43 protein-coding genes and 1 riboswitch (1 of these 44 running past the window's edge) are annotated in these 57,671 nt (G+C 73.2%); of the genes, 15 read left to right on the forward strand and 28 right to left on the reverse strand.

Annotated elements, in window-relative coordinates:
* Positions 1-418, forward strand: a 418-nt coding sequence (locus PUR56_RS24895; protein ID WP_329950533.1) for an IS5 family transposase, incomplete at its 5' end; no start/stop codon positions are given.
* A gap of 154 nt (positions 419-572) precedes the next feature.
* Here the strand turns inward: PUR56_RS24895 and PUR56_RS24900 are convergent.
* The 3 genes from PUR56_RS24900 to PUR56_RS24910 all read right to left on the reverse strand — a co-directional run bounded on the left by PUR56_RS24900 (position 573) and on the right by PUR56_RS24910 (position 2,997).
* Entirely contained in the window at positions 573-1,973 is a 1,401-nt protein-coding gene (locus PUR56_RS24900) for a hypothetical protein (RefSeq protein ID WP_329950534.1), read from the reverse strand.
* Positions 1,974-2,102: 129 nt separating this feature from the next.
* Complete coding sequence (locus tag PUR56_RS24905; RefSeq protein ID WP_329950535.1) at positions 2,103-2,249, reverse strand: hypothetical protein; 147 nt, start codon at positions 2,247-2,249, stop codon at positions 2,103-2,105.
* 139 nt (positions 2,250-2,388) lie between these two features.
* A complete protein-coding gene (locus tag PUR56_RS24910; protein ID WP_329950536.1) occupies positions 2,389-2,997 on the reverse strand; it encodes a histidine phosphatase family protein in 609 nt (202 codons plus the stop codon).
* A gap of 324 nt (positions 2,998-3,321) precedes the next feature.
* On the opposite strand from PUR56_RS24910, the gene PUR56_RS24915 reads away from it, so the two are divergent.
* Both PUR56_RS24915 and PUR56_RS24920 read left to right on the forward strand, forming a co-directional pair.
* Positions 3,322-3,546 carry a CbtB domain-containing protein gene (locus tag PUR56_RS24915; RefSeq protein WP_329875685.1) on the forward strand — a complete coding sequence of 75 codons (225 nt, stop codon included), beginning with the start codon at positions 3,322-3,324 and terminating at the stop codon, positions 3,544-3,546.
* Between the two features lie 17 nt (positions 3,547-3,563).
* Positions 3,564-4,424 carry a CbtA family protein gene (locus PUR56_RS24920; protein ID WP_329950537.1) on the forward strand — a complete coding sequence of 287 codons (861 nt, stop codon included), beginning with the start codon at positions 3,564-3,566 and terminating at the stop codon, positions 4,422-4,424.
* A 159-nt stretch (positions 4,425-4,583) separates the two neighbouring features.
* On the opposite strand, the gene PUR56_RS24925 is transcribed toward PUR56_RS24920, so the two are convergent.
* From PUR56_RS24925 to PUR56_RS24950, 6 genes are all read right to left on the reverse strand, one after another.
* Positions 4,584-5,324, reverse strand: a complete 741-nt coding sequence (locus PUR56_RS24925) for a (2Fe-2S) ferredoxin domain-containing protein (RefSeq protein ID WP_329950538.1) — start codon at positions 5,322-5,324, stop codon at positions 4,584-4,586.
* Positions 5,321-6,139, reverse strand: a complete 819-nt coding sequence (locus PUR56_RS24930) for an ABC transporter ATP-binding protein (protein WP_329875691.1) — start codon at positions 6,137-6,139, stop codon at positions 5,321-5,323. Before PUR56_RS24930 ends, PUR56_RS24925 begins: the two co-directional genes overlap by 4 nt.
* A complete protein-coding gene (locus PUR56_RS24935) occupies positions 6,136-7,215 on the reverse strand; it encodes a FecCD family ABC transporter permease (RefSeq protein ID WP_329950539.1) in 1,080 nt (359 codons plus the stop codon). The genes PUR56_RS24930 and PUR56_RS24935 overlap by 4 nt, the downstream gene beginning before the upstream one ends.
* Entirely contained in the window at positions 7,212-8,156 is a 945-nt protein-coding gene (locus PUR56_RS24940) for an ABC transporter substrate-binding protein (RefSeq protein ID WP_329950540.1), read from the reverse strand. The genes PUR56_RS24935 and PUR56_RS24940 overlap by 4 nt, the downstream gene beginning before the upstream one ends.
* Before the next feature lie 140 nt (positions 8,157-8,296).
* Positions 8,297-8,501, reverse strand: a riboswitch (cobalamin riboswitch).
* Positions 8,502-8,795: 294 nt separating this feature from the next.
* A complete protein-coding gene (locus tag PUR56_RS24945) occupies positions 8,796-10,238 on the reverse strand; it encodes a WD40 repeat domain-containing protein (protein ID WP_329950541.1) in 1,443 nt (480 codons plus the stop codon).
* 43 nt (positions 10,239-10,281) lie between these two features.
* Positions 10,282-18,096, reverse strand: a complete 7,815-nt coding sequence (locus tag PUR56_RS24950) for a ricin-type beta-trefoil lectin domain protein (protein WP_329950542.1) — start codon at positions 18,094-18,096, stop codon at positions 10,282-10,284.
* 572 nt (positions 18,097-18,668) lie between these two features.
* Here PUR56_RS24950 and PUR56_RS24955 point away from each other — a divergent pair.
* A complete protein-coding gene (locus tag PUR56_RS24955; protein WP_329950543.1) occupies positions 18,669-22,514 on the forward strand; it encodes a ricin-type beta-trefoil lectin domain protein in 3,846 nt (1,281 codons plus the stop codon).
* Positions 22,515-22,722: 208 nt separating this feature from the next.
* On the opposite strand, the gene PUR56_RS24960 is transcribed toward PUR56_RS24955, so the two are convergent.
* Positions 22,723-23,610, reverse strand: a complete 888-nt coding sequence (locus PUR56_RS24960) for an NAD(P)-dependent oxidoreductase (RefSeq protein WP_329950544.1) — start codon at positions 23,608-23,610, stop codon at positions 22,723-22,725.
* A 53-nt stretch (positions 23,611-23,663) separates the two neighbouring features.
* On the opposite strand from PUR56_RS24960, the gene PUR56_RS24965 reads away from it, so the two are divergent.
* A complete protein-coding gene (locus PUR56_RS24965) occupies positions 23,664-24,050 on the forward strand; it encodes a winged helix-turn-helix transcriptional regulator (RefSeq protein WP_329950545.1) in 387 nt (128 codons plus the stop codon).
* Between the two features lie 230 nt (positions 24,051-24,280).
* Here PUR56_RS24965 and PUR56_RS24970 read toward each other — a convergent pair whose 3' ends face one another.
* The 6 genes from PUR56_RS24970 to PUR56_RS24995 all read right to left on the reverse strand — a co-directional run bounded on the left by PUR56_RS24970 (position 24,281) and on the right by PUR56_RS24995 (position 31,608).
* Positions 24,281-25,552 (reverse strand): MFS transporter, encoded by a 1,272-nt coding sequence (locus PUR56_RS24970; protein ID WP_329950546.1) that lies wholly within the window; start codon positions 25,550-25,552, stop codon positions 24,281-24,283.
* Entirely contained in the window at positions 25,545-26,744 is a 1,200-nt protein-coding gene (locus PUR56_RS24975) for a cytochrome P450 family protein (RefSeq protein ID WP_329950547.1), read from the reverse strand. Before PUR56_RS24975 ends, PUR56_RS24970 begins: the two co-directional genes overlap by 8 nt.
* A gap of 30 nt (positions 26,745-26,774) precedes the next feature.
* Positions 26,775-27,446, reverse strand: a complete 672-nt coding sequence (locus tag PUR56_RS24980; protein WP_329875712.1) for a DUF5825 family protein — start codon at positions 27,444-27,446, stop codon at positions 26,775-26,777.
* Complete coding sequence (locus tag PUR56_RS24985; RefSeq protein ID WP_329950548.1) at positions 27,427-29,373, reverse strand: RiPP maturation radical SAM C-methyltransferase; 1,947 nt, start codon at positions 29,371-29,373, stop codon at positions 27,427-27,429. The genes PUR56_RS24980 and PUR56_RS24985 overlap by 20 nt, the downstream gene beginning before the upstream one ends.
* 79 nt (positions 29,374-29,452) lie before the next feature.
* Positions 29,453-29,614: a hypothetical protein gene (locus tag PUR56_RS24990; RefSeq protein ID WP_329875716.1), complete on the reverse strand. Its 162-nt coding sequence runs from the start codon at positions 29,612-29,614 to the stop codon at positions 29,453-29,455.
* Positions 29,611-31,608, reverse strand: coding sequence for a S9 family peptidase (locus PUR56_RS24995; RefSeq protein WP_329950549.1), 1,998 nt, complete (start codon positions 31,606-31,608; stop codon positions 29,611-29,613). The genes PUR56_RS24990 and PUR56_RS24995 overlap by 4 nt, the downstream gene beginning before the upstream one ends.
* Positions 31,609-32,030: 422 nt before the next feature.
* Here PUR56_RS24995 and PUR56_RS25000 point away from each other — a divergent pair, with 422 nt between their 5' ends.
* Positions 32,031-32,573: an EF-hand domain-containing protein gene (locus tag PUR56_RS25000; RefSeq protein ID WP_329875720.1), complete on the forward strand. Its 543-nt coding sequence runs from the start codon at positions 32,031-32,033 to the stop codon at positions 32,571-32,573.
* A 168-nt stretch (positions 32,574-32,741) separates the two neighbouring features.
* Here the strand turns inward: PUR56_RS25000 and PUR56_RS25005 are convergent, their stop codons facing one another.
* The 3 genes from PUR56_RS25005 to PUR56_RS25015 all read right to left on the reverse strand — a co-directional run bounded on the left by PUR56_RS25005 (position 32,742) and on the right by PUR56_RS25015 (position 35,657).
* Complete coding sequence (locus tag PUR56_RS25005) at positions 32,742-33,143, reverse strand: SAV_915 family protein (RefSeq protein ID WP_329950550.1); 402 nt, start codon at positions 33,141-33,143, stop codon at positions 32,742-32,744.
* A gap of 352 nt (positions 33,144-33,495) precedes the next feature.
* Positions 33,496-34,278, reverse strand: a complete 783-nt coding sequence (locus PUR56_RS25010) for a sulfite exporter TauE/SafE family protein (protein ID WP_329950551.1) — start codon at positions 34,276-34,278, stop codon at positions 33,496-33,498.
* A gap of 665 nt (positions 34,279-34,943) precedes the next feature.
* Positions 34,944-35,657 (reverse strand): ABC transporter ATP-binding protein, encoded by a 714-nt coding sequence (locus PUR56_RS25015; protein WP_329875726.1) that lies wholly within the window; start codon positions 35,655-35,657, stop codon positions 34,944-34,946.
* A gap of 337 nt (positions 35,658-35,994) precedes the next feature.
* Here PUR56_RS25015 and PUR56_RS25020 point away from each other — a divergent pair, with 337 nt between their 5' ends.
* The 4 genes from PUR56_RS25020 (at position 35,995) to PUR56_RS25035 (ending at position 43,907) form a co-directional block, all read left to right on the forward strand.
* On the forward strand, positions 35,995-39,369 hold the full coding sequence (locus tag PUR56_RS25020; protein WP_329950552.1) for an FtsX-like permease family protein: 3,375 nt from the start codon (positions 35,995-35,997) through the stop codon (positions 39,367-39,369).
* Positions 39,366-42,176, forward strand: coding sequence for an FtsX-like permease family protein (locus PUR56_RS25025; protein WP_329950553.1), 2,811 nt, complete (start codon positions 39,366-39,368; stop codon positions 42,174-42,176). Before PUR56_RS25020 ends, PUR56_RS25025 begins: the two co-directional genes overlap by 4 nt.
* Before the next feature lie 79 nt (positions 42,177-42,255).
* Positions 42,256-43,248, forward strand: coding sequence for an ABC transporter ATP-binding protein (locus tag PUR56_RS25030; RefSeq protein ID WP_443034558.1), 993 nt, complete (start codon positions 42,256-42,258; stop codon positions 43,246-43,248).
* A gap of 83 nt (positions 43,249-43,331) precedes the next feature.
* A complete protein-coding gene (locus PUR56_RS25035) occupies positions 43,332-43,907 on the forward strand; it encodes a helix-turn-helix domain-containing protein (RefSeq protein ID WP_329875733.1) in 576 nt (191 codons plus the stop codon).
* Between the two features lie 97 nt (positions 43,908-44,004).
* On the opposite strand, the gene PUR56_RS25040 is transcribed toward PUR56_RS25035, so the two are convergent.
* From PUR56_RS25040 to PUR56_RS25060, 5 genes are all read right to left on the reverse strand, one after another.
* Positions 44,005-44,892: a dihydrodipicolinate synthase family protein gene (locus PUR56_RS25040; RefSeq protein WP_329875735.1), complete on the reverse strand. Its 888-nt coding sequence runs from the start codon at positions 44,890-44,892 to the stop codon at positions 44,005-44,007.
* Position 44,893: 1 nt separating this feature from the next.
* Complete coding sequence (locus PUR56_RS25045; RefSeq protein WP_329950554.1) at positions 44,894-45,730, reverse strand: aldolase; 837 nt, start codon at positions 45,728-45,730, stop codon at positions 44,894-44,896.
* Between the two features lie 265 nt (positions 45,731-45,995).
* Positions 45,996-46,181 carry a hypothetical protein gene (locus PUR56_RS25050; RefSeq protein ID WP_329950555.1) on the reverse strand — a complete coding sequence of 62 codons (186 nt, stop codon included), beginning with the start codon at positions 46,179-46,181 and terminating at the stop codon, positions 45,996-45,998.
* A gap of 148 nt (positions 46,182-46,329) precedes the next feature.
* Complete coding sequence (locus PUR56_RS25055) at positions 46,330-46,644, reverse strand: AMP-binding enzyme (RefSeq protein ID WP_329950556.1); 315 nt, start codon at positions 46,642-46,644, stop codon at positions 46,330-46,332.
* 120 nt (positions 46,645-46,764) lie between these two features.
* Positions 46,765-47,316: an AMP-binding protein gene (locus PUR56_RS25060; protein WP_329950557.1), complete on the reverse strand. Its 552-nt coding sequence runs from the start codon at positions 47,314-47,316 to the stop codon at positions 46,765-46,767.
* 716 nt (positions 47,317-48,032) lie between these two features.
* On the opposite strand from PUR56_RS25060, the gene PUR56_RS25065 reads away from it, so the two are divergent.
* Both PUR56_RS25065 and PUR56_RS25070 read left to right on the forward strand, forming a co-directional pair.
* Positions 48,033-48,668: an AAA family ATPase gene (locus PUR56_RS25065; protein ID WP_329875823.1), complete on the forward strand. Its 636-nt coding sequence runs from the start codon at positions 48,033-48,035 to the stop codon at positions 48,666-48,668.
* Between the two features lie 250 nt (positions 48,669-48,918).
* Entirely contained in the window at positions 48,919-49,674 is a 756-nt protein-coding gene (locus PUR56_RS25070; RefSeq protein ID WP_329875743.1) for a thioesterase II family protein, read from the forward strand.
* 8 nt (positions 49,675-49,682) lie between these two features.
* Here the strand turns inward: PUR56_RS25070 and PUR56_RS25075 are convergent, their stop codons facing one another.
* From PUR56_RS25075 to PUR56_RS25085, 3 genes are all read right to left on the reverse strand, one after another.
* Entirely contained in the window at positions 49,683-50,525 is an 843-nt protein-coding gene (locus tag PUR56_RS25075) for an N-formylglutamate amidohydrolase (protein WP_329950558.1), read from the reverse strand.
* Between the two features lie 151 nt (positions 50,526-50,676).
* Positions 50,677-53,016, reverse strand: coding sequence for an FdhF/YdeP family oxidoreductase (locus PUR56_RS25080; RefSeq protein ID WP_443034559.1), 2,340 nt, complete (start codon positions 53,014-53,016; stop codon positions 50,677-50,679).
* Between the two features lie 45 nt (positions 53,017-53,061).
* Complete coding sequence (locus PUR56_RS25085) at positions 53,062-53,538, reverse strand: GreA/GreB family elongation factor (protein ID WP_329875747.1); 477 nt, start codon at positions 53,536-53,538, stop codon at positions 53,062-53,064.
* Between the two features lie 383 nt (positions 53,539-53,921).
* Between PUR56_RS25085 and PUR56_RS25090 the strand changes: the two genes are divergently transcribed.
* Entirely contained in the window at positions 53,922-55,805 is a 1,884-nt protein-coding gene (locus PUR56_RS25090) for a S8 family peptidase (RefSeq protein ID WP_380364704.1), read from the forward strand.
* A gap of 116 nt (positions 55,806-55,921) precedes the next feature.
* Here the strand turns inward: PUR56_RS25090 and PUR56_RS25095 are convergent, their stop codons facing one another.
* Positions 55,922-56,848 carry a DUF4389 domain-containing protein gene (locus tag PUR56_RS25095; RefSeq protein WP_329875749.1) on the reverse strand — a complete coding sequence of 309 codons (927 nt, stop codon included), beginning with the start codon at positions 56,846-56,848 and terminating at the stop codon, positions 55,922-55,924.
* Positions 56,849-57,176: 328 nt separating this feature from the next.
* Between PUR56_RS25095 and PUR56_RS25100 the strand changes: the two genes are divergently transcribed.
* Both PUR56_RS25100 and PUR56_RS25105 read left to right on the forward strand, forming a co-directional pair.
* Positions 57,177-57,533, forward strand: a complete 357-nt coding sequence (locus PUR56_RS25100) for a hypothetical protein (RefSeq protein ID WP_329950559.1) — start codon at positions 57,177-57,179, stop codon at positions 57,531-57,533.
* 35 nt (positions 57,534-57,568) lie between these two features.
* On the forward strand, positions 57,569-57,671 hold the start of the coding sequence (locus PUR56_RS25105; RefSeq protein WP_329950560.1) for a GMC family oxidoreductase. Its footprint extends 1,835 nt past the window's final position; the window shows 103 of its 1,938 coding nt (coding positions 1-103); it begins with the start codon at positions 57,569-57,571; the stop codon falls past the right edge of the window.

Raw genomic sequence — 57,671 nt, forward strand, 5'->3', positions numbered from 1 at the left:
ATACGGGTCGAAGATCCACCTGCTCACCGAACGTACCGGTTTGCCCCTGTCGCTCGCGATCTCCGGAGCCAACGTCCATGACAGCCAGGCCCTGATACCGCTCGTCGACGCCATTCCGCCGATCCGCTCGCGACGCGGACCGCGACGCCGACCCGGCAAGCTGCACGCAGACAAAGCCTACGACCACCGCTTCATCCGTACCTACCTGCGCCGGCGGCAGATCCCGGCCCGCATCGCCCGCCGCGGCATCGAGTCCTCCCAGCGCCTCGGCCGGCACCGCTGGGTGATCGAGCGCACCGTCGCCCGGCTCGGCGGCTTCCGCCGACTCCACCGCCGCTACGAACGCAAGGCCGACCACTTTGCAGCCTTCGCCAGCATCGCAGCCGCCCTCATCTGCCACCGCCGACTCTCCAAATGAGATGACTTCTTAGCCGCCGCATCCCCCGAGGGTGAGCCGCGACGTATCGGGGCCGAGGTCCTGCGGTGCGCCGACGGCTTGACGCTGGTGCAGCCTCGGAAGCGCCTTCTGGCTTGCCAACCGAACTACGCGAGGCCAGGAGGCAGATGGCGGATCACGATGTCGGCGCCTGGGATGCCCGACGTGGGTGGGCGCGTCGGCCGGTGGTCGGCAGCGGAATCGGGCCAGCGGGTGCGGTTGCAGGGTCGGTCCATGGTGTTGCTTCTGTGTCGCCGACCCAGCCGTCGAGTTTCAGGTGCCGCTGGTAAGAGCCTCGGTAGCCGATCGAGTGGAGCAGAAGAAGTGTCACGTAGTGCAGCGACAGTCTCCAGATCTCGGCGGCGAGACCTTTGTGGGCGTAGAGGTCGTCGGCGAGTACTTCGGGGTGTACGAGGTGGTTCCTGATCCGTGTGACCGCCGTCGGACCATCGATTCGTTTAGCCGCAGCGTACTGGGCCAGTGCCGGGAGCTCGGCCGCGTCGATGGTGGTCGGCACGCCGGCGGAATCCAGTAGATAGCGCAACCGGTCCTCGGCATGGCAGTCTCGGTATTGCCGCCGTGTCATCAGCCCGCCCAGGACCAGTCTGCTCCAGGCAAGGCTTTCCAACACCGGGGCGGCGGCAAGAATCCGTTGCTCGACAAATCCTGTTGACACGGCCTGAGTCGCCATCGCCATCTGGAGGCGAGTGGTTCCCATGAGTGAGCGGTCGCTCAACGCCCGGACTGCACACGATAGAAGATCGGCGCAGTCGTCCGGGCTGGCGTCAAAGAGCCATTCCATCCCACTTGTTCTTGCCGAGTCGACGAGAGGCGAGAACCACTGCTCCCATGCGACAATCCCATCTGCGCCGTAACCCACGGGAAGTACGGGGGCTACCTTGCGGCCGAAGCCGAACGACAGGCTGACCCGGAGGCACTCCAGTAGATCCCGTCCCTCGGCAACCGAGAACGGCTTGTCGTCGGTGCGTTTGAGTTCCATGACGTGAGTCAGGACGGACTGGGTGTCGTCGGCTGCGGTCCGAAGAACGGCTGAGAGATCGAAGCGCTGGTCGATGGTCACCGTCCAGCCTTCGACTTCAATGAGCGACCGGCCGTTTGAGCGTCGAACCCCCGCAGCCGTCTTCTCCTCCAAGTGCCCGTTGCCGACCGAGAGCGGGAGGTTCATCCATTGGGCCACGATTCGTTGTAGGGGCGTATCTGGGTCGCCGGCTTCGGCGGACTGGGTCCAGCCACTACCGTTACGGCGGTGACTTGCCATGAACTTCGCGGGCAGCGTCCGGCCGACCGTGGCGACGGCATGGTCCGGCAGCAGTCCCAGATAGTCCTCGTCACGAAGCTCAACGGACCATTTCAGACCGGGCTTTACCCCAAAAGTGAGCTCGACCTTCCCCTGTCGAACACCTCCAGGGAATCCTGAGAAGGCTCCCGTGTAAAGGGTTACTGGTTCTCCCGGCGCGTTCCACCCGTGGGGTGCGGTGAGAGGAGTGTTGAACGTGATCTCGTCTGTGGGTTTCATGTCGATTGGCCCTCCGTCCGGTTGCGAGCCGCCGGTAGGGCAGCCGGACAGACTATCAGGTTGCGTGCTGTCAGGCGACGCCGATTGTGTGGAGCAGTCCCGGCAGTCCTAGCAGTTCCAGGTCGGCGACTACATAGGACGGCTGGAAGACGAGAGGTCGATGGCGGGTGCCCCGCCGACAGCCGTTGAGGGCAGCAGGCTGTAGTGCGGGGAGGCTTCCTGGGCCCGCTGGGTCAGCGTCGCGAGGCGTTCGGCGAGGTTGGGTACGCCACGCACCAGCGTGTCCCGGACGCCGTCCGGGTCGAGGTGGCCGTGCGGGCCCACCGGCCGCCGGCCGGTCGGTCGTAGAGCTGCACCCGGTCATTGGGCGAACGCTGTGACGGGCGCCCCGGCGCGGTCGCAGGAGCTGCCCCCGTCATCCGGCTCCATCCGTGATGGGCCGGACGAGGCCCAGGCGCAGGTTCCAGCGGTCCGCCCGCCCGGTCAGTTCGACGCCCGCCAACGGTGGCACGTCGAGCCGGCGGAAGGCATGGTCCGGGATGCCGAGGGCGTGCACGGCGGCGGCCCGGACCACGTCCGGCTCGGCGATCACCAGCACCCGCCCGGCCAGCGCGGCCGCGGTGCCGTCGAGCCAGGCGCCGACCCGGGCGCACAACTGCCGCACCGACTCGCCGCCGTGCGGCGCGGCCGCCGGATCGGCCAGCCACGTCATCACGGCCGCCGGCTCGTCGGCCGCGACCTCGTCGAGGGTCCGCCCGCTCCAGCGGCCCGCCGCGCAGCCGCGCAGCGCGGGCTCGTCCACGGCGTCGGGCAGGCCGAGGTCCTCGGCGGTGCGGCGGCAGCGGGCGGTGGGCGAGACGAACCGGTGGGCGGCCGCCGGCAGGCCCGGTGCGGCGGCGCGGGCGGCGCGTACCCCGGCGGCGTCGAGCGGATCGCCCTCGTCCACGGATCCTTCGCCGACGAACCGGGCCTGCCGCAGCTCGGGTCCGATCGCCGGTGCGACGAAGATCACCCGTACCGTCATGTCCTTCCCCCTTCGTACACCTGTCACCCTTGGGAGCCCCTCGGAGTACCGCGTTCCGCGCCCGCCCTCGGACAAATGCGCAGGTGACCGCGCGGCAACGATTCGGTGCACGCCCTTGGCGCCGCCGCCGCCCGGGCGCTACGGTCTGCTGCGACAACTGAAGACGACGGCGAGACGGAAGTCCGGTGGGAATCCGGCACGGTCGCGCCACTGTAAGCCGGAACCGGCCGCCTCACGCAACGGCGGGGTCCGGCAAGTCAGACCCGACCGCCGTCGTCAGAGCTCCACCGAACGGGACGCGTGTTTCCCCCAGGAGGTCCTGCCATGGCCCAGTCCGTACTCTCTCCCAGCCTGCCCGTGGGCGGTTCCGCCCCGGCCACGCTGCCGATCCGCGCCATCCTTCCCTGGGCGCTGTTCCTCGGCACCCTGATGCTGGTCCTGCTGTACTTCGTCGGTGCCGAACAGGGCGCCACCTCGGTCTTCTCCGGGGCCACCGTGCACGAGTGGGTGCACGACGGCCGCCACCTGCTCGGCTTCCCGTGCCACTGACCGGAGACCGAGCACCGATGAACAACTCCGCAACCGTCTCCTCCGGCACCGTCGGAAAGCTGCTGCTGCGCGGCCTGCTCGCGGGCCTGCTCGCCGGGCTGGTGGCCTTCCTCTTCGCCTACACCGTCGGCGAGGGCCCCGTCGCGGACGCCATCGCCCAGGAGCAGTCACAGTCCGCCCCGGCCGGGCACCACCACGGGAGCGAGGCCGAACCCGCCGCCGGCCATGAGGACTCCCACGAGGCCGCCGGCACCGCCGATTCCGGTGACGAGGAGGAGGAGCTGGTCAGCCGCGACCTGCAGTCCACGGCCGGCCTCGCCACCGGCGTGCTGGTGTACGGCGTCGCCGTCGGCGGCGTCGCGGCGCTGGCGTTCTGCTTCGCCCTCGGCCGGATCGGCCGGTTCGGCCCCCGGGCCACCGCCGCGCTGGTCGCGGGCGCCGCGTTCACCACGATCTACCTGGTGCCGTTCCTCAAGTACCCGGCGATGCCGCCGGCGGTCGGCAATCCGGACACCATCGGGAAGCGCACGGCGCTGTTCTTCCTGATGATCGCCCTCAGCGTGCTGATCGGCGTCGCCGCGGTGATCCTCGGCAAGCGCCTGGCCCCGCGTCTGGGCACCTGGAACGCCGTTGTCGCGGCCGGTCTCGGCTACGCCGTGGTGATGGCCGTGCTCGCCGTCGTCCTGCCGTCCAACGACGACGCGATCCCGGACGGCTTCCCGGCCGGGCTGATGTGGGACTTCCGGCTCGCCTCGATCGGTCTGCAGGTCGTGCTCTGGACCGGGTTCGCCCTGGTCTTCGGAGCCCTGGCACAGCGGGCCCTCACCCCCGCCGCACCTGCCGAGGACCGGACGGCCGTCCCCGCTCCGGCGGTCTGACGGGCGGTTCCCCGCCGCGCACGACTCGACCCCGCCGAAGGCGCGCAGGCGGGGTCGAGTCGTGCGCGGCTGCGTTGCGGGGCCGCAGGCGCGACGCCCGCCCACGCCTTCGGGGGGCTCTGCGCGGGCCCGGCCCCGCTCCCGTGCCGGTGATCGCGATCAGCCGTGGTGGCCCGTCTGCTCCTTCCGGTGGCGGGGGAGCCGGTGGGACCCCACCGGTCGTCCACCGGCGAGGTGCTCGGTGACGATGCGGGCTGCGACAGCCGGGTCGACCCCGCCGTACCAGACATCGTCGGGCTGCACGCTGACGACGGGTGCCTGGTTGCACGGGAACTGGCATCCCGTCTGGGTCACGAGCACGTCGTCGTCGCCGAGACCCTGCTCGGTCAGCTTCTGCACCAGGGCGCGCAGGCCCTCCTCGGCACCCCGGGCCGCGCAGCGCGGGCCGCGGCACACCAGGACCTGGTGCCGGTGGCCGGTGACGTCCTCCCAGGCCGCGGACGTGAGGCCGGGCTCCTTGCCGGTGACGGCCTTCGTCGTCGCGGTCACCGCGGCGACCTCGTCGGGCGAAGCGGCGAGGCGGGTCGCCACGAGGAGTTCGGGGCGGTGGCCCGCGCGCTCGCGCCACCAGTGCGCGGCGATCCGCCGCAGCCAGGACTGGGCCGGGCCGGAGGCCGTGAGCCGGACGCCGATCACGACCACGGTCTCGGTGCCCGCGTCGGCCAGCCTGGTCAGCTCGGCCGACAGCGAGGGGTCGGCCTGCTGCAGGAACGCGATCGAGGCCCGGTGCGAGGCCGCTGTCCTGAGGAGTTCGTCACGGCGGACGGCTTCCGCGATCGACATGCCGACCAGGAGTACGGCGCCGCGGCGGGCGTTGGCTTCGGGGACCGGGGAGGTCATGGCGTCTTCCTCTCGTGGAGCAGTCCGTTCCACCGGATGTGCGGTCGGTCGTGCCGGGGGTGGGGTTCCACGGTGGCGTCGACGCCGTAGACGCGCGCGATCATGGGCGAGGTGAGCACCTCGGGACCGGTCCCGTGGGCGACCAGGCGGCCGTCGAGCAGGACGGCGGCCTCGTCGCAGTAGGCGGCGGCGAGTTCGAGGTCGTGCAGGGCCGCCACCGTGGTGATGCCCAGCCCCCGGACGGTTTCGAGGAAGCCGAGTTGGTGGCGCAGGTCGAGGTGGTTGGTGGGCTCGTCGAGCAGCAGCACGCCGGGCTCCTGCACCAGCGCCCGTGCGAGCTGGACCCGCTGCCGCTCGCCACCCGACAGCGTCGGCCAGGAGCGGTCGAGCAGATGGCCGACGTCGGCTGCGGCCACGGCGTCGGCGAACACGGCCCGCTCGTGGGCGTCGGCGGCTGCGTTCGCCGGCACGGGCCAGCGGCTGCGGTGCGGGGTGCGGCCGAGCTCGATGACCTGACGGACCGGCAGCGACAGCCGGGTGTCCGCCTGCTGCTCCAGGAAGGCCACCTGTCGGGCCCGTCGGCGGGCCGTGAGCGCGTGGAGGTCCTCGCCGTCCAGGAGGACCCGACCGGCGCTCGGACGGGTCAGTCCGGCGACCGCGCGCAGCAGGGTGGACTTCCCGGCGCCGTTGGGCCCGAGCAGGGCCGTGATCCGGCCGGGGCCGAACGTGAGCGACACCGCGTCCAGCAGGGTGGCTCCGCCGATGCGCACACGAAGTCCCTCCGCGCGCAGGTCGACGGGGTGCGTCACCGTCACCGCCCCCTCCCGTCGGCCCGGCCCTGGCGCCACAGCAGCCAGGCGAAGAAGGGTGCTCCGAGCCCGGCCGTGATGACGCCGACGGGAATCTCCCGGTCGGGGAGGACCGAGCGCGCCAGGATGTCGCTGCCCACCAGGAGCGACGCGCCCGTCAGCGCCGACACGGGCAGCAGGACGGCGTGGCGCGGGCCGCAGACGAGACGGACCACATGCGGTACGACCAGGCCGAGGAACCCGATGACGCCGGTGTGGGCGACCAGGCAGGCGGTCACCAGCGCAGCGACGGCGACGAGGACCCAGCGGGTCCGCTCGACGTGGACGCCGAGGGAGCGGGCGGCGGTCTCGCCGAAGGCGAAGGCGTCCAGGTCGCGGGCCGAGGATGCCAGGACCGTGACCCCGGCCAGCGCGACCGCGGTCAGGAAGACGGCGGTGGGCCACCGCACGCCGGCGACCGAGCCCAGCGTCCACTCCATGACACCGCGCGCCGCGTCGCGGTCCCCGAGGACCAGTACGGCGAACGAGGTGTAGGCCCCGCACATCTGCCCGACGGCGATGCCGGCGAGCACGGTCCGGGTGGTCGGCAGCGTCCGGGTGCGCGCACCGGCCAGGGCCAGCACGACGACGGCCGCGAGCAGGGCGCCGGCGAACGCCGCCGTCGCCACCGCGCCCGTTCCCACGGCGCCGGACACGCCGACCCCGAGGACGATCACGGTGACCGCGCCGGCGGCGGCTCCGTCCGAGATCCCGAGCAGGAAGGGATCGGCCAGGTCGTTCCCGGTCAGTGTCTGCAGTACGGCACCGCAGACCGCGAGACCGGCGCCGGTGGCAGCCGCTCCCAGAACCCGGGGCAGCCGCAACTGCCAGACGATCTGGTCGTCCAGCAGCGTCACGTGCGGGTCGCCCAGCCCGAGACGGCGCACCACGACGTCGATCACCGTCCGGACCGGCTCGTGGTGCGAGCCCACGGCCAGACCGAGGAGCACGGTGGCCAGGAGCAGGGCCGCGGCGACGGCCAGGGCCGCCGCCGCGCGGCCCGGACCGGCGACCCGCACGGCGGGAGGGGACGTGGTGGTCATGATCCCGGGTGCAGTCGGCCCAGTCCCGCCGACACCCGGGCGGCACCGTCGGCGAGCAGCACACCGGGGGTCGACTCGGAGAACGGCACCACCACGAAGGCCTTGCGCTGTACGGCGGTGAGCTTGCTCAGCACCGGGTCGCCCTGCAGATAGTCGATCTTGGACTGGGCCGTGTCCCAGTCGGCGTCCGCGAGCACGATGGCGTCCGGGTCCGCGGCGACGACCTTCTCCCAGCTCACGTTCTGCCAGGCACCGGGCAGGTCTGCGAAGACGTTGCGGGCCCCCACGGCGTCGAGCACCAGCTGAGGCCCGCCATGGCCGGAGCCGACGAACGGTGCCTTGGTGTCCGAGTCGAACCACAGGACCTTCAGGCCCTTGCCCGCGGCCGTCGCCGTGAACTGGGCCAGCTGCTGCTCCTGCTGCCGCTGGATCGCGGCGGACCGCTCCGTGACACCGAAGACCCTGGCGACGTCGTTCAGTTCGCCCCACATCGCCTGCCAGGTCGGCGGCGGCACCTGGCTCTTGTCCGGGCAGCCGAACGGGGACAGGTACGACGGGATGCCCTGGCCGCCCAGTTCGTCCCGGGTGCCCGCGACCTTGTCGGTGAACGCGCTGGAGTAGGAGGCGTACAGGAAGTCGGGCCGCGCCGCGAGGAGCTTCTCCTTCGTCGGGTAGTCCTTGGAGAGCACCGGCACGGAGTCGTAGGCCGCCTTCCACCTCTCCGGGACGGCATTGTCGAGATAGGCGGTACCGGCCATGCGGGACTCCAGGCCGAGAGCCAGGGCCACCTCGGTGGCACCCTGATTGAGCGTCACCAGCCGCTCGGGCGGCGCGCCGACCGTCACGGTGGTCCCGCAGTTGTTCACGGTGACCGGCCCGGCACTGCCGGCCGTCGCAGTGGGCGTGTCGGGTGCGGGGGCGCCCGCGCAGGCGCCGAGCACGCCGGTGAACAGGAAGGCCGCGACCGCGCGGCCGACGCGTATCGGACCTGTGGGACCTACGGCACCTACGGGACGTGCGGAACGTATGGAACGGAACGGGTACGGCAGAGCGCTGGGCACGTGTTCTCCAAAACCCTCGTGGAACATGTCGCGCCGTGGCCGGTCTCCTGGCTTCCGCATCGACACGCCGCAGCCGACCTTCCCGGGTGGCTCTTCCAGCCGACCCAGTGGCCCTGACCGCTGGCAGAGCCGGTCAGCGAGGGCCGCGGCACTCCGCGGCAACAGTGGCGAGGGCCGCACCGGACTCAGACCGGTTTCCCGAACACCATGGCCACTGCAAGGTATCAGGCGTGGTCAGGTCGGTGTCGGCCGGTACCTGGGGTGATCGTTTGGATGGTTCGTCAGCGAGCGCGCCCGGGTGGCCGAGAACGGTCGGTCGTCGTCGCCGATCAGTTTCCGGGGCTCGTGGTCGGCGTCGGCCCCGGTGCCCGGGGCACTGCCCTTCGTCTCCCACCCGGCCTTCCGGGCCGCGTCCGGGATCGGCCGGCGGCCACCTGGCGGGACCGCTCGAACATGATCCGGGGGCCGGGCGGCATCACCGCCCGGCCCCCGGATCACGAGGCACACCTCAGGGAACGCCTACCCGAGACCGGTCTTCCGGATGCCGTCCAGCCGCTCCGTGTCCTCGCCGAGGGCGCGCAGGATGAGGTAGGCGGGCTCGCCGGCACCGGGCGTGCTCCCGGCGGCCAACTCCTCGTAGAAGAGCGGGATCCCGCGCCGCACCGCGTCGCAGCACTCCTCCTCGATGTCGGGGTGGCCGGCCGCCGAGGCGCTGAGGTCGGCTTCACCCTCCACGCACGCCATCAGCAGGTCGAGCACCCGGTAGCGGGCCGGCGCCGACAGCTGCTCGTGCTCCAGTGCCAGGAGGAGCATCGAGGCCAACGGCAGGGAGGCCTCGGAGAGGAAGCCCTGGGACTCGACGTCGCCCACCAGCCCGTGTCCCGACGCCTCCTCGGGCGTCCGCGCGGCCAGGAGCCGTGCGAAGTCCTCCGGGACGTGGCGGGCTCCCCGACGACAGGAGCACGCGATGCGGCTCCAGTCGTGGCGGGCGGCCTCCTGCTGCCAGGGGGCCGCCGGCGCACCGGGTGCTGCGCCCGTCTCCGACCGGGAACCGAGCCGGTGGGAGCGTGCCAGCAGCGCGCCCGTCCGGACGTCCCAGAGGCCCGCCTCGCCGTCGCCGTCCACGGCGACGAGTTGTGTGCCGTCGGCGACGAAGCGCAGCGCGAGCACCCATCCGTTGAGGTCGGTCAGCCGGTGGACCACCTCGGCGGTCGAGGTGTCCCAGATCCTGACGATCCGTTCGGTCCCGCCCGTGGCGACCCGTGCGGCGCGTGGGTCGAGCGCGGCGGCGACGACCGTCCCCCGGTGGTCGTGGAGGAGGGACCACGTCCCGAAGGTCGTCGGATCCCACAGCTGGGCGGACGTTCCACCGGCTGCCAGGATCGCCTCCGCCCGGGTGGCGAAGGCGACCGACTGCAGCCTCGGTCCGTCCTTGAACACCAGGCGCGGCGGCGCCGGTGAGTGGACGTCGCCGAGGAACATCCGGCCGCTCGCCGTGCCCGCGGCGAACCGCTCACCGTCCGGACGGGCGGTCAACGACGTGGCCTGCTTCCCGAACTGCTCGGGCAGCTCCAGGTCGATCCGCCGCCCCGGCGCACCCGCCGTGGTGTTCCACACCCTGACGGACCCGTTCTCGTCGCCGGACAGGACCAGCCCGCCGGGGCCGGGGGCGACGGCGGTGACGCGACACCCGTGGTCCGAGTGGAGCGGCACGTGCCCACCGTGCTGCGACCACGTGTGGACTCCGCCGGCCTCGTCACCGATCACCAGGAGGTGGGCCGACCGGTCGTCGCCGAACGCGACGGCGGTGGCGTGCGCGGCGGTCTCGACCGAGGCCACCACGGCCCCCGTCGCGCGGTGCCAGACGAGACACGGTCCGCGGTGGACGACCTCGGCCACCAACTCCCCGTCGGCGCTGAGGGCTATCAGCTCCGGTGAGGAGTTCAGTGAACTTCCGCTCATGCCGTGCTCCGATTCCAGGGTTGCCGTGCGGGCATCATAGGACTCACTCCAGGATCCTCGGGTTCGCCTGCCCCCATATCGTGCCGGACGGGAATTGCCGGGGGTCGTAGTCCAGGATGCAGTCGTCGCAGATGGGGATGTTGCCGTCGATCGTCAGCGGATTCAGGCTCGTCTTGCTCGCCGACATGGTGAACCGCACCTGCCGGTGGTCGCCGCCCAGGGCGTTCACCACGTTTCCTTCGGCGCAGTAGCCGCACCCCGGGACCTTCGGCGTCCCGGAGGACGCGACCGCGATGGTGCCGCTTTCGGTGTTCACACCGGCGCTCCAGGTGCGCCGGATGGGCTGGTTGTGGTCGGCGGCCATGACCTCGTGGAGCATGTCCCGCGCCTTGGCGATCTGACCCTCGACCGTCCAGCCCTCCTCGGCGGCGACCGTCTTCACGACGGCCGGGTTCTTGATCTTGGTCTTGACGCCGCTCCGTGGAGTGGACCCGCGTCCGCCCATCTCCGGGGATCCGCCCGACGTACCCTTGCCGGCCGAACCCCCGCCCGACGAACCTCCGTCGGCCGAGCCCTTGCCGGAGCCGGATCCGCCCTTGGGAGTGCTGGTGCCGGTGCCCGGGCTGTCGGGGGTCGTGGGCTTGACGGGGTGGGCGGGGGCGGGGTTGGCGGGGGTGGGGGTGGGGAGGTCGTCGGCGAGCTTCGTTCCCGAGCGCCACTTCATCAGGGTCCGGACGCCCTTGGAGACTCCCTTGAGGAGGCCCTTGACGCTGGTGACGATCCCGACGTAGTCACCGGTGGTGCGGCCGGCCTGGTACGCGCTGGAGTTGGTGTCGATGTTGAAGAGGGTCGCGGTCGGCGAGTCGTTGGTGTACTTCTCGTGCTGGTACACCGTGCAGCCGAACGGATTGGCGATGCAGCTCATGTTGCGGGCGCCGTCGTAGATGTTCAGCGCGCCGTTGACCCCGGCGGTCCAGAAGTCGCCGACGTAGGAGTCGACGACGCCGCCGGCGTAGCTTCCGGCCTGGTTGGCCGCGGCCTTGGGGTCGTCCATGACCTTGTTGACGAAGTTCTTGACGCTGCTGAGCCAGCTGAACCCCGTCGGGTCGCTGCCCGAGGTGGGGTTGTCGGCGCCGTAGGTGTAGCCGCCCATCTGGTTGGGGTCGCCGGCCTGGAAGAGCGGGTCGACGGAGAGGAAGCGGCCGAGGACCGGGTCGTAGGCGCGGACGCCGAGCAGGTTGAGGCCGCTGGTGGCGTCGGCGGGCCGGCCGAGGTAGCCGAGGTTGTCGGCCCACGTGGTGGGCACGGGGCCGCGGGGGTTGCCGTAGGGGTCGAAGGCGCGCCGGGTGACGGTGCGTGTGGTGCCGTCGACCTGGAGGCTCGCGGTGCCCTGCGGGTTGGTCGGCTGGAAGGTCAGTCCGCCGTTGCCGGTGCGGATGATGACGGTGCCGTCGGGGTTGGAGTAGTAGCGCTTGCCGGTGACGGTGGTACCGGTCTTGTCGAGGATCAGCTGCTCGGTCCCGCCGAACAGGTAGAGGACGGTGCCGTCGGGTCCGCGCTGGATGAGCAGGTTGCCGCCGGCGTCGTACAGGTAGCCGGAGGTCCGGGTGGTCCCGCCGCTCGGGGTGGTGACGGTGGCGGTGAGGCCCTCGGCGTTGTAGGTGAACGACTGGGTGGCGCCGGTCGGCGGCGTGCCGCCGGCCGAGAGCCACCTCTGGTTGGTGCCCTGGTTGCAGTCCCACAGGCCGACGCGGGTGCCCGGGGTCGTGTTCCCGTGGGGCACGTCGAGGCACTGCCCGGAGGCGACGTTGACCAGCGAGTCGTTCGGGCCGGACCGCCATTCCTGGGCGGCGCTGCCGTCACAGGTCCACAGCTCCACCTGCCGGCCGCGCTCGGCGACGCCGCCGACCGGGCGGATGCACTTGCCGCCGGTCTTCAGCCTGCCGTCGGTCTCCAGGGTCCACTGCTGGGAGGTGTTCCCGTTGCAGGTGAAGGAGAGGATGGCGGTGCCGTCCGCGGTCCAGGCGTGGTCGTCGTCCAGGCACAGCGGGGTGGCCGAGCCGGTGGCGATGCCGGAGGCGATCGATCCGGCACTGGTGGCTGACCGGGAGACGGTGCCGCCGGCGGTGTCGTACTGCGGGGTGAGCGTGGCGGTGTAGGACGGCCCGGTGGGCGCGTTCTTCGTCGCGGGCCACTGCTGGTTGACGTTCTGGTTGCAGGACCAGAGCGTCACCGGGGTGCCCGGGTTGGCGTTTGCCCAGGGCACGTCGGCGCAGAGCCCGGTGGCGGTGTGGACGAGGGCACCGTTCGCACCCTCCTGCCACTTCTGCCCGGTGGTGCCGTCGCACGCCCACAGTTCGAGCGCCACGCCGGGGTCGGTACCGCCGTTGGCCGGACGCAGGCACTTGCCGAGTGAGCGCACGGTGCCGTCGGCGGCCTTGGTCCACCGCTGGCCGCCGCCCTCGTTGCAGGTGTACGACAGGATGGCGGTGCCGTTGGCGGTCCGGTTGCCCTCGACGTCGAGGCAGAGCGCCGTCCCGCCGGTCGGGATGGCCGAGACCAGCTTGCTGGTCGCGGGCCCGGTGGAGGTGGTGACCGCGGTGAGCGTGTTGGGCTTGGCGGCGGGGGTGCGGCCCTCGCCGGGGTAGCTGCTGGACTGGATGACGTCCCGGGAGGTGTCCCCGGTGACGTCGCGCCGGACGTGCCGGGTCCGGTCGCCGAGCGTGTTGTACTCCCAGCTCTGCCAGTAGGGGGCGGGGCCGCCGATGCTGGCCGGGCCGGGGTTGTCATTGTTGCAGCGGGAGGTCTGGCCGGCCCCCGCGGCGGTGACGCCCCAGGTGTCCGTCCAGGCCTCGACGAGCCGGCTCAGGCCGTCGTAGCGGAAGCACTGCACGTCCCAGGTCCGGTCCGCCCCGCCGGAGGACTGCAGTTCGGAGACGTTGGTGACGTTGCCGGCCTGGTCGTACCCGAAGGTGCTGTCGGAAAGGGGGTTGGCCGAGGACTCCTGGAGCGCGACCCGGTGGTTGACCAGCCGCCCGGTGGCGTCGTCGTAGATCTGCGAGGTGCGGAGCAGTTCGCCGCCCGTGCCGTAGGTCGAGCGGAGCAGCTGGCCGCGCTCGTTGTAGTTCGCCCGGGCCAGCAGCGACTGGTTGGTGTCGGTGCCGCTCTGGAGGAGCAGGCCCTGGAGGTTGTAGCCGTAGCCCACGCTCTCGGCCGGCAGGCCCGCTTCCCCGTTGTACGTGTTGCTTGCGAGCAGGCCGACGTTGGCGGTGTAGGCGGAGCCGATGGTGTAGTCGCCCGCGAGCTTGCCCTCGGAGGCGGGGATCGTGGTGGTCGAACCGGTCGGCTGGTAGGCGGTGTTGTACCCGTTGACCTTCTGGACGTACTTGTCGCCGGCCGCTCCGCCGACGTAGCGGGTGGCGGAGGTGACGTAGCCCTTCTCCAACGAGTCGTACTCGACCGTGGTCAGGAGTTTGGAGGCGTCCGTCGTACTGGTGCCGCTGTACTTGGCGGTCTGCCGGCCGAAGGTGTCGTAGACGAAGGACAGGGACTCGCCGCGCCCGTCGGTGACGGTCGCCGGCCGGCCCAGGTCGTCGTAGACGGTGGTGGCCGTGCCGCTGTCGGGGTCGGTCTTCGAGGTCAGCTGGCCGCGGAGGTTGTACTCGTACGACCAGGTGTTGCCGACGTTGTCCTTGACGGTGGAGATCTGGCCGCCGGGCTTGTAGGTGTAGCCGGTGGTGACGTCACCGATCGTGCCCCCGGCGTGGATCACCGAGGACGTGGTCTGCCCGAGGGCGTCGGTGTGGACGGTGCTGGGCGAGGCGCCCTGCGGCGGCGTCCGGTCGGTCCGGTCCGCGCCGCGGTACGCGGTGGTGGACTCCCACAGCAGCCGCCCCTTGGTGTGCTGCTGCTGCGCGACCGGGCGTCCGAGGCCGTCGTAGACGGTGATGTACTCGGCCGGAAGGGTGTTCTCGACCTCCTGGAACAGCGTGGAACCCGGCGCGGTGTTCGGGTCCGACCAGGTCGGGATGCTGATGACCGGCCAGCCGTGGCTGTCGTACCGGGTCGAGGAGACCAGACGGCCGAGACTGTCGTCGACCGGGGTGCTCTGGCTCTGCCGGGGACGCAGGAGCCCGTCGTAGATGGTGACGGAGACGTCGTAGGTCTCGTTCTCCCGCAGCGTCCGGGTCGTGACGCTGGATGCGGCAGGCTTGATCCCGGTGCCGTGGATCGCGTACTCGAACGTGCGGTCGGGGCTCTTGCCGTCGTCCTTCTTGCGGCCGGGCAGCCAGACCCGGGTGAGGCGGCCGAGCGCGTCGTAGGCGGAGTCGGTGATCCGGTGGTTGACGTCGACGGCCCGGGTGATCAGCCCGCGGGACGGGGAGACGGTGCTCGTCGCCGTCCAGTTCTGCGGGTTGGTCGTCGACACCTCGGTCGGCAGGATGCCGGTGGCCGGGGTGTAGCTGGTGGTGGTGAGGTTTCCGGCGGTGTCCCGGTGACCGACCACCCGGCCGTACCCGTCGACGCTCTCGGTTGAGAGGGTCTGGAAGACCGGCCGCCCGGCTCCGTCGTAGGACTTGACCGACTGGGTGGCGGTGACCATGCCCAGCGTGGTGCCGTTCTGCCCGAGGCGGCCGTACTCGCCCGGGTTGTTGATGTCGCCGCCGCCGTCGTAGACGAAGCGCTTGTGGCTGAGCGTGTTGGCGCTGGTGGCGGTGGCGCACGGTCCGGAGACGCTGACGCTCTCGCTCGGGGCGAGGATCAACGCCGGGTTGGCCGCGGGGGCCGGTGCGTAGGTGGTGGTGGCGCAGGTCTCGTGGGCGGGGACGCTGACGTCACCCTTGTCGTTGACCTTCCAGGGGCGGCCGAGGTCGTCGAACTCGGTGGTGCTCCGGGTGGTCCGCCAGGTCACGCCGTCGGACAGCAGCGACAGGTTGCGGCCGCCGGTGGTCTTCACCTTGCGGGCGACCAGGTCGGGCAGGGTGGACAGCGGGGGAGGGGTCTCCCCGGGAGCGGGCTTCCTGGAGGTCCAGGCGGTGCGGCTGCGGTTCGCGGTCGGCACCGTGGTGGGGGCGTCCGGGAGCGACTTGGCGATCACCGTCCCGTCGGCGCCGGTGTAGGTGGAGGTCTCCAGCGGCATGCCCGCGAGCCAGGGGCTGTCGGGTATCCGCTCGCCGAGCGAGTTCCTGATGTCGGCCGGCGGCCGGGTGGCGGTGACGGAGGTGTAGTCGCCGTCCATGCCCGGCAGGTAGGCGGTGACGCTCTTGGTGACCGGGTCGGGCGCGGCGCCGGACGTGGTGGTCACCGTGCGGAAGCCCCGGAAGTCGTTCCAGGTGCGGTACCGGTCGTCCGTCAGGTCCGAGTCGTCCCGGTGCCAGGCGGCGGGGCCGTAGGCGTACTGGACGACCTGGGGCAGGGAGCCGGCGTTGGTGATGTCGTTGACGGTGACCTTGGAGACCAGGGTCTTGTGGAACCAGTCCGCCGTGGGCTCGGAGGAGCCGGGGGTGTTCCAGTGGACCGGGTAGCACGCCTTGGTGTTGTCGGCGGCCGAGGCCGGCATGGTGCCGTTGACCCGCGAGCACTCGGGGTCGCGGTAGGTGACCGTGATGTACGCGCCGCTCTCGGTCCGGACGGCGACGATCCGCGGCCGGTAGAGTGCGGGCGCGGCCGGGGAGGGGCCGTCGACGCGGTTGTCGAACTCCTTGCCGGTGAAGACCACCGGGTCCAGGGGGGCCTCGCCGCTGCCGCCCGCGGTGGTGTCCAGACCGGTGTGCTTGACCTCGGAGAACCACATCACGGACTGCACGGCACCGGCGTTCTTCGGGTCGCCGGAGGCACCGGTGACCGGGTCGATGCTGCCGCCCGCGTCGGAGAACAGGTGCTTCAGCTCGTACCGGTCGACGCCGCGCCAGCCGGCGGCGGTGCGTACCTCGGTGGTGATCTTCGCGAGGCGCTTGGTCGACCAGAACGTCGGCGAGCCGATCTTGCAGACGTTGGCGCCGGTGCCGCTGGTCGTCCAGCTCGACTGGCAGGCCAGGTCGTACGGCACGTCCGGCCAGTTGGTGGCGGTGCCGGTGCTGAGGTTCTCGGGCCGGCAGGTGGTGTCGGAGACGACGCACCGCTCGGCGGTGTCGAAGACCGCCCGGGCCGAGGGCTCGCGGCCGGCCTTGGCGTCGTCGAGCTTGTAGCCGTAGGAGATCCTGGTCAGGTACCCGCCGCGGGTGTACGGCGTCAGCTCGCCGGTGCCCCCGCCGTGGAGGGCCTGGCCGTAGCCCCGGTTGTAGTGGTTGGTCTCGGTGGCCCAGTCGAACCGCTGCAGGTTGCCGTTCGGGTCGACGACGAAGTCGAGGTTGAAGCGGTAGCCGACCTGGTGGGGGCCGCACAGCGAGTTCTTGCCCTTGGCGGCGGTGTAGCAGGGGTCGCCGCTGTTGGGGTGGTAGACGGGCGCGCCCCAGGCGCTGTTGGTGGCGCTGTCCGCCGTGGTGCCGGGCGCGTGGTTGAGACCGAAGTAGTAGGCGGTCCCGTCGGGCGTGGTGACCTTGAAGTACTCGCCCTGCCACAGGCCGTTGGACGCGTCGGTGAGGCGTTCGACCTTGGTGCCGTCGTCGCTCTGCAGGTGGTACACGCCGTTGGCGTCGCGGACCAGTTCGCCGCTGCGCGAGCCGAGCGACAGGGTGGCGTTCCACCCGGCCCAGCACTGGTCGGAGGAGTCCTCCACGCCGGCGTTGCGGCACGCCTTGTACGAGCGCTCGATGTAGCCGGGGCTGAACGACCAGCCGTCGCCGATCCAGGAGGCCTGGGAGTTGCGGGCGGAGGTGTGTCCGTCGACGGCCTGCGAGTTGTACGACAGACCGACGGAGGGAACGGGACCGGCCAGCGACGGGGGCATGGCGACCGGGTAGCCGTAGGTGAACGCCCCGGACCCGGTCTGGGCCCAGGACCCCGAGGACGACAGGGAGGTCGCGTTGTACGAGCCCTGCGAGCCCTCCGTGCCGGATACGGCCGCCAGCACCGCGGGGGAGGAGGCCGGCGCGGCCTGGTCCGAGGACGGCGCCGCGAACGCGGTCGTGTTGCGGGCGGCGGAACCGGCCCCGGATTCGGCGGCCGGCAGGGTCACCGTCGCGCTGATCCTCCGGGCGGCCGGGTCGTTGGTGTGCTCGACCGGGGCCTGGACACGGCAGGCGTCGACCTGGGGCGTCGTCAGGGCACAGGCCGGAAGGGCCACCAGGCGCAGCCGGGACGACCAGCCGCCGCCGTAGGCCTGGGCGATCGAAGCGTAGTCCAGGCTCACCGAGACGTCGCCCGCTTCGCTGCGGCCGTCGCTCCGGGCCAGGCCGACCAGCAGGCCGTCGACGCCGGCCGCCTGGGTCTTCGCCCGATCGGCGACCCTGACGTCGACCGAGGACGGCGTACCTGCGGCGCCGTCCGTACGGTCCGTACCGGTTGCGCCGGCCTGCGCCTCGGCCGCGGTGTTCGGCCGCTCACCGGCCGGGGCCGGGGCCGGGCCGACGAGGACCGGAGTGGAGCCGGCCCGCACCTTGTCCCCGGCATCGGCGGAGCGCGGCGGGGCCGGCCGCGTGCCCGCCGGACCGGCGGCACCGAGCCGGACCGTGGCCGAGGCTTCGACCGGCCACTGCGCCGGGGACGGCTTGTAGGCCGTCAGGTCCCGGGCGCCCGGCTGGGCGGGAAGCGCCGGACGGCCGGGCCCGTCCGCGTTGCTGCCCGACACCCGGGGCAGCGGGGGCAGCGGTTTCTCCGGCTGCCCGGGATTGTCGTTGCGGTAACCGCCGACGATTTTGACGCCTTCGGCGCCCGCCATCGGCGCCAGAAGGGACATCGCCACGGTCAGGGCGGCCACCGGGGCCACCCTGCTTCGTCGGCGACCCCCACCGGCGGCGGAGACGAACCGGCGCAATCTAGTGCGCACTAACCATACCCCCCACTTGAGAACAGTTCCTGGACGAGTAAAGACAATTGACGACCCGTTGCACCGCAGGATTGCGGCGCGGGAACCGTATTGCCAGACGTGCGAACCGCGCAATACCCTTCGCGAGGCCCACCTGACCAGGTGGTTCGACGCCGTCGGTGAAAGGGGGAGCTCCACCGATGTCAAGTCCCTGTTCGCCTGACGGTCACCGTGCGACCTTGTTCGCGCGGGGTTCTGATGCTGATTCAGCTCATTGAAAGGGATAACCCGTGGGGAAACCCATCCGATTCTGCCGAATTCGGACGCGCGGGCTGACGGCCCGCCTTGCCGTCATATCCGCGCTCGGCGGACTCGCGCTCGGAAACGTCGTTCCGGCATTCGCCGATGACCGCCCGTTTGCTGTGCAACCGGGACAGACCGTCCGCCCCGGGGCACTTCCGGCCCCGGATGCCGGGGGGCCGCTCCAGACCGCCCGGCTCAAGGCCAAGGCCACCGGGAAGCCCGTGACCGTCGACGAGCTCACCACCGGGAGTTCGCTCACCGTCGCGCAACCGGACGGCCGGATCACCCTCACCAGCCATCTGCAGGCCGCCCGGGTCAAGAAGGGCGGCGCCTGGACGCCGGTGGACGCCGGGCTGGCCCGGAACGCCGATGGCAGCTGGTCGCCGAAGGCGACCCCGTCCGGCGTCGTCCTGTCCGGCGGCGGCAAGGGGCCGCTGGCCACGCTCACGGACACGGACGGCCGGAGCCTCGCGCTCTCGCTTCCGTTCGACCTGCCCGAGCCGGTGGTGACCGGCGCCGGCGCGCGGTACGCGAACGTCCTGCCCGGGGTCGACCTCGACGTGACGGTCAGTGAGCAGGGTGCGGTCCGCGAGGTCCTGGTCGTCCGCGACGCCGAGGCCGCGGCCAACCCCGGGCTGAAGGCGCTGCGGATGGGCACCGCGGGCGGGAACCTCACGGTCGAGGCCGACACCGCGGGCGGCCTCGCCGCGAAGGCCGCCGACGGCACGTCGGTCTTCACCGCCCCCACTCCGGTGATGTGGGACTCCTCGACGGCCCCCGCCGCTCCCGCCGGCTCCTCCGGTCCCTCGGCGGACGCGACGGCCTCCGCCCGCGGGGCGGCCCCGAGGGCGGCGGCCCCGGCCGCCGGCCCGGACGACACCGAGGCCGTCGCCCACTCCGCGGCGACCGGCGCGCCGGTCTCGTCCTCGGCGGGGCCGGGCAACGGGGCCACGGTCCGGCCGGTCGCCGTCAAGGCCGAGCCGGGCGGCGTCACCCTCACCCCCGACACCGGCCTGCTCGGTGGGGACGGCACGACCTGGCCGCTGTACATCGACCCGTCATGGACGCCGACCGGGCCGATGGGCACCAACCACTTCGCCCAGGTCATGGAGGGGTGCGCCGGCGCCCCGAAGTACGACATCCCGCAGGCCAACGGCCAGGGCGTCGGCTACCAGCAGTACGCGGCCACCTGCCGCGGCCTGGAGCGGTCGTACTACGAGTTCAACACCGGCGCGATGACCAACCGGATGGTCGTCAACGAGGCCAAGCTCATCATGTACGAGACGTACGGCGCCAACCACGACTGCAATGCCACCGCGCCCGTGACGGCGAAGTGGATGCGCGAGGGCATCGGCGGCGGAACCGACTGGAACCACCAGCCGCAGAACGTCGAGATGTCCTTCGAGACCCAGTGGCCCAAGAGCGCCTGGTTCGACTGCGGTGGCTGGAAGCCGGTGGTGTTCAACGTCACCGACGCCATGCGGACCGTCGCCCAGCAGCAGATCCCGCGGTGGACCGTCGGCCTGTTCGGCAACGAGTCCAAGGTCGCGGGCAACCTCGGGTTCATGCGGTTCAACACCAACCCGTACGTCGAGGCGAACTACGACATCGCGCCGGACCGGCCCTACGACATGTCCACCACCCCCGACTCGCAGAACCCCGGAGGGCCGGCGTGCGGCGGCGGGCAGCCCGGCTGGATCGGGATGACCAGCATGGCCGGCAACTCCTCCAACATCATCCTCAACGCGCGCGCCACCACGCCGATGCCGGGGACCAACCTGGTCGTCGGCTTCCACGTCTGGGACAACATGGTCGCCGACGGCAACGGCAACCCGGCGGACGTGGGCTGGCCGGCGAGCCAGCCGATCGGGTCGGGCGGCCTGGCACAGGCCTACATCGGCAGCCCGGTCTCCGACGGCCACCAGTACGGGTGGAACGCCCGGGCGACCGACGGTCTGCTGAACGGGCCGGATTCGGCGTACTGCTACTTCGGCGTCGACCTGACCCCGCCGTCGCTCGCCGAGTTCGAGCGGTCGACGGTCCTCCCACCGTTGGGCAGCGGCCTCACGCCGACCGCCCACGCCGGGGACCAGAACCTCACCATCAGGGTCAGCAGCAACGACCCCACCCCGGGCGGATGCAACCGCGCCGCGTGCGTCAAGAGCGGCGTGCGCGGTTTCCAGTACGCGCTCGACGACAACATCCCGCCGGCCGGCGCCAACACCATGTGGGTGTGGCCGGACGCCGACGGGACCGCCGTCGCGGACATCCCGGTGAACCTCAACCGTGACGACTGGGGCGTCCACACCCTGTTCGTCCGCGCGGTCGACGCCGCGGGCAACACCCAGCAGCAGGCAGCCCGGTACGACTTCTACGCTCCGTGGAACCCGGCGAACGTGGTGAGCCCCGGTGACGTGACGTCCGACGGCACCCCGGACTTCCTCTCCCAGGCCACCGACGGCACCCTGACCCTGGTGCCGGGCAACAGCGACTTCACCGCCAAGCCCGGGCTCGCCTCCACCCAGGACCAGAGCCCCGAGCACGACAGCTGGAACAACTACCTGGTGGCGCACCGGGGTTCGGTGAGCGAGGGGAGCCAGGACGACCTGATCGCCTTCAACAGGGCGACCCGCAAGCTCTACGTCTACTACAACGACGCCACCGCGGTGCCGCCCGGCATCGCGGGGCACTTCAGCCGCCGCGCGATCTCCCCGATCGGTACCTCGTCGACCTGTGCGCAGGGCATCGACAGCACCTGGAACCACCTGACCCAGATGGTCGCCACGGCCCCGAACGGCAACGTGGCGAAGCGGCCCAACCTGATCACCGTGGAGAACGGCAGGCTGCGCTACTACCCCGGCAGCACACTGGGCGGCTGCCTGTTCGCCACCGGAACCGATCTGGGCACCGGAGACTGGTCCGGCGTGACCCTGCTCCCGCCCGGCTCCGTCGGCTCCACCCCGACCCTGTGGGCCCGGGACGACCTCACGGGCGCGATCCACACCTACCCGCTGTCGCTCGACGCCCAGGGCACGCCCACCACGACGATCGCGGCGCCCGTTCGCCGGCTGCTGGCCTCCGGGCTGTCCGGCCTCTGCGGGGACGTCGACCACAGCCTGACCGAGAACGGGACCGCGCTGCTCAACTGGACCTGCGCCGCCGGCGCGGGAAACCAGCAGTTCACCCTCGGCACCGACGGCTCGCTGCACGTGCTGGGCAAGTGCGTGGACGTCCCGTTCAGCGCCACGGCCAACGACACCAGGCTGGTGCTCTGGGACTGCAACAACGGCGCCAACCAGAAGTGGGTGCCCGAGGCGTCCACCGGCGCGCTGCGCAACCCCCACTCGGGCCTCTGCCTGGGTGTGGAGGGAGGTGCGACCGGTGTCGGCGGCGTGCTGGCCATCCGGAACTGTGACGGCAGCGCCGGTCAGAAGTGGGACGCCGGGATCCCGGCCGAGCAGGCCGGTGCGCAGGAGGTCCTCCCGCTGGGTCTGAGTTCCTCGGCCTTCCCGAAGGTCGACTCGCCCGGTGACGTCGACGGCGACGGCCACCCGGACCTGTACGTGGTCGCCGCCGACGGCACCCTGACGGTCCTGCGCGGCGCGGCTGCGGCGAACGGCCTTCCGCAGTTCTCCGGGCGCGTCAACCTCGGCGTTCCCAACCGGCCCGTCGGCTACCAGCTGGTTTCCGCCTCCAACGGCAGCAAGTGCGTCGACAGCATGGGGACGACCGCAGACGGCCACCGCCCGGCCGTCTGGAACTGCTGGGCCGGGGTGAACCAGAAGCTCACCTTCGCCCCGGACGGCACGGTGCGGTCCGGCGCGGCCTGCCTCTCCGTTCCCGAGAGCGGGGCCGGGGACGGCTCTCCGGTCGCGATGTCCGAGTGCGTCGGGGCCCGCGGCCAGCAGTGGACGCTGCGCCCCAGCGGCGAGCTGTACAATCCGCTCGCCCAGCGCTGCCTGGAGATCCCGGGCTGGGACACCACCAACGGCACCGGGCTGGGCATCTGGTCCTGCCACGGCGGCGCGAACCAGCGGTGGATTCTCAGCGTCACCACGGCGGTCTGAGACCCGACCCGCGCATCACGCCCGTGCCGGGCGGAGGTCGGACCTCCGCCCGGCACGGGCCTTTCCGCTCGGCCACCGGCCGCGGCAGGGTCGGGCCGGTGGGGTCGGCCCGGTCTTCCTCGCCGAGCTGGTGGTGCTGCCCGCTCGGGTCCGGGGCCCTCGGGGTTGCTGTCGCGCGCGGGTGGCCGGGGGGCCGGTCCGCCGGGGTTCAGCGTCGGCCCAGCACCTCGGCGAGGCGGCTCACTCCGTCCTCGCCGTGGCCGAGGGCGATGGTCCGGCGGACCAGGCCCTCGGCCGCGCGCATCACCCCGGACTCGATGCCGTGCGACTCCGCGGTGTGCACGACGTGGGCCATGGTGGAGACCCCCGAGGTGAGCGGGTTGATCGCGCCCGAGTAGCTGCCGCTGTCGAAGTCCTCGGCGAACTCCGCGAACAGCGGCGGCAGGATCGCACCGATCCCCTGGGCGAACGGCGCCAGCTCCCGCCCGCTGATCCCCTCCGCCCTGGCCAGCGCCAGCGCGTGCACGTACCCGGCCATCGTCGTCCAGAAGATGTCCAGCAGCGCGATGTCGAAGCCGGCCGCCCGGCCGATCTCCTCGCCGAGGTGGGTGTGGGTACCGCCGAGCACCGCCAGCACCGGCGCGTACCGCTCGTAGAGGTCGGCCGGCCCGCTGTGGATGAAGACCGCCTCCGGCGTGCCGATGCTCGGGGCCGGCGTCATGATGGCGCCGTCCAGGTACTCGACGCCGTGCTCCGCCGCCCACGCGGCCGTGGACCGGGCCCGGTCCGGCGAGTCGGCGGTCAGGTTGACCACCGCCCGGCCCTTGAGCGCGGCCCCGATCTCCTCACGGTGCAGCACGGCGTCCGAGGCGTCGTAGTTCACCACGCAGATGACCGTGAGCTCGCTCGCCGCCACGGCCTCCTCCGCCGTGGCCGCGCTCACCGCGCCCCGGGCGACCAGCGCGGCGTCCCGCCCCGGGGTGCGGTTCCAGACCGTGGTGCGGACGCCGGCGTCCACGAGGGCACCGGCCAGGGCGCGTCCCATCGGCCCGAGGCCGAGCACGGTGACAGTGGGCAGGGTGTGGTTGGTGGGCATACTTCATCTCCTGTAGACATGGTGGTGGACAACGACGACCCCGGGGGGAAGAGATGACGCGCAGCCAGGCCGTGAACCCGAACGTGTGCGGGGTGACCGCCGCGATTGCCGTGATCGACGGCAAGTGGAAGACGTCCCTGCTCTGGCTACTGGAGGCCGGACCGCAGCGCCCCGCCGAAATCCGTCGACGGCTGCCCGGGATCAGCGAGAAGGTCCTCACCCAGGCCCTGCGTGAGATGGAGTCCGACGGCCTGGTGCACCGCGAGGTGCACGACGTCCTTCCGCTGAAGACGGTCTACTCGCTGACCGACTTCGGCCGCCGGCTCTCCGACGCCCTCGGCCCGGTCTCCGACCTGGGCCACGAGCGCCTCGACCGCATGACGGCGGAGCAGGCCGGACGGGTCGGACAGGTCGAACAGAGCGAACTGTCGGCCTCCTGACCCGCTGTCATCTCCTTCCGTCCTTCTGGGGACCAGTCTCGTCGCGCCGCACGTCGTTGCCCAGTACCCACAAAAAGGTGGCTACCGGCCGGGGCCGAGGGGCGGCAGGTTCACATCTGCGGCCCCGGCGGGCCGCCCTCGCCGTCGAGGGAGTTCCTGCCGTACGCGGTGCGGAAGAGGGCCGGGCAAACCGTTCCGGTCGACGGGCGACGCCGGCGGGGGTGGTGGCCTCACAGCGCGCGGATCTCGCGCCTGGTCAGCGCGTACCCGAACGCGCCCAGGAGGCAGAGCCCGGTCGTCGCGAACACCCCCCGGCTCCCGAACGCCTCCACCGCCGCGCCGGCCGCGATCACCGACAGCGGGAAGACCCCCAGCGCGCAGAAGGTGATGGCCGCCATGACCCGGGCCAGCAGCGCGGGCGGGGTGTTCTTCTGCACGCCGGTGACGACCAGGACGTTGGTCACCGTGCTGGCGCCGCCGGCCACGCAGAGCAGCAGCACCGCGCCGACGAGGCCGGTGAACGGCACCAGGCCGATCGCCGCACCCATCACCAGGCCGGAGAGCATCGCCGTGCGGCCCCGCGAGCGCAACTCCGTGAGACCGGCCGCGAACAGGCCGCCGACCAGGGCGCCGCCGGTGAACGCGGCCAGCAGCATGCCCAGCCCGACGGCACCGGCGGCGAAGCCGTCGGTGGCCAGGGTCGGCAGGGCGACCCTGGTGGCGCCGCCCACGGTCAGGTTCGCGATCACCGTCACCGTCAGTACGGCGCGCAGCAGCGGCGATTCCCGCAGCAGGGCGCGGAAGTTCCTCGGCACGGACGAACGTTCGGAGATCGGTCGGGGCGGTGCGGCGAGGCTGCCGCGACCGATGAGCAGCAGCGTGACGGTCGACACGGCGAAGGTCGCCGCGTCCAGGCCGAGTGCGGCGGCCGGGTCCAGCCAGGCGACCAGGGGGCCGGCCGCCGCCGGACCGAGCAGACCGGCGCCGAAGGTGACCGTGCTGCTGAGGGCGTTGCCCGCGTGGAGGTCCTCGGCGGGCAGCAGGGTCGGGGTGATCGCCCAGGCGGCCGGCAGGAACACCCCGGCCCCGAGGCCGACCAGTAGCGCGAGCCCGCCGATCAGCAGGAACTCCGCCGCCCCGCCGGCGGCGACCGCGCACAGCCCGGCGGTGGCGAGCAGCCGGACGAGGTCGGCGGCCAGCATCACCCGCCAGGCGCCGAACCGGTCGGCGAGTACCCCGCCCAGGGGGGTGGCGGCCAGCCGTCCCGCGCCGTAGGCGGCCACCACCAGGCCCAACTGGCGGGCGCCGCCGGCGAGGGAGTAGACCAGCAGTGGCAGGGCGACCACCTGGAACGCGTTGCCGAACTCCGAGGTGCCCTGCCCGATCACCAGCAGCCGGTAACCGCGCGAGCGCAGCGGCGCGACGCCGATCCGGGGGCGGAACCGCAACAGCCCCGTCGCGCCGCCCGCCCCCGTACCGCCCGTCCCCGCGCCGCTAGCCATCGAGCGAGACGGGCAGCGACTCCAGGCCGCGCAGCATGATGGTGTTGCGCCAGGGCAGGGTCTCCTCCGCGGCGGCCAGCTCGATCCGCTCGAAGCGCGCCAGGAGGCCGGTCAGCGCGACCTCGCTCTCCAGCTTGCCGAGGAAGGAACCGAGGCACCGGTGCAGGCCCTGCCCGAAGGCCAGGTGGCCCGGATCACCCCGGTCGAGGATCAGCCGGTCGGGATCGGTGAAGCGGGCCGGGTCCCGGTTGGCCGCGCCGAGCGAGAGCAGCACCAGCTCGTCCGCCGGGATCTCCACGTCGTCGACCGTCACGTCGGCGTTCGTGAACCGCAGTGTGGCCATGCTCACCGGGGACTCGTAGCGCAGGAACTCGTCGATCGCGACCGGCATCGCCGCCGGGTCGGCGCGCAGACGGGCGAGCTGGTCGGGGTGGTGGAGCAGTGCCAGGGTGGCGGTGCCGAGCAGGTTGACGGTGGTCTCGTGACCGCCGATCAGCAGCAGGAAGACCATCGAGAACACCTCCTGTTCGGTGAGCTCGCCGGCGTCGGACGCCTGCACCAGGTCGGTCAGGATGTCCGTGCGCGGCGCCGCCCGTCGGTCCTTCATCAACTCCCGCAAGTAGTCGTTGAGTTCGGTGGTGGCCTGGTGGAACGACATGTCCCCGCCCTGGGTCAGGATCGCCGTCGACCAGGTGCGGAAGTCCTGCATGTCCTCCGGGGGGAAGCCCAGCAGCTCACAGATGATCATGATCGGCAGCGGGAAGGCGAAGTCCGTCACCAGGTCGGCGGTCTCCCGCCCGCGCAAGCCGTCGAGCAGGCCGTCGGTGATGCGCTCGACCAGCGGTCGCATCTGATCGACGCGCCGGCGGGTGAAGACGCCCTGGAGCAGCCGGCGCAGCCGGGTGTGGTCCGGGGGGTCGCTGTTGAGCATGTGGACGACCTCCGAGCCGAGCGTCAGGCCGGAGCCCCGCCCGCTCGCGATCGCCTGGCTGCGGCGGACGTCCTGCCCGAACCGCGGGTCCATCAGCGCGGCCCGGACGTCCTGGTAACGCGTCACCAGGTAGACCGGCAGGCCCTCGCCGAACTCCACGACGGAGACCGCGCCGGCCTCGCGGATCCGGGCGAGCGTGGGGTAGGGGTCGCGGATGAAGGCGGACATCCGTGAGGCGGCGTCGTCGACCGCGGTGGTCATGGATCTCTCCTCGGACTCGAACTCTCGCAACTACACGGTCAGTGACGGGAAGGGCCAGCGGCGGACCCGCATGGGCAGGAACCACGCGCGGCCCGCCTGTTCGGCGATCAGACCGGCCACGGCGAAGTCCTGGTGGACGGCGTCCGGCAGCCGGCCGATCTCGACACCCTCGGCCAGCGCGTCCACCTGTGCCAGGTGGCCCGGCTCGTCGATGGTGAACAGCTCCAGCATCCCGAACCGGCGGTCGCGCACCTCGACGAAGCCGGGGCCGCGCCGGAAGACGCACTTGCTCGGGAAGTACGTGGCGCGCCAGTCGGCGACGACGTCCTCCGGTGCGCCGGTCAACCGCTCGGGCGGGTAGAGGTGGTGGAAGCGGCGCCGCGCCGCGCAGCCGTCCGTGCAGACCGCCTGCCAGAGCACGGCCAGCCCCTGTCCGGTCGCCTCGCGCAGCAGCATCAGCGCCCGCGCGGAGGCCGCCGGCGCGTCCGCACAGAGCCGGACCGGCTCGGTCAGCCGCAGGCAGCGGACCCCGGCGCGGTGCAGCTCGGTCACCTCCGCCTGCGCCGGGCCGGACAGGGTGCGGCGACCGAGCGCGAAGCCCGGCAACTCCCTGGCGGCCGGGTCGTAGTCGAGCCAGAGCTCGACCTCCGGGTCGGCGGCGCGCCAGGCGGCGTCGGTCCGTTCAGCCGATCGTGACGGCATCGAGCACCTCCTCGGTACGAGGACGGGCGGCGGCCGGGCCGTGCCGGTGCTGCATCCGCATCAGCACCTGGTTGTCGGACTCGACGGCGACCTGAAGGAAGCTGTCCCCGTCGTGGAACAGCAGGCCCAGCGCGGTGAAGCGCTCCAGCACGGGCTGGACCGCCGCCGCGCCGCCGGGGACCTTGGCGGCCAGCGTGGCGGTCGAGCGGGGCTGGGCCAGCAGCCGGAAGGCGGCGAGCTCCACCGGATCGGTCAGCTCGACCACCCGCCAGTCGTACCCGGGCCGGGTGTTGACGAGCACGATTCGCCCGCCCGCGTCCCGGTAGCTGAGCCGGCTGTCGGGGAACCGCGCGATCCAGGTGTCCACCGCCGCGCTCAGACGCTCCGCGAGGTCGCCGCCGATCCCGCGCGGCGGTGCGGTGAACACGTACGCCAGTTGGGCCAGTTCGCTCTCGGGAAGGCGATAGGTCGCGCGGTACTGGAAGGCCGGCCGGGTGATCGCGAAGCCCAGTTCGGGGCGGTCGAAGTACGGGCTGAACCGCTCGATCGCGATCCGTCCCGCCCCGGTCGGCGGGTCCAGGTGGTGCAGCACGGGAAGTTGGCCGATCACCGACTCGTAGTCGGCCGGCTGCTCGCCCGGGAAGCCGTAGAGGTAGTTCCAGCTGACCGAGACCCCGGCGCTCTGCGCGTCCCGCAGCGCGCGGACGTTCTGGCAGCCCGTCACCCCCTTGTCCATGATCCGCAGGACCCGGGTGCTCAGGCTCTCGATGCCGGGCTGCACCTGGGCCGCGCCCGAGTCGCCGAGAAGCTGGAACTGGTGGCGGCGCAGGTTGGCCTTGATCTCGAAGTGCAGGCGCAGATCGACCGGGAGTTCGGCCAGCGACTTCAGGACGGTGTCGAAGTAGCCCATGTCCAGGATGTTGTCGACCACGTAGACGTCCAGTAGCTGGTGGCGTTCGGCGAGCGTGAGCACCTCGGCGAGGAAGTCCGCCGGCGGCTTGGAGCGGAACTCCATCGAGGAGCCGTTGAGCCCGCAGAAGGTGCAGTGGTGCTTCTCGCCCCACCAGCAGCCCCGGGAGCCTTCGAGGACCAGCTTGGGATCGACCCAGCCGGCCGCGACGGAGGCGTCGAGCCGCTCGAAGAAGCCGTCGTAGCGGGGCGTCAGGATCGCCGAGGGCGGCAGCGGGCGCTTCGTCATCTCGTTGGCCGTCGACGTCCCGGAGTCGTCACGCCAGCACAGCCCGGGGACGGCGGAGAGGTCGCCGCCCTCCAGGAGCGCCGGGAAGGCGGCTTCGCCCTCGCCGCGCACCACGTAGTCCAGGAAGGGGAAGTTGCGGTGCAGCGCGGCGCCCTGCGGACCGTCGCAGTTCGCGCCCCCGAACACCGTGCGCACCTGCGGGCACCGCTGTTTGAGCACCCTCGCGGCGGCGAGGCTCGCCGTGTTCTGCTGGAAGGTGGTGGTGAAGCCGACCAGGTCCGGTGGGTCGGCGGCGAGCTCGTCGACCAGTCGGTCGATGAAGGCGGGGGCGATCGTGCGGGTGGCCCGGGTCAGGGCGATGTCCTGCTCGCTCGCGCCGTTGGCGGCGAGGTGCTCGAAGTAGCTCGCGAACTCGACATCGCTGTCGCCGGCGCCGTTGCCGTCGCCGTCGAGGCCGCCGTCGACGCCGGGGGCCGGGCCGTCGTCACCGTACAGCGCACCGGCGAACGCCCAGTCGCCCGCGCCCTGGAAGTAGGACTTCTCGGAGAAGTACTGGTAGTCGTCCACGCCGAAGCCCGCGGTCGAGGCCGCCCAGTCCACGAAGTCCAGGTTGGCGTACCGCACTTCGACCTGATGGCCGGCGCGTGCGGCGGCGGTGTGCAGGATCCCGAGCGCCAGCGACGGCACGTCGATCGCGCCCCAGGGCATGTGCAGCAGGACGATACGCATGATGGCCACTTCTGTTGTCCGCAGGCTGTCGGCGAGGTGTCGCTCCGGGGCACCGCAGATGCCCCGGAGCGACCGTGGGTCACTTGCCCTTGAGTTCAGGCTTCGGCTTCGGCTGCCCCTTGAGGGCAGGCGCGACCGCTGTGGCCTTGGTGATGTCGAGCGCGAAGTTCTGGACCACGACGGCGCCCCGGTCACGCTCCGGGGTGCTGATCGGGTCGTTCTGGATGCTGCGTCGCTTCATGGTTGTTCACCTCCTTCCGTCACATCGGCGGGTACCCCGGGACGACTGCCCCGGGGTGCTCGGGGGAGCGGTGCCGGCCAGGCGTGCCCGGCGAACCGGACCATCGCGGCCAGCACGGATCGGTGGTCGGCGGTCCGGCTGCTGTAGTGCCCGCCGTCCACCCAGAGCAGCTCGTGCGGCACCGCCAGCCGGCGCAGGTCCGCGGCGTACCGGGCCACCTGGTCGGGCGGGCACCGCTCGTCGGTCCGGGAGGCGGCCAGCAGGACGGGCGCGCGGACCTGGTGCACGTAGGATCGCGGGTCGGCCGCGCGGTAGCGCTCGGGCACCTCGTCCGGGGTCCCGCCGAACAGCTGCCGGTCGAGCTCGCGCAGCGCGGGGGTGGTGGTGCGGTAGGTGGCGGGGTAGTCCGCGATCGGCTGGGCGGCCATGCCGAGCGACCACAGCTCCGGCTGCGCACCGATCGCCAGCAGCGTCAGGTAGCCGCCCCAGGAGAATCCGCACAGGCCGGTGCGCTCCGCGAGCGCCGTGCCGTCGGCGACCAGCTCGGCGCGGACGGCGGCCAGGTCCTCGATCTGCGCCAGCCCGACCCGGTGGCCGTACTCGTGCTGCCAGCGGGCGCCGTAGCCGGTGGAACCGCGGTAGTTGGTGCGCACCACCGCGTAGCCGTGGCCCACCAGGGCGTTCACCCGCGGGTCGTAGGAGTCCCTGTCGTGGGTGGCGGGGCCGCCGTGCACCAGGAAGAGGGTCGGCCACGGGCCCCCGCCGACGGGGGTGCTGACGAAGCTGTGGATCCTCCCGTACGGCCGGGGCGTCCAGCGCCGGCTGCGGGAGGTGTCGCCCTGCTCCGGATCGGTGTGGTCCGCGACCTCCGTGCCGGGCCGCAGGACCAGCGGGCGGGGCGGAGTCGACTCCCGGCTCCAGACGCAGTGCAGGGTGCCGTCCGGGGCGCAGGAGAGGTCGTGGATCGTGCCGCCGGGTGTGTCGATCTCCCGGGCGGGCGGGGCCTGTTCGGCCGGCTCCTGGTCGGCATTCACCCCCTGGCCCGCCGTCTCGCCGCCCACCGCTGCCCGGCCGACCGCTGCCCGGCCGACCGCTGCCCGGCCGACCGCTGCCCGGCCGACCGCTGCCCGGCCGACCGCTGCCCGGCCGACCGCTGCCCGGCCCGCAGGCCCCGGCCGCGCCGCCCCCGGCCCCACCGGCGGGTCGAGGTCGGCGAGCAGCAGCCGGCTCCGCCCGGCCCGCTCGTGCTGGATCAGCACCCCGCGCGGCCCCCGGTACCAGCCGGCCGATATCTGCGAGTCGAACGACAGCCTCGGGTACCTGCTCAGCCCCGCGCCCGCCCGCCAGGTCGCGACGGTGTACCGCTCGTCCTCCTCGACCACCAGCAGCAGCTCCGGTTCGAGTACGGCGAGCGGGTTGAACTCGATCGGCCAGAGCCGCAGTCGCCGGTCCCCGGCGAGCCGTAACGGACTGCCCGCCTGAGCGTCCGTCGGCCACAGGACCGCTGCGTCGTCCCCGTCGGGCCGCCCGCCGAGGGCGAGTAGTCGACCGTCCGGCGACAGGTCGGCCAGGCCCAGGTACCCCGGCGCCGAACCGACCGGTCGCGCCTCGCCCGCAGGCGGCCCGACATAGAGGTGCGAGGCGTCGTGGACACCGACGGCCACGGCCGCGAGCGAGCCCGTCCGGTCGAAGGCGACGCCGTACGCCCGCCCGTGCGGCACGCCGTGCAGTGCCGCGCCGCCCGGTCCGCCGGCGAACGGCTCGCGTTGCCACCGCCCCTCCCCGGCACCGTCGGCGTCGAACCACCAGATGGCATCGCCGTCCGGCTCGATCTCGCTCAGGTGGACGCCCCCCGGTCGGTCGGTGACCACCCGGCGCCGACCCGTCCCCAGGTCCCAGGCGACCGCCTGCCAGCGCTCGTCGACGAGCCGCGTCTCGACCGCGCGGTCGGCCGCCAACGCGGCGAAGCCGGGGGACTGGAACGCCTGCGTCACGGACCCGGCCCTTCCGGCTCGACGGTGGGGAACACGCTGCGCTGGACGTTCCGGGAGCCAGTGAACCGGCATGTGGGGAAGGACACATGTCGGGGGGTCGCGGTCCACTGTAGGGGGGTGTCGCGGATACGAACAGAAGGCGACGCAATTTATCTGAACATGTCGCTTGCCCGGGCCCACCGCGATGCTCCACGCCTCGGGAGCCTGCCCTTCGTGGCCGCCGGATCCGGCACGGCGCCGGGCCGCGCCCCGGTGGTCACGGACCGCGCCGGATCGCCGGGCGATGCGTAGCACACTCCGGGTGGCCGCGCCGGGAGTCCTCGGTTCTTCCCCCGAAACCCGGCGACGCCCGCGCTGCGCACTTAAAGTCACCAGCCTGTCGCCACACGTGGTGGGGCAGTCGGCACAGGGGAGGCCCGTCCATGGCCAGCGAGTTCCAGCAGCGCAAGCTCCGCAACGTGTTCGCCGCGTTCGACGCGGACGGGGACGGCTGCCTGCGGCAGAGCGACTTCGGTGCCCTGGCGGAGCGTTGGAGCCGGCTGCCGGCCGTCCAGCGGGACGCCGGGCTGGGGGCCAGGGTCGAGGCGCTCATGACGGGCTGGTGGGACCACCTGCTCACGGTCGCCGACACCGACCACGACGGCACGGTCGACATGGACGAGTTCCTGGCCCTCGTCGACCGGCTCCCCGCCCTGCGGGAGGTCGTGACGGCGACCGCCGACACGGTCTTCGACGCCGTGGACGAGAACGGGGACGGCCGTATCTCGCGCGCCGAGCACCGCCGCCTCGTCGACATCTGGCACGGGCGGAGCGTGGAGACCGACGACGTCTTCGACCTGCTCGACCTGGACGGCGACGGGTATCTCAGCCGGCCCGAATTCGCCCTCCTGTGGGCGCAGTTCTGGATCAGTGCCGACCCGTCCGAGCCCGGCAACGCGATGTGCGGCCGCATCCCGGAGCAGTGACCGCAACTCGGGCGGGCAGCGCCGAAGTCCCGCCTGCCGACGCCGACGCCGACGGCGAGGTTGACGCCGACGGTGATGTTGACGCGGATCGGCTCGGGCTGCCGCTTCGCGGTGCCACCGGGCCGGCCACCCGGCCGTGCCGCCCGGCCGCCCGTCGGAGCGGAGGCCCTACCGGTGGGCCCGGTGCGGCAGCACGTCGGGCGCGGGCCCTCGGCCCGGAGCGCCCGCGAAGGACGGGGTGATGAGAAGGGGCCGGTCCAAGGTGCCCTCGCGCCGGGGCCGGGCGGCGGCTGCGGCCAGCTGCGGGTCGACGGTGAGCACGGTGACGCCCAGCGGTTCGGTGAGGGCCCGCAGGGCGGGTTCGGCGAGGGTGATCCACGGCTGGGCGGGGCCCAGGACGGTGATGAGCAGCTGCTCGGTCGTGAAGGCGACGGCGGTGCGGTCGCCGAGGGGCGTGCGGAAGAGCCGGGCGGTGTGGCCCAGCGGACCCGGCCGGACGGGGACCAGGAGGAGTCCGGCCGGGACGGGTTCGGAAGGCTCGGGGTCCTCGGCGAGTGAACGGCGGTTCATGGCTGCCTCCAGGCAGGGACGGCACGGACGGACGGTGCCCCGGTCCTCGGCGCCGTCGCCGGCCGGGCTCGCACCATGACCGTATGCCCGCCCGTGCCCGCTCCGTCCCCGTCCCTGACGCTTTCATGATCCGGCCGCCCTCGTCCTTGACGCGGCCTTGACGCCGCGTTGACGCGGTCGCCGCCGTGCGGCCGAGGAATCGGCGAGGCGGCGGGCAGCACGGCCCACCGGTCGGTTCACCCGTACGTGCAGCCGTTGCCGCCACGCCGTGAACACGTCCGCGAGCCTCTCGTCCCCGGCGCCGCCGACGAGGACCTCGCCGCCACGCTCGCCCCGACGGGGCGGGCACCGGTCAGCGCAGGCCCTGCACGGCGTAGAGGAGGCCGACGGCGGCGGCCAGAACACCGAGCAGCAGCCGCAGCGCGGTCTCGGGCACATGAGGCTGGAAGCGGGCGCCGAGGTAGCCGCCGACCAGGCCGCCCAGCCCGCAGGACAGACCGAGCACCCAGTCGGGGGCGATGTCGCCGGTGGCTGCCAGGGCCAGCGCCGCGTAGGTGCCGGCACCCACGAGCGAGGTCACGAACGTCGACGCCAGTGCGGCCGGTGCCACCTCGGCGATCGGAACGCCGCGGCCGACCAGGACCGGGCCGAGGATCGAACCGCCGCCGATCCCGTAGATCCCGCCGACGACACCGACGGCCAGGGCGAGTCCGGTCGTGGTCCGGGCCGTCGGCGCGGTGGCGGCGCGGTCCCGGGCAGGACGCAGGGTGCGGAGGCACAGCCAGCCGCCGAGCGGCAGCAGCAGGGCGGCGACCAGCAGCCGGAAGACCTCCGGCCCGGGCACCGCGAACACCCGCACGGCGGCGCCGATGACGACACCCGGAACGGTGCCCGCGACCAGCAGCCGGGTGAGCGGCCCGCCCAGTCGTCCGGCCCTGCGGTGGCGCAGGAGCGCACCCGGGCCGGCCACGACGTTGAACAGCAGGTTCGTCGGCGTCACCGCGGGGCTCGGCACCCCCAGGACGCTGACCTGGACCGGCAGGAGGAACACCGCTCCCGAGACACCCACCGGCGCCGTCACCGCCGAGATCAGCAGTCCGGTGCCGAACCCGAGCAGGCTCGAAGACCAGCCCACCGCGAGCCCCCTCCGTCGGTCCTCGGGGCAGTATCCGCCATGCCCGCGCACCCGTCGGGAGCGTGTCCACGGACCGGACCGGAGCGCCCGGACCGGTCCGCGCCGGTGCGGCGGACCAGGCCGGGGAGGACGTCGGCTGTGAGGAAGGCCGGCAGGGTGACGCCCAGGGCGGGCAGGGCCCGGCCGACGGCCCGTGTGGCCCTGGCCGCCGAGCTTCGAGAGCTTGGCCAGGGGCGGGTGGTCTGCCCAGCGGTTGCGCGGTCACCGTGCTCGCGGCATCGGCGGCCCGGCGAATTGCGGGTGACAGGGCGAGCCCCGCTCGTCGGCGGTTCCGTGCTCACCTCCGCGGTTCGTCGCCGGAGCCGCCCGACCCCGCCGGCCGGACAATTCTCGGTGCGCTTCGCCTTGTGTGGGCGCGGCGGGGAATTCCTGCGCGGTGGCGGATCGCTGGTGAGCGGGGCCTTGCCTATTCCTGGCCGGTGGGGCCGGATTCCCCGGTCTGCCGTCCCGGCGCATTGCGCTGCCCGGCCTTTTGTCCGTGCGGGCATTCGCTGTGGCCACACCCGGTCCGTCGCCCTGGCGCCGGTCCGAGCGGCGGCAGGGCGACCGGACGCCACCGGCCGACAGCGGCCGACGGCGGGACCGGCGGCAGGTGGCGTCCGGGCTCAGGCGGCGGGTTCCTCGACGATCCGGCCGTCGCGGAGCTCGACCACCCGGTCGGCGAGCTCCATCAGGGTCGGGTCGTGGGTCGCGACCAGGACGGTCACCCCTTCACTGCGCACCACCGCGCGCAGCAGCTGCATGATCGCGCGGCCGGTCTCCGAGTCCAGCTGGCCGGTCGGCTCGTCGGCGATGATCAGGTCGGGCTCGTTGGCGAGGGCGCGGGCGATGGCGACGCGCTGCTGCTGGCCGCCGGAGAGTTCGCCGGGACGCTGGTTGGCGTGGTCGGCGAGCCCGACCAGGGCGAGCAGGGTGTGGGCGCGCTCCTCGCGCTGGGCCGCGGGGACCTTCCGCAGCCGCATCGGTACGCCGACGTTCTCGGCGGCGGTGAGCACCGGGAGCAGGCCGAAGGACTGGAAGACGAAGCCGAGGCGGTCGCGGCGAAGGGCGAGCCTGCCCTCCTCGTCGAGGCTTCCCATGTCGGTGCCGTCGAGGGTGATGGTGCCGCCGCTCGGGCTGTCGAGGCCGCCGACCAGGTTGAGCAGCGTGGTCTTGCCGGAGCCGGACCGGCCCTTGAGGGCGGTGAGTTCGCCCTTGCCTATGGAGAAGCTGACCCCGCGCAGCGCGTGGACGGCGCGCTCACCGGATCCGAAACTGCGTCGGAGATCGGTCACGGCCACCATGGGAGCCGTGACGGTGCCGACCGGTTGCTGCGTCATGACGACGTCCCCTCGGTGTTCGGGTGTTCCTACGGGGCTCCTTGCCGGGGGCAAAGGGCTGAGGTGTTCATGGCTATCGGTCACGCAAAAGCCGAGCGGCTTGACCTGTTGTCAGCCGCAACAGCGCTGCGGTGCGGAGCATTTGCTCATTACTTACATGATTCGCGCAAGTCCCTTCCTTTCTTTGGCCGGATCTGACAGCATCGTCCGCTATCCGGTGATCAAGTGCCGGTGATCACCGTATCGGTGCGCCGAGGGCGCCCATCCGCGTAATGGGACAAGTCTGCCCGTAGGGGCAGCGGCGCGGGGACCATGATGGACCGGGGGAGGAATCAGGATGCTCGGCTTTGTCGTGCGCCGTTTGCGCGGGCGACTGCCCCTGGCCAGTGCGGCGCTGCTCACCGTACTGATCACGACGGCGGTGCTCACCGCACTGGTGGCGTTCCAGCGCACCGTGGGTGAGGTCGGTCAGCGCCAGGCGCTCCAGGGCGCGGGCCACCCGCGGACCACGGTGGTGGTCAACTCCGAGCACGGCTTGGACAAGCGGGCCAAGGACGAGACGGCGGTCGCGGACTACAACCGCGCCCTCTTCGGCGAACTCCCCACCACCGTCCACAGCCTGGCCCGCAGCCGCTCCTACGGGCTGCCGGACACGCAGTCGGGCAGCCCGTCAGGCAGCCGGCCGAGCAGTGCGGCCACCGGGCAGCCGAGCGGCCAGGCCACCGGCCAGCCGACCGGCCAGTCCGGGGGCAAGGAAGCGGACCTCACCCTCCTCGCCACCCTCGACCGGGAGCGCGTCACCGTGCTCGCCGGCACCCTGCCCGCCGTCGCCACCGCCGGCGGCGCGGGCGGCCCCGTCCAGGCGGCCGTGCCGCAGACCGTCCTGACCCGGCTGGGCCTCACCGCCGAGGCGCTGCCCGCGGACGTCCGGCTCGCCGACCGCTACGGCGGCGCGCCGCTCACCGTGCGGATCACCGGCCTCTACCGCGCCACCGACGCCACCGACCTCTACTGGCGGCTCGATCCGCTGCAAGGGCGCGAGATCCAGGCCGGCGGCTTCACCACCTACGGCCCCCTGCTGGTCGACGACAGTGTCTTCACCGCCGCCGGCGTCCCGCAGAACGGCCGCAGCTGGCTGCTCGACGCCGACTTCGCCGGCACCGCCCCCGCCACCGTCGACGCCCTGCGCGCCCGGGCCGCCGGGCTGGGCGACGAGCTCGCGAAGAACGGCGGCCTGATCGCCCGGAGCGAACTCCCCGACCTGCTCGACGAACTGGAGTCCAGCGCGCTGGTCGCCCGGTCGACCCTGCTGATCGGCGCCCTGCAGCTGATCGTCCTCGCCGCCGCCGCCCTGCTACTGGTCGTCCACCTGATCGCGACCCGTCAGCAGTCCGAGAACGCCCTGCTCGCCGCCCGTGGTGCGTCCGGCGCCCGGCTCGGCGCCTTCACCGCCCTGGAAGCGACGCTGCTCGCCCTGCCCGCCGCGCTGCTCGCCCCCCTGCTCACCCCGCCGCTGCTCCGCGTCCTGGGCGGCTTCGGGCCGCTGCGCCGGGTGCCGCTGGACACCGGTCTCAGCTGGACGCTCTGGCCGGTCTCGGTCCTCTGCGCGCTCGGCTGCGTCCTGCTCGCCGCCGTACCCGCCGTGCTGCGCGGCGCCGGGGCGGCCGTGCTGCGCCGGGCCGGCCGCCGCCAGGCCCTGGCCTCCGGCGCCGCCCGGTCCGGCGCCGACCTCGCCCTGCTCGCCCTGGCCGTGCTCGCCTACCACCAACTCTCGCAGTACAGCGGCGGGTTGTCCCCGGACTCCGACGGCCGGCTCGGCCTGGACCCGGTCCTGGTCGCCACCCCCACCCTCGCGCTCTGCGCCGGCACCCTCCTGGCGCTGCGGCTGCTGCCGCTGGCCGCCCGGCTCGGTGCCCGGCTGGCCGCCCGCGGTCGCGGCCTGGCGCCCGCCCTGGTCGGCTGGCAGCTGGCCCGCCGGCCCGGCCGCGCCAGCGGGCCGGTCCTCCTCCTCGTCCTCGGTGTCTCCACCGGCGTCCTGGCACTCGGCCAGCACGCCACCTGGAACACCTCCCAGCAGGACCAGGCGAGCTTCACCACCGCCGGCGGGCTGAGGATCTACAACTCCAAGACCGCTCCGATGGGCCAGGGCAGCCGCTACAGCGCCCTGCCCGGAGGAGACCGGGTCCTCCCGGTCGTCCGGCAGGAGCAGTCGCTCCCCGACAACGGCTACGGGCAGGTGCTCATCCTGGACGCCGCCGGTTTCGCCGACCGCGTGCCGGTCCGCTCCGACCTCCTGGAGAACCAGGACCCGCACACGCTGTTCGACCCCCTGGCCCAGGCCGCGCCCACCGGGGCGGCGGCCGGAGTACCGCTGCCCGGCCGACCGCAACGGATCGACGCCGACGTCACGTTCGTGCCCAGGGAGCAGGCCGAGAACCCGCGCGACAGCTACGTCATACCGTCCAAGGGCCGACCGGAGGTCTGGGTGCTGCTGCGCGACCGCTACGGCCTCACCTTCCAGGCCCCCCTCATCGGGGTCCCCGCCTCGGGCGAGGGCCGCGCCACCGCCGACCTGCGCGCCCTGACGGACGCCCCGCTCAGCACGGCGTCCGCACCGCTCTCGGTCGTGGGGCTGATCGTCTCCGCGGACGTCCGGGACGGTGGGGAGCTGACCGTCCGCCGGATCTCCGCCGCCGACGCGGCGGACGCTCCCGCCGCGCCCGCCGAGGTCCCGGCCGGTCTGACCTGGGCCCCCACCGGCTCCGCGGTCAGCGGCGTCCTCGCCACCGAGGGCCGCCTCGGAGGGGCCGACGCCCAGCAACTGTTCAAGGTGCGCTACCGCCCGGTCAACGGGGCCTCCGGCAGCGTCCGGGGCGTCTACACGCCGGTCGCGGCGGCTGCGGCCGGAGCCGCCGCGGCGGGCACGCCGCAGGAGGTCGCCGGCGTCGCCACCCGGGGCTTCCTGACCGCCAACGGCGGGGCCGTCGGCGAGACCGTCCGGGTGCCCGTCGGCCCCACCGTCCTGCGGGTGCGGATCAGCGCGGTCGTCGAGTCCCTGCCGGTCGTCGGCGACAAGTCCCTCCTGCTGGACCTCGCCACCGTCAGCCGGGCGCTCGCCGCCGAGGGCCGGGAGACCCCCGTCCCCGCCGAATGGTGGCTGCCGGCCACCGGCTCCGACGACCCGGCACCCGCCGGGGCCGCCGCCGCCCTGCGCGCCGCCCCCGGCACGCCGGACCTGAAACTGCGCGAGGAGGTCGCCGCCGCACTGACCGGCGACCCGCTCAGCGCCGCCCCGCAGAACGCGCTCGCGGCCATCGCGGTCGTCACCACGGTGCTCGCCGCGATCGGCTTCGGCGCCGCCTCGGCCGCCGCGGCGGGCGAACGGTCCCGTGAGTTCGCGCTGCTGCTCGCCCTCGGTACGCCGAGGCGCCGTCTGGTTCGCACCGCGGCCTCCGAACAGGCCGTCCTGGTGGGCCTCGGCAGCCTCGTCGGACTCGGCCTCGGCGCCCTGATCGTCCACCTCATCGTGCCGCTCGTGGTGCTCACCCCGGCGGCCCGCCGTCCCGTCCCGGAGGCCGTGGTCGACCTGCCGGTCGGCACCGCGGTGCTCCTGGCCGTCGTGATCGCCGCCGTCCCGCTGCTCTCGGCCCTCCTCGGCGGCCGCCGGCGCCGGGACGTGGCCCAACGGCTCCGGAACATGGAGGAGATGTGACCAGCCCGACCGGAACGGACGGCACGGGCAGGGCGACCGCCCTCCCCTCGGCCGCCCACCGCCCCGCGCCCTGGGTGCGCACCAGGCTGCGGGCGACGCCGCTCGCCGCCCTGCTCACCGCGGCACTGGCCTTCGGCACCGTCTTTCTGGCCGCCGCCTTCCCCAGGATCCTGGACCGGACGGCCGACCAGGGGCTGCGCGAGTTCCTGAAGGACCGCGGCCCCGCCGCGACCAGCCTGTTCGCCACCTCGCGCCTGAGCGGGGGAGCCAAGGACCTCGACGCCGCCGCCGCGCAGCTGACCGCCCACACCGGTAAGACCTTCGGCGTCGCCCCGGGCGGCCCGGTCTACGGCGCGCGCAGCGGCAAGCCCCGCACCCTGGCCAACCCGGGGCTCGCGATGCCCGAGGGCGTCCTCCCGATGATGGACCTGCTCTACGTGAACGGCCTCGGCGACCGCACCACGCTGGTCGAGGGCCGCTGGCCGGAGGTCGGCCCGCAGGGCGCCCCCGTGCGGATCGCGATCAGCAAGAACGCCGCGGACACCGTCGGCATCCACCTCGGTGACGTACTCCGGACCACGGAGTCCGTCACCGGCCAGGCACCCCAGGCCGAGGTCGTCGGGTTCTTCACCGCCCCGGCCCCGGAGGACCCGTACTGGACCGAGCTGCCCTGCCCCGTGCACGCCTGCCTGGCCTACACCACGGGCAAGTTCCCGGACGCCTACTGGCGGGTCACCGGCATGGTCGCCGGGGGCGCCCTCGACCGGGTCGACGGCTGGGAGACCGGCGCCCAGGACTTCTGGCGGTTGCCGCTCGACGTCGACCGCCTGCGCGCCGACCAACTGCCCCGGGTCCAGCAGGAGATCGCCTCCTACCTCACGGGTCCCACCGCGACCGCGCTGATGGCCGCCACCCACCACCCGGACCTGCGGATCAACTCCCAGCTGCCGCAGCTGTTCACCCAGGCCACCGCCCGGCAGCAGGCCGTCGCCCCGCTCGCCGCGCTCGGCCCGGCCGGTCTGGCCGGGGTCGGTGCGGTGGTGCTCTGTCTGGCCGCCGCGCTGACCTCCGACCGGCGTACGGCCGAACTCCGGCTGCTCCAGGCCCGCGGCGGCTCGCGCGGCGGTGTGACGAGACGGCTGCTGGGCGAGGGCGCCGTCACCGTGCTGCCCGCCGCCGCGCTGGCGACGGCGCTGGCCCTGTGGCTGCTGCCCACCCCGCGCTGGGGCGGAGCCGTCCTGGCCGCGCTCGGCGTCGGCCTGTTCACCCTGCTCGCCCTCCCGGTCCGCGCCGCACTCCTCTGGTCGCGGCCCCGCGCCGCCGGCGCCCGGCGCCGGCTGGTCGGCGAACTCGCCGTGCTGGCCCTCACCGTGGCGGCCGTGGCTGAGGTCCGGCGGCGCGGTGTCGCGCCCGTCGGCGACGGCCTGGACCCGCTGCTGGTCGCATCGCCGCTGCTGCTCGCCCTCACCGGTGGGTTGGTGCTGGCCCGGATCCAGCCGCTGCTGGTCGGGGCCCTCGCCAGGGCCGCGGGCCGGCGGCCCGGCGTGGTCGGCTTCCTCGGGCTGGCCCGCGCCGCCCGCGGTACCGACACCCGGCCGCGACCCTCCGTCCTGCCGCTGCTCGCCCTCCTGCTCGCCGTCACCACCGCCGGTTTCGGGGCCACCGTCCTCGACGCCGTCGAGTCGGCCCGGACCCGTGCCGCCCGGCTCACCGTAGGCGGCGACGCCTCGGTCCTGCTCCCGATCGGCGTCAACGTCACGCCCGCCTTCGCCGCCGCGGCGGCCGCGCTCCCCGGGGTCCGGGACGCCGCCCCGGTCTGGTCCGACACCGAGGTGTTCCTGCTCGGCACGGGCAGCGGCTCCACCCGGATCTCCGCCGTGGTCGCCGATCCGGTCGCGTACGCGGCGATCTCCCGCTCGCTCGGCCACGGCGCGTTCGACCCGGCCGTCCTGGCCGGCGGATCCGAGGGCCCCGACGCCCCGTTGCCGGCGCTGGTCTCCACCGCCCTCGCCGAGAAGCTGGCCGGGGACGCCACCGGGCACCGGCTCCGGCTGCCCGGCGGCGGCGAACTGCTCGTCGGGGCGGTCGGGACCGTCGACGGCACGCCCGCCCTCCAGGGCGACGGCCGCATGTTCGTCGTCCTCCCCGCCGCGCCGGCCGTCGCCCGCGCACCGGAACTCGGCCGCCCCAACCTCTGGTTCGCCGCCGGCTCCGTCGACGAGGCCGAGCTGAAGCGGCTGGTGCGCGAACTGATCGCCGCCACGGCGACCAAGGGCCGGGTCACCGGCTCGACGGCCGAGAAGGACGCACTGCCCGCCGGGTACACGGTGCGCACCGGTGCGGGCGTGGTCGCCGAGCTCGGCGACGATCCGCTCCAGGAGTCCGCCGAGCGGCTGTTCTGGGTCGCCGTGCTCGGCGCCGGGGTGCTCGCCCTGCTCGCGGTCCTGCTGACCCTCGTACGGGCCGCGCCCGAACGGGCCGCCCTGCTGGCCCGGCTGCGGACGATGGGCCTGCGCCCCCGCCAGGGCCTCTTCCTGATCCTGGTGGAGACCCTGCCGCAGACGCTGGTCGCGGCAGTCGGCGGCGGGCTGGTCGCGGTCGCCGCGGTCGCCCTGCTCGGCCCGGCGTTCGACCTGTCCACCCTGGTCGGCGCGGCGATCCCGGCCGGCCTGCCGGTCGCCGTCCCGCCGGTCCTGCTCCAGACGGTCGGCCTCGCGGCCCTCGTCTCGGCGGGCGTGGTCGCGGAGGCACTGGTCTCCGGCCGCCGCCAGATCGCCACCGAACTCCGGGCGGGGGACCAGCAATGAGCGTCCCGGTCCGGCACACGACGGAAGCACGACAGTGCGACCGCGACAGAAGCACAGCGTCGACGAGAGGAGTGCAGCGGTGAACAACAGCGCCCAGGAACAGACGGCCGTCCCGGTCCCCACCTTCCAGGAACTGCAGGAACGGGCGCGTGCCGCCGCCGCGCCGAAGGCCTTCGGAGATGCGGACGCGGCCATCGTCTGCGACCGCCTGGTCCGCATCTTCAGCGCCCAGGGCGTCGAGGTGCAGGCCCTCCAGGGCCTGGAACTGACCATCCGGAAGGGCGACCTGGTCGCCCTGGTCGGCGCCTCCGGCAGTGGCAAGTCCACGCTGCTCACCATCCTGGCGGGCCTCGACGTGCCGACCGCCGGAACCGCGACGGTGGCGGGGTGCGACCTGCTGGAGATGTCGGCCCGCGAGCGCCTGCGCTACCGCCGCGAGGTGGTCGGCTTCATCTGGCAGCAGACCGCCCGCAACCTGCTGCCCTTCCTCACCGCCGCCGAGAACATCGCCCTGCCGATGCAGCTGAGCGGCAGCCGCTCCACCCGGAGCGCCTCCCGCCGCCAGGCGGCCCGGGTCGCCGAACTGCTGGAGGCCCTGGAGATCGGCGACCTCGCCCACCGGCGCCCCTCCGAGATGTCCGGCGGCCAGCAGCAGCGGGTCGCCATCGCGGTCGGCATGGCCAACAACCCGCCCGTGCTGCTCGCCGACGAGCCGACCGGTGAGCTCGACTCGGACACCGGGGCGAGCATCTTCGAGGCCTTCCGCACCGTCAACCGGGACCTCGGCGCCACGGTCGTGATCGTCACCCACGACCCGATGGTGGCCGGCGAGGTGCGGCGCACCGTCGCGATCCGCGACGGCCGGACCAGCAGCGAGGTGCTCCGCCGGACGCTCACCGACGAGCATGGCGAGGAGTCGGTGAACGAGACCGAGTACGTGATGCTGGACCGCACCGGCCGGGTGCAGTTGCCGGCGAAGTTCCTGGAGGCGCTCGGCATGGAGCACCGGGTGGCCGTGGAGCTCGCTCCCGACCACATCTCCGTCCGCCCGGACGACCTCGAAGGGCACTGAGGGCCGCGGCGCGGGCGCGGTGGAGGCGCGGCGGGCGCGGATGGGATACTGGACCGGGACGTTCCGGGGCGAGAGGTGGCGCGATGAGCAGCCGGGTGCGGGTGCTGAGGAAGCAGAACCGGCTCAGCCTGGAGGCGTTGGCGGCCAAGGTCGGGGTGACCAAGAGCTACCTGTCCAAGGTGGAGCGCGGCCTCAGCGACCCGTCGATCTCCACCGCGCTCAAGCTCGCGCACGCGCTGGACGTGGACGTCAGCCGGCTGTTCTCGGACGAGGTGGAGCCCGAGCTGGTGACCGTGGTGCGGGCCGGCGAGCGGACGCCGATGGCGGGGGGCACCGGCCCGGGGACCCCGCACTACGAGGGCATCGCGACCGGGCTGACCGGCAAGCAGATGGTGCCGTTCATGATGCACCCGCCGACCGAGCTGGGTGACTCGCCGTTCAAGTCCCACGCGGGCGAGGAGTTCCTCTTCGTCCACGAGGGGACGGTCGAGCTGGAGTTCCCGGAGCAGACCGTGCGGCTGGAGCCGGGCGACAGCGTCTACTTCAACTCGGCGCTGCCGCACCGTTGCCGCTCCACCGGCGCCGGGCCGGCCGCGGTCCTCGTGGTGATCCACGACGACCCGGCCGGCCCGGCGGACCGCGTTCCCACCCTGCCCTGACGCGAGGACCCTGACGCGAGGACCCTGATATACGAGGACCCTGACGCGACGGCCCTCACGCGAGGTCCCGGGGACGGGTCCCGGGGGGCGACGGGCGTCAGCCGACCGCCGCGAGCAGCTCGGCCAGCCGGCCGGTCCGCTCCTCGTCCAGCGGCAGCAGCGGGCGGCGCGGCGTGCCGACGTCCAGTCCGCGCAGCGCCAGGCCGGCCTTGACGGTGGTGGGCAGGCCGCCGCGCAGGATGAACTCCAGGACCGGCAGCTGGCGGTAGAACACCTTGCGGGCGGTGTCCAGCTCGCCGGCCCGGACGGCACGGTAGAGCTCCAGCACCGGTTCGGGGATCAGGCACGGCGCCGCGGTGCACCAGCCGGCCGCGCCGGCGGCGAACGCCTCCAGCGCCAGCGGGTTGCTGCCGTTGTAGAACGGCAGGGCGCCGTCGGTGAGTTGGGAGAGCCGGTGCATCCGCTGCACGTCGCCGCTGCTCTCCTTCACCATGGTGATGTTCTCCACCCGGTCGACGAGGGAGACCATCAGCTCGGGGGAGAGGTCGATCCCGCTGGTGGCGGGGTTGTTGTAGATCATCACCGGCACGGAGACGGCCTCGGCCACCGTGGTGAAGTGCCGGACCACCTCGCGTTCGTCCAGCTTCCAGTACGACACCGGCAGCACCATCACCGCGTCCGCGCCCGCCTGTTCGGCGAAGCGGGCGCGCCGGACCGCGTTGCGGGTGGTGAGGTCCGCGACGCCGACGACCGAGGGCACCCGTCCGGCCACCGCCGCCAGCGCGGTCTCGGCGGCGGTGTACCACTCCTGGTCGTCGAGGTAGGCGCTCTCGCCGGTCGAGCCGAGCGGTGCGACGGCGTGGACGCCGGAGACGATCAGGCGGTCGACGAGAGCGGCGAGAGCGTCGGTGTCCACGCCGCCGTCACCGGCGGCGAACGGGGTCACCGGGTAGGCGATGATCCCTTCCAGGGTGAGGCTCGTCATCTCAGGCACCGCCGTTCGTGTCGTGGGCGTCGTGGGTGTGGGGGGAGCCGGGCGGGACGAGTGCGTCGCCGTGGCCGGCCCGCAGGGCGCGCCGGGCGTAGTAGGCGAAGTTGGCCTGGCCCCGCTTGGGGGTGGAGGTCCAGTCGTGGGCCTCGCGGGCGAGCAGCTCCGGTATCTCCTGGATCCGGCCGGCCGCGGAGGCCAGCAGCTGGAGCCGGGCCGCCCGTTCGAAGAGCACGGCGAGGGTGCAGGACTCCTCGACGGTGCCCGTGGCCACCAACTGTCCGTGGTGGGCCAGGAGCAGCGCCCGCTTGTCGCCGAGCGCGGCCGAGATGAGCTCGCCCTCCTCGTTGCCGACCGGGATACCGGGCCACTTCTCGAGGAACGCGCAGTCGTCGTACAGCGGGCAGAGGTCCATGTGGGAGACGACCAGCGGGGTCTCCAGCATCGACAGTGCGGAGATGTGCAGCGGGTGGGTGTGGATGATGCAGTTGACGTCCGGGCGGGCCCGGTACACCCAGCTGTGGAAGCGGTTGGCCGGGTTGGCCATGCCCCCGCCTTCGAGGACGTTGAGGTCCTCGTCCACCAGGAGCAGGTTGGACTCGGTGATCTCGTCGAAGCCGAGACCGAGTTGCTGGGTGTAGTAGGTGCCGGGCCGCTCGGCGCGGGCGGTGATCTGACCGGCCAGGCCGGAGTCGTGGCCGGCGTCGAAGAGGATCCGGCAGGTGAGCGCGAGCTTCTGGCGGACGGTCCAGTCGTTGTCGGGGATGGCGCTCTGCATCCTGCGGTGTGCGAGGTCGACCAGGTCCGCCTTGGCGGCGGTCAGGGTCTCGGCCATGACGGTGCTTCTCCTTCGTGCGGGGACACCGGGTCCGTCGGGGACGCCGGGGTGCGGCGCGCCGCCGGGCGTGCGGCGCGTCGGTGTCGTGCGCCGGAGGATCGACGAAGGACACGTCGTTCACCTTAGGACACCTTGTGTCCTCGTGTCGACGCCGAACGGGCGGCGTACCGGGCGGCGTACCGGGTGCCCGGGCGCTGCCACCGAGGGTGACGGTCGGCGGAGGTGCCTGCCGGAGGTCACCCGGCGGGGGCCGGACCGGTGGTCAGCTCTCCCCGCCCGTGCGCCGGATCAGTCCGGACTGCTCGGCGTCCTCGCGGAGACCGCCCCGGGGGGCGCCGCGGTCGGTGCGGTCGCCCCGGGCCGCGGCTGTGCAGAGGGCGAAGACGATCAGGGCGCTGGCCGCCACGGCGAGGATGCCGAGCGCGGTCAGGACGCGGAGCCAGGTCACGGAAGGTGCCTCCTGGAGGGCGGCGCGAAGGGTACCGCCGGGGATATCGGCAGACCGGCCCGCCAGGTCGAGTGTTCACGGGCGGTTCCGCATCGCGTCCGCCGCGCGAACGGCGGCGTGCGCGGGCGGTCGAAGCGCGGGCGGCGCACTATTCCGGCGCGTGCGCCCCTGGTGGGACGGCCGGCGCCCGCAGGGCCCCGAGGTCCGGCTTGCCGGTCCCGGTGGGGAGGATGTCCGGCAGGACCAGGATCGTCGCCGGGTCGCAGAGCGGCCCGCGCCGGTCCCGCACCCACCGGTGCAGCTGCTCAGCCGTCACCCCGCTGCCCGGCAGCACGGTCACGGCGGCGTGCGCCCGCTGGAGCCGGTCCGGTCCGGTCGCGGCGAACATGACCGCCGTCCGTACCGTGGGGTGCGCCAGCAGCGGTTCCTCGACGTCGGGGGGGAACACGTTGTGCGCGTCCACGATTGCCATCGAATCGCGCCGCCCCGCCACCGTCAGGTAGCCGGCCCCGTCCAGACCGCCCGGGTCGCCGGTGTCCGGCAGGCCGTTGCGGAGGACCCTGGCGGTCAGCTCCGGGTCACGTCAGTAGCCCTGCATCGCGGTGGGCGTCCGCACCGTGGCGGCCACCAGCTCCGGCCGCGGCGGGCGGACGGACCGGCGCAGGCCCCCCTTCGGCCGCCCGGTCGACCCTCCGGTGAACCGGACCGCCATCGCGTCCTCGGGCCGGAACCGAGGCGCCACCGGCTCGGCCGGCAGCGGCGCGGCCGGCTCCAGCAGGTCCGTGCCCGGGCCGGTCGGTCCGAGCGCCAGCAGTTCGGCCGAGGGCAGTTCGGCCCCGATCCGCGCGGCGGCCGCGCCGAACCGCGCGGGACCGAAGACGAACGCCGCCGTTCCCGCCGACTCGGCCAACGCGATCTGGTCCGCCACCGGGCGGTCGGTGTGGAGCATCGCGACCCGGCAGCCGATCAGGTTGGCCGCCACCCGCACCAGCACCGCCTCGGGGCGGTTCCCGGCCAGGACGGTGACGCCGTCGCCGCGCCGAAGGCCGGTCGCCGGCAGCGCCGTGCCGAGCCCGGCCCCGGTCGTCCCGCCGCTCACCGTGCCGAGCGGGTCGGTGAGCTGATGGACCATCATGTCGGCCACCACCATGGAGCGCGCCTGCCCGGTATGTCCGGGCCGTCGTGGCGGAGGCGCCGGTCCGTGGCCGGTCCGTCGGTGGCCGGTCCGGCGGACCGCACCGGCTTCGTGGGGCAGGCCCGCGGCACGTTGCCGGAACCGGGGACCCGGCCTCCGACGTGGACTGTTGTGGATTGTTATCGTGCCGGGTCGGGCACGGACGGGAGGGCCGGCACCCTTCCTGCCCTCCAGGTCGGGGATTCCTCCCGTCCTGCGGGTACGGACGCGCGCCCTCGGCCGGTTCGCCGGGGCGGGTTCCCGTTCCTCGGCCCGAATTCGGCGTGCGATCGCCACGCGAGGACGTGCCGGCCCTCGATGGGCGTACAGTCCGTCCGCCTGCCCGGCGGGCAGGATGCTTCGAGCAGCGTTGAGGTCAGGATCATGGAACACCCCACAGGCACGGCAGTCCCACCGGCGGCCCCGACCGGCGACGCGGTCCGTCCACGGTCCCGGCGTCCGCTCCGCCGCTCCCCGGATCCGGGCCGAGGACCCGCCGCCACGCTGAGGGCGGGGGCACCCCCGTCTCCCCGGCCCGACGGCGGGGGCCTCCCGGGAGAGCGCCGGTGAGCACCGTGGACGGGTCGACCGGCGCGGGTGGCCCGACGGCGGTCCGGCCGCGGACCGGAAGCCGGACGGGGCCGACGCCGGCGGCGGGTGTGGGCGTGGGCGTGACGATGGCACCGCGCGGGCCGGTCGACCTGCGCGGCGAAGCCGGCGAGCCGTTCGCCGTCGAGTACCCGGGCGACGCCGTTGTGGTCGTCTCCGGCCTGCCCGGGAGCGGCAAGAGCACGTTGCTGCGCCGGTGGTCCGCCGGGGCGCCGTCGGCCGCCACCGTCGACCCGAGGGCCGTCCACGAGGCCTGCGCCGCCGTCATGCCCGCGCGCCTGCCGTACGGCGTCTACCGGCCGTGGGCACGGCTGGAGCACGTCCGGCTGCTCCGCCGGTCGGTCTCCCGCGGCGGACCGCTGCTGGTCCACGACTGCGGCAGCCGGGCGTGGATGCGCCGCTGGCTCGCCCGCTCCGCCGCCCGCCAGGGACGCGAGCTGCACCTCGTCCTGCTCGACGTCGGCGCCGCCACCGCCCTGGCCGGGCAGCAGGCCCGCGGCCGGTGGGCGCCCCGCCGAGCCTTCGCCCGCCATCGGCGCGGCCTCGACCGCCTCGTCGCCTCGCTCACCCGGCACGCCCGCGGCGACGGCGCGACGCCCACGCCCGAGGCCGCGTCGGTGCTGCTGCTGGACGGGGCCTCCCGCTCACGGGCGGTGCGGGCACGGTTCGGACCGGGGCCGTCGGGCACGACGCCCGGAGCCTGAACGGGGCCGCCCCGTCCCGGCTCGTCCCGCGCTGTCCCGCCCGTCCTCGCCCCGTTCTCGGTGGGGCTTCGGCGCGGACGGGCGGGGCTCGGCGGCCGGTGGCGCGGGCCTGCCGGGGATCCGGCGGCGCGCGGAAGTGGCAGCCGTCACGGCGCCGCTCCGGCTGATGATCTGGTGGCGGGGGTGGTCGGGTGGGGAGACTGGGGAGAGAGATCACCGACCGATCCGTCCGCCGAGAGGGAGCCCCCGCATGCCCGGCCACACCGCCGTCACCGAGAGCCTCTGGTTCCGCCGCTTCCACCCCGTCGACGCGGCGCCCGCACGGGTCGTGATCTTCCCGCACGCGGGCGGGTCGGCCGGCTACTTCCTGGAGTGGTCGGCCGCCCTCTCGCCCTACGCGGACGTGCTCGCCGTCCAGTACCCGGGCCGGCAGAACCGGTTCGGGGAGCCTGCGGTCGACTCGCTGGCCGTCCTCGCGGACCGGGCCTACCAGGCGCTGCTGGGCTGGGCGGACCGCCCGCTCACCCTCTTCGGGCACAGCATGGGCGCGTCCGTCGCCTTCGAGGTGGCGCGCCGCTTCGAGCGCGACGGGGTGGCCGGACCGGTGCGGCTCTGCGTCTCCGGCAGCCGCGCGCCCTCCGTGCCCCGGGACTCGACGGTCCACCTGCTGGACGACGACGGCCTGCTCGCCGAGGTCGGCAGGCTCGGCGGCACCGACGAGCGCGTCCTGGCCGACCCCGAGGTGCGGGAACTGATCCTGCCGTCACTGCGCGGCGACTACACGGCCATCGAGACGTACTGCGCCGCGCCGGACGCGACGGTCTCCCTGCCGGTGACCGCACTGACCGGCGACGCCGACCCGCGCGCGACGCTCGACCAGGTCCGCGGCTGGGCGGCCCACACCACCGGCGGCTTCGACCTGAACGTGTTCCCCGGCGGCCACTTCTACCTCGCCGACCAGCGCGCCGCCGTGGTGGAGGTCCTGACCGCCCGTCTGCGGGGCTGACCCCGGCGTCAGACGGAGACCAGGTCGACGAGTCGGGCCAGGGCTGCCGCGAGCGCGTCCAGGCCCGGCCCGGCCGCCCCGCCGGGCTCGTCCATGTAGAGGTCGCGGCGGATCTCCACCATGAGCGCGCTGACGTCCGCCGTCCCGCCGTAGTACCGCAGCGGCACGTACGTCCCCGCGAAGGGGCTGTCGAGGCCGGTACCGCCGAAGCCCGCGAACGCCCGCTGCGCCGCGTCGAGCACCGGGGCGGGCGTGTGGCGGGCGTCGGTGCCCAGGCAGATCGGCGGCCGGGGGCCGTCGCCGTGGAGCTCGTACGGCAGGGCCTTCGTCGGGTACGAGTGGACGTCGACGACCACCGCGCGGCCGACCGCCGCGAGGCGCCCGGCGACCGCGGCCGTCATCGCCTCCGCGTACGGGTGGAAGTAGCGGTCGAGCAGCGGCCCTCCGTCGAAGCCGGCCGGGCGGAGGTCCTCGCGGTGGGTGGTCCGGGTGTAGACCGCCCCCATGCCGGCCGCGAGCATCTCCTCGCGCTCGTCGGGGAACCTCTCGGGGTCGACGACCAGCCGGGAAAGCCGGTTGACGAAGCGCCAGGGCGTCGACCCGGCGGCCTGCGCGGCCCGGTGGGCGATCTCCGCCGTGTGCGCGTCGGTGATGTGGTCCAGTTCGAGGGCGAGCTCCCGGTCGTCCAGCACGATTCCGGAGCGGACGTCGGCGGGTACCGTTCGGGCGGAGTACGGGACGTGGAGGATCACGGGGGAGTCGGGCGATCCGGGGTGGAGCCGGAAGGGGCCGGCCACGTCGGGTGCCCCGGGTGTCCCGGGTGTCCTGGGTGCGTCGGGTGCGTCGGTCATCTGTGCCTCGCTGCGCGTCCGGTGGTGCCACGGGGGTGTCACCGCCATCATGTCCGCCCGGGGCAGCCCCGATCACCCGATCGGCGGATCACCCGGCCGACCGATCGTCCGATCCGCGCCGGCCCTGCGGAACTCCCCTGCGAGGCCCCGCTCAGGAAGCGGGGTCGATGGTGACCTTCACGTGCTTCATGATCGGCTGGTCGCTCTGCGTGCTGTAGTCGCCGAGCGCGCAGAGCACGTTCATCTCGGGCATGTAGCCGGCTGCGCACCCGCGGGGGATGTCGTACGGGATCGCGAGGTAGCCGTGGAGGGAACGCCGGCTGCCGTCCTTGGCGGTGCTGGTGATGTCGACGGGACCGAGGTCGGCGATTCCGCGGTCGCGCATGTCGGCGCGGTTCATGAAGACGAGCGTGCGCAGGTTCTTGACGCCCCGGTAGCGGTCGTTGTCGGAGTAGATGGTGGTGTTCCACTGGTCGTGGGAGCGCATGGTGCCCAGGGCCAGGGTGCCGGGCGCGGGCACGACGTCGGGCAGGGCGGCGGCGGAGAACTCCGCGCGCCCGGACGGCGTCAGGAAGACCAGCTCGCGGGCGGGCTGCCGGATGCGGAAGCCGAGGGGCAGGCGCACCCGGCGGTTGAAGTCCTCGAAGCCGTCGAGCGCCCGGGACATCGTGTCGCGGATCCGGTCGTAGTCCTCGACGTACCACTCCCAGGGCGTGGCGCTGTCGGGCAGGGCGGCACGGGCCATGCCCGCGACGATGGCCGGCTCGGAGAGCAGGTGCGGGGACGCGGGCCGCTTCATGCCGACCGACAGGTGGACCATGCTCATCGAGTCCTCGACGGAGGTGCTCTGCACGCCGCGGCGCTGATGGTCCTTCTCGGTCCGGCCCAGGCACGGCAGGACGAGGGCCAGGCGACCGTGCACGAGGTGGCTGCGGTTCAGCTTGGTGCTGACCTGGACGGTCAGGTCACAGGCCCGCAGCGCCTCGAAGGTGTACGGGGTGTCCGGCGCGGCGAGGGCGAAGTTGCCGCCCATGCCGACGAACACCGAGATCCCACCGCCGTGCATCGCCTTGATGGTGCCGACGGTGTCCAGGCCGTGCTTCCGGGGCGGCCGGATCCCGCAGACCTCGCCGAGGCGGTCCAGGAACTCGTCGGTGGGGCGGTGGTCGATGCCGCAGGTGCGGTTCCCCTGGACGTTGCTGTGCCCGCGGACGGGGGAGGGACCCGCGCCTTCGCGGCCCACGTTGCCGCGGAGCAGGAGCAGGTTGACGACCTCCCGGACGGTGTCGACGCCGTGCTCGTGCTGGGTGAGCCCCAGGCACCAGCTGACGATGCTGCGGTCGGCCTCGCCGTACACGCGCGCCGCCTCCAGGATGTCGGCGCGGACCAGCCCGGACTGCCGCTCGATCTCCTCCCAGGCCGTGGCCTCGCACAGTGCGCGGTACTCCTCGAAGCCCGCGGTGTGGCGGTCGATGAACTCCCGGTCCAGCGCCCGGGGGTCGGTGGCGGACTGTTCCAGGACGGCCTTGGCCATGCCGCGCAGCAGGGCCATGTCGCCGCCGATGCGGGGCTGCAGGTTCAGGGTGCTGGTGCGGGTCGTGCGGTAGAGGCCCATGTCGAGGAAGTCGTGGGGGACGATGGTGCGGGTGGCCGCCGCCTCGATCAGCGGGTTGACGTGCACGATCCGGGCCCCGCGGTGGTACGCCGCGGCGAGGGCGGTGAGCATACGGGGCGCGTTGGAGGCGGCGTTGACCCCCAGGATGAACAGCGCGTCGGCGGCCTCCCAGTCCTGGAGGTCGACGGTTCCCTTCCCGGTGCCGAGCGAGGCCTGCAGCGCGCGGCCGCTGGCCTCGTGGCACATGTTGGAGCAGTCCGGCAGGTTGTTGGTGCCCAGCTCGCGGGCCATCAACTGGTAGAGGAACGTCGCCTCGTTGCCGAGCCGGCCGGAGGTGTAGAACGCGGCCCGGTCCGGGTCGTCCAGCTCCCGCAGGGTGCGGCCGACCAGCTCGAACGCGTCCTTCCAGTCGATCGGGACGTAGTGGTCCGAGGCGGGGTCGTAGACCATCGGTTCGGTCAGCCGGCCCTGGTTCTCCAGGTCGTAGTCGCTCCACCCGGACAGTTCGGTCACCGAGTGCGCGGCGAAGAACTCGCGGCCGACCCGCTTGCGGGTCATCTCCCAGGTGACGTGTTTGATCCCGTTCTCGCAGATGTCCAGGTGCAGGCCCTTGGTGTCGTCCGGCCAGGCACACCCGGGACAGTCGAATCCGCCGTTCTCGTGGTTCATCCGCATGATGGCCCGTGGGCTGTCGACCGGCGATCCCTTGCGGACCAGGAAACGGCTCACGCTCTTGGCCGCGCCCCAGGCGGCGGCGGGGTGGTGGTAGGGACGGAACTCCGGCTCCCCCTCCGGCACGGGCCCGACCCGGGACTCCGTGGGACCGTCGGGCCCCACGGAGTCCCGGGGGGCCTGTTCGTCCTTGTCGGTGCTCAAAGCTCTCCACCCTTCCGCCGTGCGGGGACCCTTCGGCCCCGCAGGTCACACCCCGCCGTCCTCGGCGCCGATCGACAGGACGACCGCGGCCGTCCGCCCTCTGGGCGTCTCGTAGTCGACGGTGTCGCCGGCCCGGTGGCCGAGCAGCGCGTGGCCGAGCGGGCTGTCGACCGTGACCAGCGTCTCGTCCAGCGCCTCGGCGACCTCGCCGACCTGGACGGTCATCTCCGTGCCGTCCTCGAACCGGACCGTGACGGTGCTGCCCACTCCGACGGCGTCGGTGCTGGGCCGGCCCGCGACGGCTGCCCCGTGGAGCCGTTCGTCGATCTCGGCGATCCGGCGGTCCAGTCGGTCGAGCTCCGTGGCGCGCTGCAACTCGTCGGCCTGGTCCGCCGGATCACCCACCTCGTCCCCGCTCCGCAGGGTGGCGGCGACCTTCTCGCGTTCGATGTGCAGGTCGGCGAGGTCCTGCCGGAGTGCCTCGCGGGCGACCTCGCTGATGGGCTCTGGTCCACCGGTCATTCCTGCTCCTGTCGTGCCGGGGGACGGGAGGTGTCTCCGGCCAATCGCAGAATTGGGGCTTTTTCGAAGATATCAGTCAAATCGCCACGCCGCGGCGGGGGTGGGCCCGTCGGGGCGAGGAGCTCGGCCGCCGCTCTCTCGCCCGCCTCCTCCGCCGCCCCCGAGGCGTCTCCTCCGCCCTTCCTCCGGGCTTCCTCCCTCCTCCGTCCGGCGGGCGCGTGGTCGTTTTCGGGCGGGTGCTGGACGGGGGCAATCGGTGGGACATCAAAAGTTGACACGTTTGTGACAACGAGTCATGCGCAAAGCCTTCCCCAGATGCTCACGGTTCTGGCATGTTGCGTTCAAACCCCGTGTGATCCCCTCACGCACGGGTCGATCGGAGGATGCACGTGTCACCCCTGATATCCCGGAGCGCAGGCCGCCCCGCCGCCGCGCTCGCCCTGCTCGCCGCCGCGACCCTGGCCGCACCCGCCACCCTGGCCGCCGCGGCGCCGGCCGCGTCCACCGCCCCCGCCGTCTCCGCGAAGTTCGCCGCCGAGTCGGCCACCGGTCCGGCCGGGGCGCCGGGCACCACGACCGCCCTCGCGGCCCCCGCCGCCGCGACCGCGCCGCAGATCGCCGCGGGCTGGGCCGCCGGGACCCGCGCCTACCTGGTCATCAGCGCCCCCGCCGACACCGCCGCCGCCAGGACCGCGGTCACCGCCAACGGCGGCACGGTCTTCGCGAGTTACGACGCGATCGGCGTCGTCGTCGCGCACTCGACCTCCGGCACCTTCGCCGCGACCCTGCGCGGGGTGGCCGGAATCCAGCAGGTCGGTGCGACCCGGACCTCGGACGTCCCCGCCGACGCCTACAGCCCGGCGCTTCCCGCCAACCCCGGCCAGTCCGCGACCACGCTCACCGAGAGCAACCGCTGGGACATGACCCAGATCAAGGCCGACCAGGCCTGGGCCGTCTCCACGGGCTCGTCCGCGGTCAAGGTCGGCGTGCTGGACACCGGCGTGGACGACCAGCACCAGGACCTCGCGCCCAACTTCGACGCCGCCGACTCCGCCTCCTGCGCGTACGGCAAGGCCGACACCCGTACCGGTGCCTGGCGCGACGTCGACACCCACGGCACGCACGTCGCCGGCACCATAGCCGCGGCGAAGAACGGCAAGGGCGTCATCGGCGTGGCCCCCGGCGTCAAGATCGCCTCGGTCCGGATAGCCGAGCCGACCAGCACGCTGTTCTTCGCCGAGAACACCGTCTGCGGCTTCGTCTGGGCCGGTGACCACGGCTTCAAGGTGACCAACAACAGCTACTACACCGACCCGTGGCAGTTCAACTGCCCGGACAACGTGGACCAGGCAGCCATCATCGAGGGCGTCCGGCGCGCCCAGGAGTACGCCGAGGGCAAGGGCTCCCTCCAGGTCGCCGCCGCGGGCAACTCCACCTACGACCTGGCCAACAAGACGACCGACAGCGAGAGCCCCAACGACTCGACCAAGGTCACCCGGACCATCACCAACGCCTGCATCGACATCCCGACCGAGCTGCCCGGCGTGGTGACCGTCGCCGCGATGGCCAGCGGCACCGGCAAGGCGTCCTACTCCAACTTCGGCAGGGGCGTCATCGACGTCGCCGCGCCGGGCGGGGACGGCGCCACCGGCGTCTACTCCACGCTGCCGGGCGGCAAGTACGGCAGCAAGAGCGGTACCTCGATGGCCTCCCCGCACGTCGCCGGCGTGGCGGCGCTGATCGCCGGTGCCAACCCGACGTTCACCCCGGCCGACATCCGGTCCCGGCTCGCCACCCAGGCCAACGACGTGGCCTGCCCGGCCTCCGACAGCCGTTGCACCGGGACCACCCCCAACAACGCCTTCTTCGGCGAGGGCCAGGTCGACGCGCTGAAGGCGGTCGGCGGCGGCACCCCGCCGACCGGGAAGTACTTCGAGAACCTGACGGACGTCGCGGTCGCCGACAACGCGACCGCGGAGAGCCCGATCGCCGTCACCGGGGTCGCCGGCAACGCCCCCGCCACCCTCAAGGTCGGCGTGGACGTCAAGCACACCTACCGCGGTGACCTGGTCGTCTCCCTGGTCGCCCCGGACGGCACGGTGTACCTGCTGGAGGACTTCGCGAACAACGACAGCGCCGACAACGTCGTCAAGACGTACACGGTGAACGCCTCCGCGAGTCTCGCGGCCGGTACCTGGAAGTTGCGGGTGAAGGACGGCGCCTCGGGCGACGTCGGCACGATCGACGCCTGGAACCTCACCTTCTAGCCCTTCCGCACCTCTGCCGTCGCCTGCGCTCCGCCGCCTCCCGGGCGGCGGAGCGCAGGCCGTCGGTGCGGCGCCGGCCGGGCCCGGACGTCGGGGCGACCCGGCACTCCGTCGGATCAGGGCGTCGCGGGTCCGGGTACCACCGGCCCGGACAGCGCGGGCCCGGGCGCCGGCGGGCCGGAGTACCACGTGGCGTCGTCGTCGTCCGAGGTGAAGCTCGTGGTGACGGAACTGGTCACCCCGGAGATCAGGCCGAGCAGGAGGAAGACCACCAGCAGCGCCCGCCCGCCGCCGCTCATCACCAGGGGGCGGGTCGCCGAGACCCGGGCGCCCGGCGCCCGGCCGACGGCGCCCTGTGCGGACAGCGGTGTGCCCGGTTCCTTGACGCCCGGTGCCGAGGCGCCCGACGCCGGTACGACCGGGACCGGGACCGGCCCGTCGGGCTCGTCACCGAACAGCCCCTTCGGGTAGGCCGAGGTGAGCATCAGCAGGTAGGCCATGTAGCGCATCCGGTAGCGCAGGATCGCGGCCGTTGCCTCGAACAGCGGCTGGGGCATCCGCCCCAGGATCAGCACCACCAGCCAGCTGATCCACCCGACCACCCACCACCCGGCGTAGAGCAGGCCCTGGACGATCGCCGCCGGGATCACCAGGATCAGCCGGAAGAACACCGCGAGCCGGTTGAGCTCACCGGGCCGCAGCTCCACCTGGACGGGGTAGTCCGGGGTCCGGAACGCGAACGGCGGATAGCGGTCGACCGTCAGCAGCAGGTAGGCGTTCACCCGGGTCTCGTACGGCACGTACGAGGAGAGGTAGTCGGCGGCGAAGACCGGCAGCCGGCCCAGGACCAGCGCGCCGAACCAGCCGACCACCGCGACCAGGAACGCCACCACCGACAGCACCCAGACCACGATGAACTGCGGGATCAGCAGCAGGACACGCACCAGCACGGTGAGCCGGTTCTGCGGTCCCGGCGCCGGAATGTCCAGGGCCGGCAGCCACTCGCTCGGACGGGGGGCGGGGGTGGGGGGTGCCTGCCACATCCGTGCCTCCAGGTCTCGACGCCAGGCGTGCGCGGCCAACCCGCCGCGTGCTCCGAAGATCGCAGCAGCCCGCCGCCCCCGCTCGCTGTACTGCGCCGCCCGGGGGACGGCGCGGTCGGTGAAACGGTCATATTCCTGTGCGAAAGGGCGAGTGATCGGTCGGACAGCGGTCGTCGACAGCAGGAGAACGAACGTCTGCGGCCGGTTTCGAACAGCCGGTTCGGGGTCGAGGAGTCGCGCGGCAGCATCGACGTGACAGCGCGGGGCCGTCCAGGCCGGGTGCACTGTCATGTCCAGGACGTGCAGTGCCCGCCGCGGGGGTTCCGGTTTGCCAGCGATCGACGACCACGACCACCTCTCCGACGGGGGCGGCCCCGCCGACCTCGCGGACTTCGACGCCTTCCTCCGGGTCTCCGCCGAGCTGACCGGCTTCGACGAGGCCGAGCTGCGCGCGACCGGTATGGCCGACGAGCATCACCGCACGCTCCTCGCGCACCGGGCCCGCGACGAACACGCCCTCCTCCGCCTCTGGTACGTCGGAGCCTGGCCGGACGAACCGCCCTCCTCGCCCCGCGCCTACGACCAGGGACTGATGTGGCGGACCTTTCACGGTGCCCCGCCCGGCTCCACCGCCCCCGGACACGGCAGTTGGTCCGAAGCCCCGAACGGCGGCGGTGACCGGTGAACCGCCGACCGACAGACCGGGACCAGGACGTCATCGTGGTCGGGGCAGGGTTCGCCGGCTCGCTGGTCGCCCACCGTCTCGGTGCGCAGGGCCACCGGGTCCTCGTCCTGGAGGCCGGCCGCCCCGTCCCGGACGCGG

The organism is Streptomyces sp. BE303 (assembly GCF_036290945.1).
In the GTDB taxonomy this organism is placed as follows: domain Bacteria; phylum Actinomycetota; class Actinomycetes; order Streptomycetales; family Streptomycetaceae; genus Kitasatospora.

Excerpts from the sequence above, each read along its gene's own strand:
- PUR56_RS24900 (WP_329950534.1), bottom strand. The coding sequence starts at position 1,973 with ATGAAACCCACAGACGAGATCACGTTCAACACTCCTCTCACCGCACCC.
- PUR56_RS24910 (WP_329950536.1), bottom strand. The coding sequence starts at position 2,997 with ATGACGGTACGGGTGATCTTCGTCGCACCGGCGATCGGACCCGAGCTG.
- PUR56_RS24915 (WP_329875685.1), top strand. The coding sequence starts at position 3,322 with ATGGCCCAGTCCGTACTCTCTCCCAGCCTGCCCGTGGGCGGTTCCGCC.
- PUR56_RS24920 (WP_329950537.1), top strand. The coding sequence starts at position 3,564 with ATGAACAACTCCGCAACCGTCTCCTCCGGCACCGTCGGAAAGCTGCTG.
- PUR56_RS24925 (WP_329950538.1), bottom strand. The coding sequence starts at position 5,324 with ATGACCTCCCCGGTCCCCGAAGCCAACGCCCGCCGCGGCGCCGTACTC.
- PUR56_RS24935 (WP_329950539.1), bottom strand. The coding sequence starts at position 7,215 with ATGACCACCACGTCCCCTCCCGCCGTGCGGGTCGCCGGTCCGGGCCGC.
- PUR56_RS24945 (WP_329950541.1), bottom strand. The coding sequence starts at position 10,238 with ATGAGCGGAAGTTCACTGAACTCCTCACCGGAGCTGATAGCCCTCAGC.
- PUR56_RS24960 (WP_329950544.1), bottom strand. The coding sequence starts at position 23,610 with ATGCCCACCAACCACACCCTGCCCACTGTCACCGTGCTCGGCCTCGGG.
- PUR56_RS24965 (WP_329950545.1), top strand. The coding sequence starts at position 23,664 with ATGACGCGCAGCCAGGCCGTGAACCCGAACGTGTGCGGGGTGACCGCC.
- PUR56_RS24970 (WP_329950546.1), bottom strand. The coding sequence starts at position 25,552 with ATGGCTAGCGGCGCGGGGACGGGCGGTACGGGGGCGGGCGGCGCGACG.
- PUR56_RS24975 (WP_329950547.1), bottom strand. The coding sequence starts at position 26,744 with ATGACCACCGCGGTCGACGACGCCGCCTCACGGATGTCCGCCTTCATC.
- PUR56_RS24980 (WP_329875712.1), bottom strand. The coding sequence starts at position 27,446 with ATGCCGTCACGATCGGCTGAACGGACCGACGCCGCCTGGCGCGCCGCC.
- PUR56_RS24985 (WP_329950548.1), bottom strand. The coding sequence starts at position 29,373 with ATGCGTATCGTCCTGCTGCACATGCCCTGGGGCGCGATCGACGTGCCG.
- PUR56_RS24990 (WP_329875716.1), bottom strand. The coding sequence starts at position 29,614 with ATGAAGCGACGCAGCATCCAGAACGACCCGATCAGCACCCCGGAGCGT.
- PUR56_RS25000 (WP_329875720.1), top strand. The coding sequence starts at position 32,031 with ATGGCCAGCGAGTTCCAGCAGCGCAAGCTCCGCAACGTGTTCGCCGCG.
- PUR56_RS25005 (WP_329950550.1), bottom strand. The coding sequence starts at position 33,143 with ATGAACCGCCGTTCACTCGCCGAGGACCCCGAGCCTTCCGAACCCGTC.
- PUR56_RS25015 (WP_329875726.1), bottom strand. The coding sequence starts at position 35,657 with ATGACGCAGCAACCGGTCGGCACCGTCACGGCTCCCATGGTGGCCGTG.
- PUR56_RS25020 (WP_329950552.1), top strand. The coding sequence starts at position 35,995 with ATGCTCGGCTTTGTCGTGCGCCGTTTGCGCGGGCGACTGCCCCTGGCC.
- PUR56_RS25035 (WP_329875733.1), top strand. The coding sequence starts at position 43,332 with ATGAGCAGCCGGGTGCGGGTGCTGAGGAAGCAGAACCGGCTCAGCCTG.
- PUR56_RS25040 (WP_329875735.1), bottom strand. The coding sequence starts at position 44,892 with ATGACGAGCCTCACCCTGGAAGGGATCATCGCCTACCCGGTGACCCCG.
- PUR56_RS25045 (WP_329950554.1), bottom strand. The coding sequence starts at position 45,730 with ATGGCCGAGACCCTGACCGCCGCCAAGGCGGACCTGGTCGACCTCGCA.
- PUR56_RS25060 (WP_329950557.1), bottom strand. The coding sequence starts at position 47,316 with ATGATGGTCCATCAGCTCACCGACCCGCTCGGCACGGTGAGCGGCGGG.
- PUR56_RS25065 (WP_329875823.1), top strand. The coding sequence starts at position 48,033 with ATGGCACCGCGCGGGCCGGTCGACCTGCGCGGCGAAGCCGGCGAGCCG.
- PUR56_RS25070 (WP_329875743.1), top strand. The coding sequence starts at position 48,919 with ATGCCCGGCCACACCGCCGTCACCGAGAGCCTCTGGTTCCGCCGCTTC.
- PUR56_RS25075 (WP_329950558.1), bottom strand. The coding sequence starts at position 50,525 with ATGACCGACGCACCCGACGCACCCAGGACACCCGGGACACCCGGGGCA.
- PUR56_RS25085 (WP_329875747.1), bottom strand. The coding sequence starts at position 53,538 with ATGACCGGTGGACCAGAGCCCATCAGCGAGGTCGCCCGCGAGGCACTC.
- PUR56_RS25090 (WP_380364704.1), top strand. The coding sequence starts at position 53,922 with ATGCACGTGTCACCCCTGATATCCCGGAGCGCAGGCCGCCCCGCCGCC.
- PUR56_RS25095 (WP_329875749.1), bottom strand. The coding sequence starts at position 56,848 with ATGTGGCAGGCACCCCCCACCCCCGCCCCCCGTCCGAGCGAGTGGCTG.